Below are 51,554 nucleotides of genomic sequence, written 5' to 3' on the forward strand. Positions count from 1 at the left end.
CCCGGGTGGCCACGCGCTCGATCGATCCGCGCAGCCCGAAGGTCAGCCCGGCTGCGAAGTCGACGACCCGCTTGGCGTCGGAAGGCTCCATGGAGGTCAGGTTGATGATGACCGGGACGCCGTCACGGAAGAGCTCCCCGATCGCCCGCGCGTCACGGAAGCCGTCCGGGGCGATGGTCGCGATCCTGCGGCCCTGCTCCTCGGCCGACTCGGAGGCCACCTTGACCCGCGGGTCGGTGACCCACTGGTCGCTCGTTCCAGAACCCTCGGCGTACTCGTCGTCGTAGTAACGCTCGTCGTTGTCCTCGACGAGACCCAGCCATGCACTCGCCTTGCGCACCGATCCCATGGACGCCTCCTTTCAACCGCGGTCACTCGTGGTTCCGCATCCCTATGGTCGTCCATAATGCGGATTGAGCGCCAAGTGGATAGTCGCCGCGCGCGGGATTCGTGACGGGACTGGTGCAGAAGATGTGATGATTCGTCAAGATTTGTCCAGCGTAGGGGCCCTGTCGGGCTCATATGGAAGCAAAATATGAATCTCCCTCCAGACGGGTGATCGAGGGTGCGTACGGGTGAACGACAGGCCTCGGTACGATGCGTGGCCGCGCACGCGAACGACTCCCGGGGGACCGTCTTGTTCGGAATCGTCAGGCCATGTACCCATCGGCTCACGGACGGCCTCAAGGCCGAGTGGGTGGCTCATCTCTGCGGACTCTGTCTGGCCCTCCGTTCGGAGCACGGCCAGTTCGCCAGGGTCGTCACCAACTACGACGGCCTGATCGTCTCCGTCCTGACGGAGGCTCAGGTCAAGCGCGCGCCGGAGCAGCGGCGCACGGCGGGGCCGTGCCCGTTGCGCGCGATGCGGACCGCGCCGGTCGCGCGGGGTGAGGGGGCGAGGCTCGCCGCTGCCGTTTCCCTGGTGCTGGCGTCCGCGAAGGTGCAGGACCACGTCGCCGACCGGGACGGGGTGTTGGCGCACAAGCCGGTCGCCAGGGCGGCCCGCCGGGTCGCGGCGGGCTGGGACCGTGCGGGCGCCAGGGCCGGTGCCGAGCTCGGCTTCGACACGGCGGTGCTGGTCGACGCGGTGGACCGCCAAGCCGGGATCGAGTCACTCGCCGGTCCGGGCACCCCGTTGCTCGTGGTGACCGAGCCGACGGAGACCGCAACGGCGGCGGCCTTCGCACACACCGCGGTCCTGGCCGGCAGGCTGCAGAACGTCGCCCCCCTCGCCGAGGCCGGAAAACTGTTCGGACGGCTCGCCCACCTGCTTGACGCTGTGGAGGACCTGGAAACTGACGCGGCGTCGGGCACCTGGAACCCGCTGACGGCGACGGGTACGACCCTGTCCGAGGCGCGCCGCCTCGCCGACGACGCGGTGCACGGCGTCCGGCTCGCCTTGCGGGACGCGGAATTCGTCGACGACAGGCTCGTCCACGTGTTGCTCGCGCACGAGCTGCGGCAGTCCGTGAACCGCGCGTTCGGCACGACGACCTGCTCCCACCAGGGCCATGACCAGCAGCCGCCGCAAGGCGGTCCCCACGGTGGCGGAGCACGACCGGCCGGCCCGTACGGTTCGGGCCACCCGCACGGCGGTGGGCGCCATCCGGGTGGTCCCGGTGGTCCCGGTGGTCCCGGTGGTCCCGGTGGTCCCGGTGGTCCCGGGGAGCCGCCGCCGCAGTTCGGCGGCCGGCAGCCGAAGCCCGAGCCCCGGGGGTTCCTGGCGGGTTGTGCGGTCTTCATCGGGCTCTTCTGCACGTGCCGGATCTGCTGTGCGAACGCGTACGAAGGGCCGTGGTCGCGGAAGAAGCGCGAGGGCTGCTGCCGCAACTGCGACTGCGGCGACTGCAATCTGAGCGGGTGCGACTGCTGCTGTCCCTGCGACGGTTGCTGACGACCGTCACGGACGTGTCGTGCGACGGCGGGACCCGACGGTCGGTGACGACGGTGGCCTGGAGCGGGGTCGGGTGGCCCTGGACCATGACGGCGCTGGTCGGCACCACGACGACCACGCTGTACGGGCCGTCGACGTGGCGAAGGCCGCCGTGGAGAGGCTCCCCATCGAGATCGGGGGGCGTGCGGACCGGGCGCCGGCGCGACCGGCGAGGGCGGCGTGCAGAGTGCGGCCGGGTGCCCGTCCGGCACCCCTGAGCCCGAGGATCGAGGCCGCCTCCCGTGGTGTGGCCGCGTCCAGGAGGAGCGGAGCGAGGGTGGCGACGGCGGCGGCGGCGTGCAACCGCGAAGGCCGACAGTGTGGGGGCGCCGGCCAGCGGTAGGAAAGGGGCGGCTGCGGCCGACGCGACGGTGCCGGCAACCGTGGAGCCGGAGCCGGAGCCGACCGGGGCTTCGGGCGCGGTGCGCGTCGCCCGGGCGGGGGCGGGAACGGCGTCGGAGGGGAGGACGCCGGTCAGTAGGACAGGGGCGCGGTGCCACCAGGTGGTCGGTGCGCAGGGCGGTCAGGGGCACGAAAACGGCGGCGTGAGCCCTACGACGCCGTCGTCATCGGTTCGGGTCCCACCGGATGTGTCGCCAGCCTCTCCACGGCCCACGGCCCACGCGGGCCGTTGCCGTCCGGCGCGACGGCCGTCTGCGCGAGCGGTCGACCATGCTCGCTCGGCTCGGAACCGTTCTCCGATGCACTGGGCGTGCACGGAGTACGGCGTCCGCTGACGCACAGTCAATTCCGCGCTCCACTGAGCCCCTGCCGCGATCTGACGGCGGGGCTCGACGTGCTGCACACTTCCGTGGGGATCGACATCGCGGTCGGTCGTCGAAGGAGCGGGGTGGATGAAGCGCATCGGAGTGACCGGCCACAGGAGCATCCCGCCAGAGGTCCTCGGTCATGTGCAGGCGGTGATCAAGGCGGTGATGTGTCGCAACGCAGGGGCGGTGGAAGCGCTGTCCAGCCTCGCCGAGGGAGCCGACCAACTCTTCGCCGACATCGCCCTGGACTGTGGTGCCGAGCTGACCGTGGTGATTCCGAGCGGCGACTACGAGGCCGGCTTCGAGGACCCGCAGGTCCTGGCTGGCTACCGGCGGCTCAAGGGTCGGGCCAGTCAGGAGGTCAGGATGGCCTTCCCCCACTCCACGGACGAGGCCTACTACGCCGCCGGCGCCTACATCGCCGATCACTGCGACCGTCTGCTCGCGGTCTGGGACGGTCGCCCCGCCCGCGGACTCGGCGGCACCGGCGACATCGTCCGGTACGCCCGGGAGCGGGGCAAGCCCGTCACGGTGATCTGGCGAGACGGCGTGGAACGAAGCTGATGTTCCCTCAACTTCGGTGTTGCACAAGCCAGTCGGTGTGCTGGGGCGACACGATCCGTTCGGTCTCGTAGACCGCGGAGGGCCACTGGTGCTCGGTCACGGAGGTCTCCATGGCGATGTGGATCGCCGCCAGGTCCTCCTCCACCAGTGAGTGGGCCGCTATCAGCGGCTGGTGCCTGCGGATCTCGCTCCACGCGAGGCAGGCCGCGGCCGCGGCGGACAGCAGCCCCGCCGGTTCGGCGGAATCGCTGACGGAGAAGGTGCGCAGCAGCCCGAACAACAGCGCGAGCAGGGTGAGCAGGCTGATCGTGACCGTCCACAGGACGGTGGCGCGCCGGGAGACCTCGGCCCGCCGGTGGTACCAGTTGCGCTGCTCGATCAGACGGTCCCGCACGTACGTCTCCTTGCGGACACTGAAGACCTTCTCCCGCAGCAGTCGCATCGGTGTCGTGATCAGTTCCGTGGAGGCGGCGTTCCCCCCGTCCTCGCGCGGATCGACCCAGCCGACCTTCCGGAGCTCCTGGAGTCCTTCGTCGATCCTCGTGTTGAACAGGGCGTCCGGATCAGAGCAGTCGGAGTCGAAGGGGGCGCCGTGCACGGCGTAGCGCCAACACATCGAGCGGATGAACTCCGCTGCGGAACGGTTGAGTTGCCAATGCGACTTTGCGCGGTGGCGCGAGCCGCGCAGGCTCACCACGAGCACACCGGCGTACGCCAACGCGCTGAGCAAGCCCATGAGTTGGAAGGAGTCTCCGATCCTCCCCCGCCACGGCAGCACGGCCAGTGTCGCGCCCAGGACCAGCAGGAGCAGCTGCTGCCGGGTGCTGCCCACCGCCTGCCGTTGTCGTGCGATGGCTGCCTCGTCCGTGCGGTGAAAGAGAACCGGCAGATCAGCGTTTCGGAAGACCATGCTTTGCAGATGGCCGGGAATCCTGGCCATGCGCCCCCCTCTGCGGATATGACTTCACTCGTTCGATGGAATGGCGTGTTCCGTTCGGAGTGGGGAATACTCGCGCAACGCTTTTGTTTCAGCTCTACGTGCCGAGTTGCTGTGGGTGGCCATGAGGGTAAAGTCGTGCCGCCGACACTGCAACGGTGCACGGCGCCCCCCTGTTCGCACTACTCCTCTAGGACGGCCGTCGTGACCTTCCAGACCTCAGTCAGCTTTGCCGGCGCGAAGAAGAATCGCGTGCCGGTCACCGAGATCGACGTGCGCGGCGTGGACGCCGCCAAGAAGCTGGGCCGGCTGCGGCCCGCGGCCTACGACCGCACCGCACGAATGTCCACTTTCAACTCTGCGCTCTAGTCGGGCTCCAGGCCGCTGGGCCTGCCTCTAGACTGTGTGGAATGACCCGACCCGTGGTCCCATTCCGCGAGATCGTACTGAAGGTCCACAGCAGATGTGATCTTGCTTGCGACCACTGCTATATCTACGAACACGCTGATCAGAGCTGGCGTACCCGCCCGAAAGCAATCTCTGACGAGGCGATTTTCTGGACAGCTCTGCGACTGGCTGAGCATGCGAAGAACCATGCCCTGCCCTCCGTGTCAGTGATCCTGCACGGAGGGGAGCCTCTACTCGCCGGCCCTTCCCGATTACGACGCATCTGCGAGGAGCTGACGGCGGCCCTCGACGGCATCGCCGCCCTCGACCTGCGCATCCACACCAACGGCCTGCAACTCAGCCCCCGCTACCTCGACCTCTTCGACGAGTTCGGCGTCCGGGTGGGCATCTCCCTCGACGGCGACAAGGCCGCCAACGACCGCCACCGCCGCTTCGCGGACGGCCGCAGCAGCCACCCCCTCGTCCTACGGGCCGTCGAGCTCCTCGGGCAGGACCGCTACCGCCACCTCAACCTGGGCTTGCTGTGCACCATCGACGTGGCCAACGACCCGGTCGCCGTCCACGACGCGTTGATGGAGCTCGCCCCCCCGCGCATCGACTTCCTGCTGCCGCACGCCACCTGGGACGAGCCGCCACCGCGGCCGAGCGGGTCCCCGACCGCGTACGCCGACTGGATCCTCACGGTCTTCGACCGCTGGGACCGTCAGGGCCGCCGCGTGCCGGTCCGGCTCTTCGACTCCGTCCTGTCCACCCTGACCGGCGGGCCCGCACTCACGGAGTCGCTCGGCCTCGCGCCCACCGACCTCGTCGTCGTGGAGACGGACGGCAGCCTGGAGCAGGTCGACTCGCTCAAGAGCGCCTACGACGGTGCGGCCGCAACCGGATTCACCGTGTTCGACCACGCCTTCGACGAGGTCGCCGCGCACCCCGGCATCCGGGCCCGTCAGCTCGGGCTCGCCGGCGTCAGCGGTACCTGCCGGCGGTGCCCCGTCGTCCGGTCCTGCGGTGGCGGCCTCTACACCCACCGCTACCGCTCCGGCGCGGACTTCGACAACCCCTCCGTCTACTGCACCGACCTCGAAGCGCTGGTGCGTGGCATCGAGCGGCGCGCCACCGGTGCGGTGTCCCCGGTGGTGACCGACGAGGAAGCGCTGGGTGCGGAGCAGCACGAACTCACCAGGCTCCTCCTCGCCGACCTCAACAGCGAACTGGACGGCCGGTGCGGTGAGGAGTGGCCCCGGGCCTGGGAAGCCGCCGGCACCGTCGACCGGCTCTGCTCGGGGCTCGACGCCGTACTGGGCCATCCCTACACCCGCAGCTGGCTGCTGGCCGCTCTCGACGCCCTCCACAAGGAACCGGCGGCCCCCTTCGTCGCCCCGGCCGCCCGACTGGCTTCGTCGGTCGCCGCCGCCGTGCTGCGGGGAGGCCTCGACCTGTCCGTGCAGGTGCCGTACGAGCACGGGGCGCTGCTGTTGCCGACGCTCGGCGAACTGCGGCTGGTCGGCGCGCAGCGCTGCGGCACCGCCGAAGTGCGCCCGGTCGAGAAGGGCTTCCTGGTGCGGACGGGCGCCGTCGAGCAGCGGGTCGCCCGGCTCGACGAACCGGACGGCCGCTGGCTGCCCCTGCGCAGGCTCGGCAGGGACGGGGCCCCGGACCTCGCCGTCGACGACCTCGACCCCTACCGGGACTGCTTCGGAGTGCCGGTGCTGCCCCGGCTCGGACACGCCCAGGCCGCCGACTGGACCGCGCGCCTCGCCGCCGCATGGGGCCTGCTGCGCCGGCGCGCTCCGGAACAGGCCGCGGTGGCCGCCGGATCCCTGACGACCCTCACCCCCGTCGGCGGCCGTGCGTCCTCCGTCGGCCGGCACGGCCCCGGTGCCCTCGGCGTCCCGGTCCGGGGCGACGACGCCGCGTTGGCCGTCGCGCTGCTGCGCGGTCATCGCAGGGCTCGGCTCCAGGCGGTGAGGGAAGTCACCGACCTCTACGCCGACGACGGCTGGTGGACCCACGCCGCGCCTTGGCAGGACGAGCCCGTGCCCGTGTCGGAGCTCCTCGCCGGGGCGTACGAACGCGCCGGTCTCGGGGCGTTCGACCCGGACGGGGTGGAACAGGCCCTGCGGGCGGTGGACGCGCTGGAGCGCGCCGCGGAACTGACCGTCGACGGGAAGCGTCTGGTGGCGCTGATCCGGGAAGAGGCGGACCATGACCGACGTAGCCGCTGAGCGGGACGGTCTCGTCGGGCGACTGCGGTCACTCGGATTGCGGAACGGGGACACGGTCCTCGTGCACGCCGCGCTCGCCGGCACGGGCCTTGCCGCACCGGTGCTGCGCGACGCGCTGCTGGCCGCGCTGGGACCGCGGGGCACACTCGTGGTACCCGCATTCACGCCGGAGAACTCGGACTCGTCCTCCGCACACCTGAGGCGCGTCGCCGGAATGACACCCACTCAGGCGGCGTCCTTCCGGTCCACGATGCCGGCCTTCGACCCGGCGACGACGCCGTGCGTGGCGATGGGCCGGTTGGCCGAGTCCGTGCGGACCACCCGGGGCGCGGTGCGCAGTGCCCATCCGCAGACGTCCTTCGCGGCCCTCGGCAGGAGGGCGGCCGAACTTCTGCGGTATCACCCCCTCAGCTGTCACCTCGGGGAGGAGTCCCCGCTCGGGGCTCTCTACCGGGCGGGGGCAAGGGTGCTCATGGTCAATGTGGGCTTCTCCGTCTGCACCGCCTTCCACCTCGCGGAATACCGAACCGGCGCGCCGTTGCGGCGGTATGCCTGTGTGGTGCGCGGGGTTAGTGGGTCGGAATGGACGGAATATGAGGACGTATCGCTGGACGACAGTGATTTCGAAGCCGTCGGAGCCGCGTTCGACGGGAATCTCGAACAGAAGGGACAACTGGGAGGAACAACCGCAAGGTTGTTGTCGATCAGGGACGCCGTGGACCACGCCGTGAAGTGGATGTCTGAAAAGCGGTGCTGATTGACTGAACGATGAGGGGATGGAGCGAGCTTCGCTCCGGAATGATTATTTCGCTCGCACGTCATCAGCCATGAGTGTGGGTGTTCATACAGGACGGGGGTCGTGTGCACGCGTCATCGCAGCAGCGAGCGGCGGACCATCGGCCGTACTTCTTCTTGAGCTATGCGCACACACCGAGGTACGGAGCCGGTGGCCCCGACCCCGATATGTGGGTCGAGCGGTTGTTCCGGGATTTGTGCGGCCATGTGATGGCCATGACCGATCTTCCGGCCGGAGCCCCTGCCGGATTCATGGACCGCGAGATACGCTCGGGAGAGGGGTGGTCGGAACGGCTGGGTGAAGTGCTCGCCACCTGCCGGGTCTTCGTCCCTCTTTTCTCGCCGCGCTACTTCGCCAGTGAGATGTGCGGCAAGGAATGGTACGCGTTCGCCCAGCGGGAGATCTACCACCAGGCCAAGAGCAACCGGCTGGCCGAGGCCATCGTGCCCGCCCTCTGGGTGCCGGTGCCTCCCGAGCAACTCCCCGGCCCAGCCGAGCGGTTGCAGTTCAACCACAGGGCCTTCGGCGACCGGTACGTGACCGACGGGCTCTACGGACTCATCAAACTGCGCATATTCGCCGAGGAGTACGAGCGTGCGGTCTACGAACTCGCCAAACGCATCGTCAGCGTCGCCGACACCGCGGAGGTGGGACCGAGCAGGCCCCTCGACTACCGCCAGGCCCCCAGCGCCTTCGGCGCACCCGCACCGGCCGGATCGCCCCGCACCGGACCGCGCCCCATCCACGTGACCGTGGCCGCCCCCACCCGCCACGACCTGCCACCCGGGCGGGATCCGGGGTTCTACGGCGACACGCCCCAGGACTGGAACCCGTACTACCCGGACGCCCACCGGCCGCTGTCCTATGTGGCCCGGGACCTGGTGCGGGCCCTCAACTACCAGGCGACGGTGACGTCGTTCGACCATGACTCCACCCTCGACAGCAAACAGCCCCCCACCCGGCCGGAACTGCTGATCATCGACCGGTGGGCCCTGGAGGACGAGGAGCGAAGGGAACGGCTCGCCGCCTTCGACGCCGAGAACCGCCCCTGGGTGAGTGTCATCGTCCCCTGGAACCGCGACGACCACCAGAGTCGCGCCGCTGAGGGCGAGCTGAGCGCCAAGTTGGAACAGACCATGCCGACGAAGCTCAGTCAGGGCCGGGCCGCCTGCCGAGCAGCGGCCCGCGGGGTGCCGAGCATGGAGGCCTTCGGGCAGATCCTTCCCCAGGTGGTGGAGGCGGCCGCCCAGCAGTACCTGAGACACGCACAGGTCTACCCGCCCGCGGGCGGCAGTCACACGGAACGTCCCAGGCTGCGCGGTCCGATGGCGGCCGAGTACGCCACCACCCACTTCATCCCTGACATGCTTGACCACGCGCCCGACGCGGAGGACTCGGATGACAGCCAGTCATAACGGACGCATCGTCACCTTCTACTCCTACAAGGGGGGCACGGGGCGGACGATGGCGATGGCCAATACGGCCTGGATCCTCGCCGCGAACGGCAAGCGGGTCCTCGCCCTCGACTGGGACCTGGAAGCCCCCGGTCTGCACCGCTTCTTCCACCCCTTCCTCGACCCCTCCACCCTCGGGGCCACCACCGGGGTCATCGACCTGATCACCGAGTACGCCTGGGCCGCGACCAGCCCCGTGCAGCGAGCGGACGACTGGCACCGGGACTACGCCCGCATCCAGCCGCACGCCGTCTCCCTCACGCCGGAGAGCCTCGGGTGGGAGTTCCCCGAGGGCGGCACCCTGGACTTCGTCTCCGCGGGCAAGCAGAACCGCGAGTACTCGGCGACCGTCTCCACGTTCGACTGGGACAACTTCTACGACCGCCTCGGCGGCGGGCACTTCTTCGACGCACTGCGCGACGACATGAAGGCCCACTACGACTACGTCCTCATCGACAGCCGGACCGGCCTCAGCGACATCGCCGACATCTGCACCGTCCACCTGCCCGACGTCCTGGTCGACTGCTTCACGCTCAGCGACCAGTCCATCGACGGTGCGGCGGCAGTGGCCCGCCAGATCGACGAACGCTACGGCGGCCGTGGCATCCGGATCCTCCCCGTGCCGATGCGCATCGACGAGGGGGAGAAGGAGAAGGCCGACGCCGGACGGGCCCTTGCCCGGCTGAAGTTCGACCGTTTCCCGACCGGACTCTCCGGTGAGGAGCTCACCTCCTACTGGGGTGCGGTGGAGATTCCCTACCGCCCCTACTACGCCTACGAGGAAACCCTCGCCACCTTCGGGGACGAGGCCGGACTGACCAACTCCCTGCTCTCCGCCTTCGAACGGCTCACCTCCGTCATCACCGACGGGGAGATCACCGCCATGCCGACGGTGAGCGAGGAGATCAGGCTGCGGATCAGGGACGCCTTCACCCGCCGCCGCCCCGCCCTGCCCGCCGATCTCTTCCTCAGCTACGTGGCCGAGAACCGGATGTGGGCCGACTGGATCGAGTCGGTCCTCACCCGTGCCGGCTTCCGTGTCGTCCCGCGCGACGTGTCGGCCGAACCGTTGGACGACGCGGGCGCCGCCGCGCCCGAGATCGCAGCCCGCACGGTCGTCCTGCTCTCCAGTGCCTACCTCAAGTCGGCACGGGCCGTCGAAGTGTGGGATCGCGCCGCCGCAGAAGACCCCGGTGGGGGCCGTCGGCACTTGCTGCCGCTGCGCGTCGGCGACGTCCGGCTCACCACCCCCTACATCGACCGCAACCCCGTCGACCTCTTCCGGCTCGACGAGGTGCACGCCACCACCGCGCTGCTCCGCGCCCTCGACCGGCCCGTCCAACTCGGGGACGGGGTCTCGCCCGGGCCGCGGTTCCCCGGCACCGTCCCCAAGATCTGGAACGCTCCGGCGCGCAACCCCGGTTTCACGGGGCGCTCCGTCGTCCTGGAGCGCATGCGCGACCAGCTCGGCGGCGGGATGGCCGTGGTCCTGCCGCAGCCGCAGACCCTGTACGGGCTCGGCGGTGTCGGCAAGACGCAGGTCGCGCTGGAGTACGTACACCGCTTCATGGCCGACTACGACCTGGTGTGGTGGATCTCCGCGGAACAGACCGACGACGTCATCGCCGCACTCGCCGAACTCGCCGTGCGGCTCGGCGCACAGGGCGGCGACGACATGGCCGCCGCCTCCCAGGAGGCCATCGACCTGCTGCGGCGCGGCGTGCCTTCGTCCCGCTGGCTACTGGTCTTCGACAACGCCGACGACCCCGAGCAACTCAAGCGCTTCTTCCCGACCGGCGGGCACATCCTGGTCACCTCCAGGAACCAGACCTGGTCCCAGTACGGTGACGCGCTCCCCGTCGACGTGTTCCTGCGCGAGGAGTCGGTCGAACACCTCCAGCGGCGTGCCCCCGGTCTCAGCCTCGACGACGCGGACCAGGTCGCCAGCGCCGTCGGTGACCTGCCGCTCGCCGTCGAACAGGCCGCCGCCTGGATCGCCGAGACCGCGACCCCCGTCGCGACCTACCTGGAACAGCTCGGACGCCAGGCCTCGAGCGTCCTGGCGCTCAACCAGCCCGCCGGCTACCCCGAGCCCGTCGCGGCGACCTGGAACGTCTCCATCGAACGCCTCAAGGAGCGATCTCCCGCCGCGGTGCGGCTGCTGCAGCTCTGCGCCTTCTTCGCACCCGAACCGATCTCGGCGAACCTGCTGTACAGCAAGGAGATGATCGAGGCGCTCAAACCGTACGACGCGTCCCTCCAGGAGAAGCTCGTCCTCGGCCGCGTCATCCGGGAGATCGGCCGGTTCGCCCTCGCCAAGGTCGACCAGGTCTCCAACTCCATCCAGGTGCACCGGCTCGTGCAGGCGGTCATCCGGGCGCAGCTCGACGAGGAGGAGCAGCGCGACGCCCGGCACGCCGTCCACCGGATCCTGGCCGGTGCCCGCCCCGACGACGACGAACCGATCGACAACCCCGAGACCTGGCCGCGGTTCAACACCATCTGGCCGCACCTCGGCCCCTCGGAGGCCCGGTTCTGCAAGGAGCCGGAGACCCGCAGGTTGCTCATCGACCGGGTCCGCTACCTCTGGAAGCGCGGTGACTGGCAGACCGCGGGGGCGCTCGCCGAGGAATTACGCGACGCCTGGCGGGACATGCTCGGCAACGACGACCTGCAGTACCTGTACCTGCGCTTCCACCTCTCCAACATCATGCGCTCCCAGGGCCGTTACGTGGAGGCGCGGGAACTGGACGAGGTCACCCTGGAACGGCAGCGCGCCGTGCTCGGCCCCTCGCACCCGCACACGTACATGACCACGAGCGGCCTCGCGATGGACCTCGGCACGCTCGGTCAGTACGGCAAGGCCATGGAACTGGCGACCGAGGCCCACGAGGGCTTCAGCCAGATCTTCCACGAGTCCCACCCGCGCACCCTGGCCGCGGCCAACAACCTCGCGCTGAACCTGCGGATGGTCGGCCAGTACGCGCGGGCCCGCGAAATCGACCAGGACGTCTTCGACCGGCGCACCGAGGTGCTCGGCCCCGAGCACCCCTACACCCTGTCCTCGGCCACGTCGCTCGCCCGTGACCTGCGCGAGGTGGGCAGGTACGAGGACTCCGTCGCCCTGTTGTCCCGCACCTACGAGAGCTACAAGGAGACGCTGGGGCGGGCGTTCCCCGGCACGCTCGCGGCGGGCAAGAGCCTCGCGGTGTCGCTGCGTCGTTCGGGCCGGCTGGAGGACGCCCGCCGGCTGACCACCGCCACCCGCAACCGGTACCGTGCCAGGTACACCTACGCCCACCCGGACTCACTGGCGTGCGACCTCAACCTGGCGGCGGACATGTTCGCGGCGGGGGAGCCGGTGGCGGCCCGAGACCTGGCCCAGGAGGTCGTGGACCAGTACACGGAGGTGCCGGGTGAGAAGCACCCGTACACCCTCGCCGCGATCAACAACCTCGGTACCTTCCAGTGGGGTTGCGGTGATCCCGAGCTCGCCGTGGAACTCCTGCTCCCCGCGATCCGCAGGATGTCCGACGTCCTCGGTACCGCGCACCCGCACACCCTCTTCTGCATCGTCAACCTCGCCAACGCGCGTGCGGACCTGGGAGAGCTCGAGGCGGCCCTGGACACCGAACGGCGGGCCGTCATGAGGCTCCGCGAAGTCCTCGGCGCGCACCACCCGGAGGTGCTCGCCGTTGCGTCCAACATGGCCGTCACGCTCGGCGCGCTGGGACGCAAGGACGAGGCCGCGGCGCTGCGCGCGGAGACCGTGGACGAGTTGGGGCGTCTGCTGGGCGAGGACCACGCGCTGACCCGGATCGCCCGGGACGAGCGCAGGATCCACCGCGACCTGGAGCCGCTGGCCGTTTAGCGGACGTCGGCGGCCGGCGGACCCCCGCCCACGAGGCACGAGGGGTCCGCCGGCGCGTTGCCCGCGGGTGTGCGGGACTCATCGGCCGGGGTAGGGGGATTCCTCCAGCAGCCAGGTGAGGATCCGGGGGAGTGCGTGCAGTGCGTCGAAGTGCGCGGCGGCGGGCTCGAGTACCGCCGTGACGCCGGGGATGCGCTGTGCCAGCCAGCGGGAGTGGCCGACCGGGGAGAAGACGTCCTTCTCCCCGTGCCACAACATCACCGGTGGTTTGATCTCCGCCGGGTCGAATCCCCAGGGACTGCAGAAGGCCAGCGCGTCGTCGATCCAGCCGTAGGCCGAACTCCGCAATGCCTCCTGGTAGTTGCGCAGCAGCATCGACCGCACACCGGCGTCGGCGACGACCATCCGGTCGGAGTCGGTCAGCTCGCGGCGCAGATCGTCGAGCAGCCGCACCGGATCGCGCCGGATCTCGGCCGAACGCAGGATGAAGCGCGCGGTGAGCCGGTCCGGGTCGGCACTGGCCGTGGTGTACTCGAGCACGTTGGACGCGGCCATTCCCTCGAACCAGTCCAGTCCGTCCGCGTCCCGCGGCGCGAGGGCGACCAGCGCCGCCGCCTTCGTCACCCGGTCCGGCATCAACGCGGCGCACGCCAGGGCGTGCGGCGCGCCGCCGGAGCGGCCCACCACGGCGAAGCGGTCGAGCCCCAGAGCGTCGGCGATCGTTGCGACGTCCTGGGCGACGTCGGCGACGCTGCGCCCGGCCAGCCGGTCGGAACCGCCGTATCCGGGACGGTCGTGCGCGATCAGCTGCATCCCGCGCTGGTAGAGCACCATGCCGCGCGGAGCCGGACCCAGCCTGCTGCCCGGGGTGCCGTGCAGCAGGAAGACGGGCCTGCCCCGCGGATCGCCGAGGCGCTCCACCATCAGATGCCGTCCGTCCGACGCGTGCACCCGACGTCGCACCCGCCGCCTCCTTCGCCGTGGGGTCGCTCCCCGTGTCCCGTTCGCCGGGGAATTCGTATGTGTCGTGTACAGCAATACTGACTTGGCATTCCCCGCAACCTCGATGAATACCCATCAGAGGATGTCCGGCGAAAGACCCCGGTGCGCCTCCCTGGCGCAGAGAACCGGACAGGACTGGTCCTTGCGCACGGCCCACGGCCCCATGGCGTTGGATGTTCGCAATCGGGACCCACCCGTGGCGGCCTCCGGTAGTGAAGGAGCAGGGGGCGCATTTCGTGGTGTCGTATGCGCGTCCTGGAGCCGACCTTGTGCGCTGGCAGCGGGCGTCGGAAGAGTGGGCGCCTCATCTTCCGTGTCCTGGCACCCCACTTGCCCGGGTACGGCCCCCCCACAGGGGGTCGATCGTGAACCACCGGCGTACGTCGAAGAAGCGAGTGACGATGGCGATCGGTGCCGTCGCCGCGGTCGTGGCGGCGGGAGTCACCTTCCAGACTGCGAACGCCAGCCAGGAGGAACCCTCGTTCACCGTCAGGACGCTGTCGGCGTCTGCGGCCGGAAACCTCGCATCCACCCTGGGGAAGGACGTGGGCGGTGACGCCGCCGGTGCGTACTACGACGCCAAGGTCAAGGCCCTGGTGATGAACGTGGTGGACGCGGCCGCCGCCGATGCCGTCCGCAAGGCCGGCGGCAAGGCGAGAATCGTCGAGAACTCCTTCGCCGAGCTGAAGTCGGCCCGGCAGACCCTCACCGACCGCGCGACCATACCCGGGGAGGCCACCGTCGGCATGAAGGTGAGCCGCAGCGGTTCCACCTCGCAGGTGCACGAGGCCCAGGTCACCGGGCTCGACGCCACCGTGAACTACGGCGACGGGCGGATCGTCAACGGGCTCAGCCAGACGACGGTCTGCGCCGAGCCCGGGGACAGCGGTGGCGCGCTCTTCGCGGGCGACACGGCGGTCGGGCTGACCTCGGGGGGCAGCGGGGACTGCTCCGCCGGGGGCGAGACGTTCTTCCAGCCGGTTCCGGAAGCGCTGGAGGCGTTCGGCGCCGAGATCGGCTGAACCGGCGGGACCCTTCGACCCGGTCCGCCGGTCCGGGGCGGACCGGGCGACGCGCACCCGTTCCCGGCACCCCGCTCAGGTGGTGCTCCGCTCAGGCGGTGCCCCGCTCGTCGGCACGGCGCAGCGCCTGTCGCACCGACCACAGGACGGAGACCAGCGGCACGGCCACGATCGCACCGATCACACCGGCGGCAATGGCGCCGCCGATCACCGTGAGCGCGACGACGACCGGGTGCAGCCGGACGGCCCAGCTCATCACGATCGGATGCAGCACGTGCCCCTCGATCTGGCCGATGACCACGATCAGGGCGATGACCACGCCGGCGACGAACGGGCCCTTGGCCGCGAGGGCCACGACGGCCGCGATGGCGAGTGCGATGGGCGAACCGATCAGCGGGATGAAGGCGGCGAAGAACTCGAGCAGCGCCAGCGGTACGGCCAGCGGAACACCGAGGGCGAACAGCGCCACGCCGACCAGGACCGCGTTCGTCGCCGCCACCAGCACGATGCCGTGCGTGTAGCCGGTGAACGTCCGCCATCCCGCCCGGCCGGCCACCGCCACCCGGTCCCGCGCCGACTCCGGGAGCTGCGAGACGAACCACGCCCACTGCCGGTCTCCCGAGTGGATGAAGAACACCGAGCAGAACAGCGCGAGTGCCAGGGTCGTCACCACTTCCACCAGCCGCCCGCCTGCGGTCAGGGCCTGACTGACCACCGTCGACCGGTGCTCGGCAAGGAAACGCCCGATCCGTGACTGGATGTCCGTGAGGGCCTTGGGGTCGAGGTGGAACGGGGGGTCCTCCAGCCAGTGCTCGATCCTGCCGACGCCGGCGCCGAACTCCCGCTGCAGCATCACCCACTCCGCGACGACCGTCTCGGCGACCAGCGCGAGGATGCCGAGGGCCACGACGATGCTGCCGATCAGGGCGAGCGCGACGGCGAGCGGCCGGGGGATCCACCGGGCCAGTAGGTTCGCCACCGGCCGCAGCATCGCCGTACCGACGAGCCCGAGGAAGACGGCCACGGCCAGTTCGTGGAAGCGACCGAGGGCCGAGAAGACGGCGTACACGACCGCGCCGACGGCCAGCAGCCGCCAGGAGTACGCGGCGGCGGTCCGTAGGAGGGGGGACACCGCCGGCTGGCCACCGCGGCCCCGGGGCTCGGCAGCCGGTGTCATCCGTCGCGCCGTACGCGGCGACGGCCGGTGCCGGCCGTCGCCGCGTCGCGGAGCGGATCGCCTCGGCATCGGCCGTCACCACCTCCCGGTACGCCCGACTCGTACCACCCGGCGTGCGGCGGGGAACGCGCCCGCCCCCACATTCGCCCGATGGCACCCGGGGAGTCCCGCGGGCCCCGCAAGAGCCCGCGCCGCCGACTTCCCCCGCCCGCGTTCCCCGTGGGCGTCGCCGTACGGGCCCGGGGCCACCGGCCCGTCACCGCTGCCGCGACACAGCCGTCAGGACACCGCACGCGATCCCGGCTGCGCGGCACGGAGCGGGCGGAGGCGCGGGCGGTGGCCGGAGGGGGCCGGTGCCGTGGGGCGGCGGCTCGGCATGGTGGCGCGGTACGCACGCGGCAGGAGTGTCGGCAGGCCCGTCGCAGCAGTGCGGTTGCCGGACCGGAGGTGCGGGGGGCCGGCTCTCGAGCCCTCGAACGGGACCGGGCCGCCCCGACCTGCTCCGGGGAACGGGCCGTTCAGGGGAGCTGGGCGTCACCTCCCGGCACGCGGTGTCATCCGTGCACCCGGGCCCACGCCGCCGGCCGGCCGTACGGCCTGGGCCCCGAAGCGCCTGCGGGCCCCGTCCGCGGCGGCTTCGGCGGCTCGGGCACGGGCGTCGCGGGGGTCCAGGGAGAGCTGGCGGTAGGCGCCGCTCGCCGGTAGCAGGGCGTCGGCGCGGATCGTGAAGGCACGGACCCTCGCTCGCTGCAGCCCGAGGGAGGCCAGTAGGTCCAGAGCGGTGGCGGCGAGGGCCGGTGAGTGGTCGGTGGGTTCCGGCAACGTGCGCATGCGCGTGGTGGTGCTGCGGTCGGCGTACCGCACGGTGAGGGTGATGCGGCCGGCGACCCGGCGGTCACCGCGCAGGCGCTGACCGATGCGGTCGGCGAGCCCCAGGACGGATCGGTGGTGCAGGGCCGGGTCGAGGCAGTCCCGGTCGAGCGCGAGATCGGCGGTCAGGTACGCCGCCGGTTCCGTGGGGGTGACCGGGCGGGGGTCGTGTCCGCGGGCGCGTTCGGTCAGCAGCCGGGCCTGGCCGGCACCGAGGAGGCGCTGCAGGGTGGCCGGCGGCACGTCGACGACCTGGCCGATCGTGTGCAGGCCGTATCGGCCGAGCGCCGACGCCGTGGTGCGGCCGACACCGGGGAGCGCGGTGACCGGGCGGGGGTGGAGCCATGCGGCTGCCTGCTCGGCGGGGACCCACGTGGTCTCTCCCGGCGCGGACGCGTCGGCGGCCATGGCTGCCAGCATGCGGTTGCCCGCGAGCCCGGCGCTGCTGTCGATGCCGTAGAGGGCCTTCAGCCGGATCTTCGCCAGCTGGACCATGTCGTAGGGGGACAAGCCGAAGTACCGGAGCGCCGACGTCAGGTCCAGTTGAACGGCGTCGGGGGGGACTGCTTGGACGTGCGGGGTGATTCCATGCATCAGTTCGATCACATCGTCGTACTGGTCCTCGGAAAGGGCGGCGTGCAGGTAGAGATGGGCCATGTGCCGTCGGCGCGTGGTCGTCTTCACCGTCATCCCGCGCTCCCAGGGCTGCGGTGGCCGAACTTCTTCAGGTCGGCCGAACGGGTGCCGGCGGGCTGGAGGTCGGCGTACGGGTGGAGTCGGGCGCCGGTGGTGCCGTCGACCAGGGTGCGCTGCGGCTGCGCGGGGGTCGGGTGCGGACGGCTCCCGCCGAGGAGGGCGAGTGCGGCCTCGGGACCGTTGTCGCGGCGGGCGGCGGCGATCTCGTCCAGGTCCCAGGCCATGGTGCCGACGACGGTGCGGCGGGTGCCGCGCACCTGGACCGTGCCGCGCACCAGCAGCAGCCCGCTGTGGAAGACGGTGTGTGCGCAGGCCGGGTGGGAGTCCTCGAAGAAGGCCAGGTCGACCAGGCCGGAGCCGTCCTCCAGGGTGACGAAGATGATGCGCTTGCCGCTGGCGATCGGTGGGGTCTGGGTCGATGCCCGTACACCGGCGACGAGGACCTGCCGGCCGGTCTGCATGCCGGCCAGGTGTGCCGCGTCGGTCGCGCCGATCTCCCGCAGCAGCCGGTGGTGGTGCTCCATCAGGTGCTTGGAGACGTCGATGCCGAGGGTGCTCAGTTCGGCGCTCAGGGCCTCGCGTCCGGTCATCTCCGGCAGGCCGCTCGGCTCCGCCCCGCCGACGGCACCTGCGTCGAGGGGAAGTTGACCCCTGCCCGCGGACCGGGTCCGGGACTGCCGGTGCAGCTCGGCGACCTGGAGCAGGAGATCACGCCGGGTGAGCCGTCCGTCGTGGAGGCAGTTGAGGGCGCCGATCTCGGCGAGGCGTTCGGCGATCGGCCTGCTGGGACGGGCCCGCTGCCAGAAGTCCGACAGCGATCCGTACGGCTGGCCCTCCTCGATCCGTGTGCACTCGTCCTCGCCGATGCCGTGCACCGCGGAGAGGGCGAGGCGCACGCCCCACTGGTCCCCGTCGGTCTTCTCCGCGGTGTGCTTCACCTGGGAGCGGTTGACGTCGACGGGCAGGACCGGCACACCGCGGCGCCGGGCGTCGGAGACCAGGACCCGCTTGGGCCACATGCCGGGGTCGTGTTCGAGCAGACCGGCCAGTAGGAACGCCGGGTAGTGGGCCTTGAGCCAGGCGCTCTGCAGAGCGGGTACGGCGAACGCGACCGCGTGGGCCCGGCAGAAGCCGTACGCGCCGAAGGCCTCGACGGTCCTCCAGACCTCGGCCCGGACCTGCGCCTCGTATCCGCGGGCGCGCGCCTGGCGGTCGAACCAGTCCTTGATCCTGGGCAGCCGGTCCCTGTCGCCGAGTGCACGCCGGGCGATCTCGGCCAGCGCGTAGTCGCAGCCGGTCATGACCGACAGCGTCTCGATGATCTGCTCGTGCCAGATGGTCACGCCGTAGGTGTCGGCGAGCACCGGTTCGAGGTCGGGGTGGGCGTACGACGGTGCGCCGCCGTGCCGGGCGGCGATGTAGCGCTCGGGCATACCGCCGGCGACCGGACCGGGACGGAAGAGGCTGATGTCCGCGATGACGTCCTGTACATCGCGCGGCTGTAGCCGGGACAGGAGGTCCTGCTGGCCGGGCGACTCCAGTTGGAACAGGCCCAGGGTTTGGCTCTCCTGGATGAGCTTGAACGCGAAGACGTCGTCGAGCGGCACCTGTCGTGGGTTGTCCAGATCGATGTGGTCACCGGTCGTCCGTTCGATCTCGGCGACGGCATGGGCCATCGCGGACTGCATCCGGACACCCAGGACGTCGAGCTTGATGTTGCCCAGCGCTTCGATCTCCTCCTTCGCGGCCATGGCCATGGGGTAGTCGCCCTGGGGCGTGGGTTGCACCGGCAGTCGGTCGAGGAGGGTGGCGTCGCTGATGACCACCCCGCAGGGGTGCATGGCCATGCCGTGCACCAGGGAGTCGAGGCCCTCGGCGAGCTTCCACAGCGGCCCGTACCGGTGGGCCTCGGACGCCAGCTGCCGCAGCTCGGGCAGCTCGGCGAGCGCGCCGGTGATGTCCGAGGCCCGCAGGTGGGGGAAGCTCTTGGCGATCCGGTCGACGTCCGCGGGCGCGATGCCGAGGGCGAGTCCGGTGTCCCGCAGGGCACGACGGGCCCGGTAGGTCTCGGGCATCGCGGTGACCGCGACGCGTTCCTTGCCGAACCGCTCGAAGATCGCGTCGTAGCACTCCAGCCGTCGGGCGGATTCCACGTCGATGTCGATGTCGGGCAGCGAAGCCCTGCGCACGCTCAGGAAGCGTTCGAACAGCAGGCGGTGGTCGAGCGGGTTGGCCGTGGCGATGCCCAGTGCGTGGCAGACCATCGACCCGGCGCCCGAGCCGCGGGCCGCGACCCTGATGCCCTTGGCCCGGATGTCGGCCACGACGTGGCCGACGGCGAGGAAGTACGAGTCGTAGTCCAGCGTGGAGATCACCTTGAGCTCTTCGTCCAGCCGGTCGAGTGCCGCCCGGTCCCGGTCGAGGCCCTGCCGGGCCATTCCTGTCTCGCACTGCCGACGCAACAGTCGTGCGGCCCCTCCCGCTCCGGGACCGGCACCGAAGAGCGCCGGTTCCGGGAAGTGCGGCGTGCCGAGCCCGAGGTCCGCTCCGGGGGCGACGACGCACGCGGCCGCCGTGGCGGTGGTGTCCGCCATCAGGTGGTGCGCCCGTCTGGCATCCGTTCCGGCGCATTCGGCGACCATCCGTGCGACGACCGTCATCGCCCTCTCGTCCTTGAGCCAGCGCTGCCCGCTGTCCAGGCCGTGCCGGTCGATCGGTCGCAGCAGCCGGGCTGCGTCCAGGACGTCGGCGAGCCGGTGCTGGTCGGGGTCGGCGTAGCGGACGGCATTGGAGAGCACGGCGGTGGTACGGGTCAGGTCGGCCAGGGCGAGGGTGCGGGCGGCCAGGCGGAGCGATCCGGGATCGTTGCCGAAACGTTTGTGCGTGACGGCTTCCAGCCTGACCCCCTTGCCGAAGACCTCCCGCCACGGCGCCAACAGTTTCCTCGCGATGTCCTCCCGGCCGGCCGACAGGGCCCGCACCGGCTCGGAGAGCGGTCCGAGCAGCACGGTCAGACCGGGGCCGCCGTGCTCGCGCAGTGCCTCCCACGGCACCACCGGTGCCGTACCGGGCGCGGCGCCGGCGTGGGCGGCCGACGTGATGCGGCACAGGCGGGCCCAGCCCCTCCGGTCCTGTGCGAGCAGCACGAACCGCAGCGGCGGCTCGACCACGTGTGCGCCACCGCGCGCCGGGGTGCGCCGCCGCCGGGCGGGCGGCGGGGGTGCGAGAGGCTCCACCGCCAGGTCGACTCCGAAGATCGGCCGTACGCCGGCGTCGGCGCACGCCTGCGCGAACCGAACGACCCCGGTGACGGTGTCGCGGTCGGTGAGCGCGAGCGTCGTCATGCCCCGCTCGGCCGCCCGCTGGACGAGGTGCTCGGGGTGGGCGGCGCCGTAGCGGGCGGAGTAACCGGACGCGACGTGTAGATGGGCGAAGCCCGCCATGTCGCACCTCCATCACTCCACCCCTTTTCGGACATAGACCCGATATGTTCATCGTACGCTCGTTCGATTACTCTAGCCTCATCGGTCCCGGTCAGCGACTTGTATTCGAACGTATTGGCGATTTATCGACGAGGTGGGCGGTGGCTGAAACGGAGCGGTGCTCCGTGGGCCACCCGACTCGGGTGAGGGTGGTTGCGTGGGGGGCGCGGCGCCCCGTCGGGGCGGGGTGGCGCCGTGGGGCCGCGTCGTGTGATCGGGGCGCCGTGCGGTTGCCCCCGGGGTTCAGTCGGGATCCGCGTCGCAGGGTGGGCGGTGTCCCGGTGGTGGGTGGTCTGGACAGTGCGGGTGGTGCTGCTGGCGGACCCCGTCGCCGCCGGGCGTGTCGTATACGGGCCGGCGGTGCCGGGGTCGGTCCGGAGGTGCGGCGGCAGGGGGTGGGGGCTTGGTCGTGCGCCGTCGAGGGGCGGGCGCTGTAGTGCTCGGCGGGTGCTGTGGGCGGTGCGCCGACAGGGGTGTGGCGCCCCTCTCTGCCCGGAGGGTCCCGGCGTGTGCCTCGGCGTCCGGGCGGGGTGGTGTCGGTGGTCGCGCCGGGGGAGGTCGGCCGCAGGTCGTCGTTCACCGCCCGATGGGGCGTCGTCCGGCGGTAGTTGACTCCGCGTCGGTGTCGATGGGGGTTGCCTCGCCTGTTGTGCGTACGGACGCGTCGCTCGTGTGGGGGTGTGGCGGAACGTCCGGGAGTGCGGCGATGGGGCGGACGTTGTATCTGTGAGTAACCACACAGTGACGGATCTTGACGGTGTTTCAGTTTTTACTGACGCGTAACTTCCCAGTTCTGGTTACTCGTGCGTAGCTTGAAGGGCAGCACAGCTCTCTCTTGTGGTCCGGGCCGCAGGGCAAATCCCCATATCCCCATCTCAGCCTCGCATTTCCCTTGAGCCGCAAGGAGATCGCACGATGCTGTCCTGGAAGCGTGTCCTCAGACCGCTGACCGCCCTGTTCTTCGCGGTGGTGCTCTGCTTCACCCCCGCAGCCACCGCCACCGCCGCCGCTGCACCGAGCAGCGGCTGGAACAACTACTCCTGCAAGCCGTCCACCGCCCACCCGCGTCCGGTCGTCCTGGTGCACGGGACCCTCGGGAACTCGATCGACAACTGGCTCGCCCTCGCCCCGTACCTGGTACACCGCGGCTACTGCGTCTTCTCGCTGGACTACGGCCAGCTCCCGAACGTGCCGCTGTTCCACGGGCTCGGCCCCGTCGACAAATCGGCCGGGCAACTGGACGCGTTCGTCGACGACGTGCTCGCCGCGACCGGTGCGAAGAAGGTTGACCTGGTCGGCCACTCGCAGGGCGGCATGATGCCTCGCTACTACCTCAAGTACCTCGGTGGCGCGGCGAAGGTGAACGCCCTCATCGGCCTCGCGCCCCCCAACCACGGGACCACCCTGAGCGGCCTCACCCAACTCGCGCGGTTCTTCCCGGGTGCCATCGACCTGCTGAAGCAGTCGACGCCCGCCCTCACCGACCAGATGGCGGGATCGTCGTTCATCACCAAGCTCAATGAAGGCGGGGAGACCGTTCCCGGAGTGAGCTACACCGTGCTCGCCACCAAGTACGACGAGGTGGCCACCCCGTACCGCACGGCCTTCCTCACCGGACCGAACGTCCGGAACGTGACGCTCCAGGACCTGTGCCCCCTCGACCTCTCGGAGCACGTGGCGATCGCCCTGTTCGATCGCATCGCGTTCCACGAGGTGGTCAACGCCCTTGACCCGGCGCACGCTTCGCGCACGACCTGCGCGTCCGTCTTCGAGTGATGCCGACGGGGTGCCACCGCCCACAGGCGGTGGCACCCCTGCGGTGCGTCAGCGCGTGGTCTTGCGGCGGACCGCCGCGAATGTGACCACGGAACCGAGGGCGAGTACGGCGGCACCACCGACGGCGACGTACGGGGTGCTGGCGTCACCGCCCGTCGTGGCGAGCTCCTCACCGCTCCCATTGGTCCGGGGCGCGTCGGCGTCCGCCGACCGCGCGGCGTCCCCGGTCGCCTTGGTCCGCGGGACGCCCGGTGCGGATCCCCCGGGCGCGGTGTGGTCGTCGCCGCCGTGCCCCCCGTGGTCGACGGTGGACTTGCCCGCCCCGTCGGCTATCTGCTCCTGCGAGGGCGCGGAGGCCGTCGGCGCCGGGGCGGAACCGCCGCTGTCCTTCCCGAAGACCACGTCCGAGCAGGTGTAGAACGCCTCGGGGGAGTCGGACCGCTGCCAGATGGAGTAGATCAGGTGCCTGCCCGACCTGCCGGGCACGGTGCCGTCGAAGACGTACTCCCCGTTCACCAGCTTCGGGTCGGTGACCTTCGCGAACGGCTCGTCCTCGAGGTCGGACCACTTCAGCGGCTTCGACGGGTCGTACCCGTTCTTCGTGACGTACAGCTCGAACGAGCCCTTGTGCGGGGCGGTCGCCTTGTAGCGGAAGGTGTGCTGGCCCGCCGTCAGCTTCGACGCCGGCCAGTCCGCACGAGGCAGGTCAAGCCCCTTGTACTTGTCCCGACCCGCGCTGCAGAGCTTGCCGTTCGGGATGAGCTGTTCGTGCTTGCCGGCCGCGTCGGCGATGTTGACCTCGTTCCAGTCGTACAACGGCTGGGTGCCGCCGGCCGCCACGACCGCCTTGCACGCCGCGGACTTCGGACTCTCCGGCCCCTCGGCGTAACAGGCGGACACCCGGCTCACCGGATCCGTCAACGACCCGTGCGCGGCGGCAGGCGGGGCGGCGAGCGCAGTCAGCGCGAGCGGCCCGAAGCCGAGTACGGCGACGGCGGCGGCCTTGCGGCGAGCGGTCATGAGGACGATCTCCTTCACACGGTGGTACACGGGGGTGGGGGATCCGGAGAGCGGGGCCCGTTCCGGTGGCGCAACCCCCGGATCACCCACCGCACCGACGTCCGGACCGGCGCCGGCGATCAGCAAGCTAGCCCTTCCGGACGATGAAACGGCCTGCTCGGGGTGGGTGGAGGCGATCCTTATGGTCCCTTTAAGGGACGGGTAAGGGCGGGCTCAGGAACGCCGCGGAGCGTGTGCGCCCGGCCACGGGTCTCGTGCGGCACCGTCCGTGGGCGTCTGCGGTTCAGGGCCCCGACCCGCCTGGCGGGTCTCCCGTACGCGAGCACGCCCTTCCGCCGGCGCCGCCCTCCCGCTCGTGGGCGGACCGGTGTCGCGCTCCCACAGGCCCTGCGCTCGGGTAGCTACGGCGAAGTGACAAGTAGCTCTCTGTGACCATCGCCGAGCTGGGGGGCTCCACCCTTGAGCCGGTGGGGACCAGAGATCACCGGGCGCCCGCCTCGGTCTGGGCGGGGATGGCGGCGTGTCCAGCCTCGCGCAGCTCCTGCAGGTCGGGGATGTGGTTGTAGAGGGTGCCGGGGCTCACCCCGAGGAGCTTGGCGATCGAGGTGATGGACTGCTCGGGATTGTGCAGCAGCGTGCGGGCGGCCTGGATGATCTCGGCGGTGGCGACGACGGGCCGGCCGCCGACGTTGCCCCGGGCCCTCGCAGCGGCCAGGCCCTCGCGGGTGCCGGAGACGATCAGCTCGCGGATGAACTCGGCCAGGGCGGCGAAGACGTGGAAGATGAGCCGACCGCCGGCGGTGGTGGTGTCCAGGCGCTCGTGCAGCGAGGTGAAGCCGATTCCGCGGGCGCGCAGTTCGCCGACCATGTTCACCAGGTCCTTGAGGGAGCGGCCGTAGCGGTCGAGCGCGGGGACCACCAGGGTGTCGCCGGGCCGCAGGAAGGCGTGGCAGGCCTTCAACTCCGGGCGCAGGTCGTCTTTGCCGGACTTCTTGTCGGCAAAGATGCGCCGGCACCCGGCTTCGGTGAGGGCGTCGAGCTGGCGGTCGAGCTTCTGTCCGCCGGTGGACACCCGTGCGTAGCCGATGCGGATCTCGGTCCGCACGGCCGGTTCGGCGACCAGGAGTTCGAACTGTGCGTCCTCAAATGGCGTGCTCACGCCCGGAATCCTGTCAGAAAACGGTGGCCGGGGGTTGTTGAACGGCTCGGGTTTCTGAAGGAGTTTTTGAAAGGCCCTGGGGGCCTTTTCGATCTTGGATCCGCGATCTTCAACAAACAAAGGTTATTTGAAGATCGTGGGTTGTCTTCGGGCCTCGGTGCCGAAATCGAGTAGGTCATCCATCCGGGCAGCGAACTGTGGTCGATCAACGCGTTTGACGCATCAGGTTGGCGCACCCGTGTGGGCAAGGCCTGATCCCACCGTGTTGGCGCGGCCTGGCCATGCGGACCGACAAACTCGCCCTCGCCTACCAGGCCGTCACTACACCTCGCCGCCATCCCCATCTGGACACGACGATGACCATGGAGAGAGGCAGAACCTAGTTCTCGGGCGGCTTCGGGAGGGCTTCGCGCAGGCGGTCGAGGAGTGCCCGGGCCGCGGGGCTTGAGGGGCCGGTGGCCTGCCAGGCGAGCGCGATGCGGGCACGCATCTCAGGCCGGACGATCCGCAGGGTTCGGAGCTGTCCGTCGAGGGGTGATTCGTCCTCTCCAGCGGGCAGCACGGCAATGCCCAGGCCCCGCGCGGCGAGCCGTGCGAGCACGTGCGGGGCTGCCGCCTCGAAGGTAACCCGGGGCCGGAATCCCGCCTGCGCACAGCCGCGTTCGAGCGCCGCGCGCACCCCGGTGCCCCGCGGCAGGCAGATCAGCGGCCTATCGCGGAGATCGACAAGCGGGACGCTCGTGCCATCAATGCGGTCGAGAAACGGAACGCCGGGCGCAACAGCGGCAACCAGCGGGACGTCGATCACCGTCTGGAAGGCCACTCCGGGCGGTGGCACCTCTTCTACCAGCCCGAGGACGGCGATATCGAGCTCGCCGGCCAGAAGCGAGGCCTGCATCCGCTCGGTGGTGTCCTCGGTGAGTGCCAACTCGACTGAGGGGTGGGCGTCGTGGAAGTCCGCGAGTAAAGCGGCGATGTCGAAGGCGTGGCCGGTGGCGCCGGAGACCAGCCCGAGCGTGACCCGGCCGCGCAGCAGCCCTGTGTACGCATCCACCGTCTGCTGCACCGCCTCCGCAGCGGCCAGTGCGGCGCGGGCATGCGGCAGGACCGCCCGGCCCACCTCGGTCAACGTCACCGACCGGCCAGAGCGGTCGAGTAGCGGCTGCCCCAGCTCCTTCTCCAGCTGGCGGATCTGGGCGCTCAGGCCGGGCTGGGCCAGGTGCAGCCGGGCTGCGGCGCGGGTGAAACCGCCTTCCTCGACCACGGAGGCGAAGTAGCGCAGCTGACGAAGTTCCATAACCAATGATTCTAGGTGCCAGCAGAGCCATCTATTTGATATATACACCGGTCGGCGGCACGCTTGATCGCATGGAGAACGCGACAGCCCGCAACGGGAAGAAGGCCGAGGTCAGGGCCGCTATCGCGGCGGAACGCCAAGAACTGGCCGACCTGCTCGACACGCTGCGAGCCGACCAGTGGAACGAGCAGAGCCTCTGCGCGGGATGGCGGGTTCGCGAGGTCGCGGCGCATATGTCGATGGGGTTCCGGCTCTCTTTGCCCGTGACGCTCGGCGAGTTGGTCAAGGCGCGCGGGAACCTTCACCGCATGACCGACCGGGTCGCGCGCAGGGATGCGGCCGCCCATTCCACCACCGCACTCGCCGCCTTCCTGCGGGACAACGCCGACCACCCCTGGACACCACCGGTCGGCGGGTTCGCGGCGGCGCTCGGCCACGACGTGGTGCACGGGCTGGACATCACCGTCACTCTCGGCCTCGACCGGCGCGTCCCCGAGGACCGGCTGCGCATCCTGCTCGACGAGATCCGGCCCAGCAGCCTGAAGTTCTTCGGCGCCGACCTCGACGGAGTGCAGCTATGCGCCGAGGACCTCGACTGGTCGTACGGCTCCGGCTCGCCGGTGTACGGCCCCGCCCAGGACCTCCTGCTGCTGGCCTATGGTCGCAGACTTCCAGACGACCGGCTCCGAGGAGAGCCGAGCAACCGTTTCACCCGACCCGCCAAGGAAGCATGAACCATGCGCACCCGGATCCTCCTGGGCATGTCCCTGCTGTCCACTGGTCTGCTCGCCGGAGCCTTCGGCTACGGCGCCGCCAACCTCGTCCCGACCTTCAACGCCGTGCCGATCGACATGAGACTCCACTTCCACACCGAGCTGATGAAGATGAACGGGATCACCATGCAGGGGGCGATGGCGGTCTCGGCTCTCAGCACCCTCGCCCTGGCCGCCCTGACACGCGACCGGGCCCGGGCCCTCGCAACAACGGCAGGGCTCCTGACCGTCACGTCCTTCCTGATCACCCGGTTCGGGAATGTCCCGATCAACGGACGCATCAAACAGTGGGCCGCCACCACGCCGCCAGCCGACCATGCAGAGATCCTGCGCCGCTGGGAACTGTTCAACGACGCCCGTACCTGCACTGCCATAGCTGCGTTCGCCATCCTGATCTATGCCGCCCTGCGGCAGGCAAGCGAGCGACCGAGCATCACTGAACCCGCGATGGTCGTCTCGACGGCTGGTACGTCGACGGCTGGCCCGCCCGTATAAGGGTGCGATCCGTCCCCGATCACATCGATCACCGACCACGGATCAGCTCGCCGGGGTCGGCTGCGGTTCGGCGGTCCGCTGCCCCGGCACGGTGGCCGCCGATGCCGGGCCGAGGTCGAGGCGGGAGGTCATGTCGAGCTCGAACCGGCCGTACGGGTTCACGTGCGTCCAGAACAGCGGCGACAGGCCCCTGCGGTCGGCGTCGGTGAGCCGGTCGGCCCACTTGGGGTCGGCCAGGACCTGCTGCACGAGCAGGGTGTTGACGTGGACTAGGGCGGACTGGAGCAGGTGCAGGGCCAGCATGCTGACCTCCTGGCTCTCCTTGTCCTTGCCGGTCAGGTCGCCGTCCTTGCCGTAGAACAGGTCCTGGTTGGCCGAGTTCCAGTTCTCGACCACCTGCAGGCCCTCGTTGATCTCCTGCCGCATGTCCGCGTCGGCCAGGTAGTCGCAGATTCTGTGGAATCTGTTTTGTCAAGTGATGCCCGGGTAGGTCGCGCTGCTGCCGCCCGATCAGTGGTGCTCGGAGAGGCTGTCTACCAGCGGGAACGACAGTTCTTCCGTTGCGGGCCATGGCGGAGTCTCAGGGCCCTGACGCCATGTGAGATGCACCTGGACGAAACGTGCAGGGTCGTCCTCGACGCTGAACAAGACTTCGTCGCAGCGACTGCAACGAGCGAAAGCGATGACGGGCTTTCCGAACAGCGGATGCCCTTCGCTGACCTCCAGGCGGAGCTGGGCTTCGAGGATCTCTCTGGCCCGTGCGTCAGGCAGCAGCACCCACGGCTCCGGCAGCGGACGAGGCTCCCAATCGAACAGGTAGTCAATGCTGGGATCCAGCCCGCTATCCGTCCACGGCTGTGAGGACCCAGCATCTCGCGTGGCGAGTCGGCGGCAGGCCGGGCATCGCCGAAGCTCGCGGGTGGGTCCTCGGCGTCGGCGTGGATGCTGAGCAGGTGAAGACTGCGACAGAGCGCGGCCGGCCAACCTTTCACCACAGGTCGGACAGGTGTCCATGGCCTCAGCGGGTTCCATCGGGCTCCTCTCGCGACTTGCCGGTAGTGACGTTGATGATCGGTAGAAGTGTCGCAGTCGCCGGGATGCCGATCTCACGTGGTGTGGCGCCGGTTGGGGTGGGGACGTCGACGAGCCGTTCCAGCAGCTGGTCGAGGGCGACCTGGCCGTCATCTACTGCGGCGCGCTCGTCGTCGGTGAGCGGGATGCTGGCCAGCATCCGTTGAAGGTTGTCCTTGGCCTCCAGCAGCTGACCCTTTGACGACGCCTTCGGCGTGTAGAAGTCGCACCGGGCGCAGGCCATCCGGTGCTGACACTGCTCGAAGAACGTGTAGGTGCAGTAGCCGTGGCCCATGTCGTAGTACTGCCACGGCTCACCCGACGCGGCCGCTCCGGAGGTAACCGCGTCCCGGTCGACCAGGACCTCGATTGTCCGGACGTTGCGCTCGAAGTACCCGGCATCGTTGTAGGCCTTGGCCAGCGTGTTCGGTGTGATCTTGGCGTAATGCTGAGTAGCCTCCGGGCTCCGGTGACCGAGCCAGGCTTGCAGCTCGAACAGCGTCATCGGCTCCTTGGCGTTGTAGAGCTGGCTGGCGATCGTGGAGCGGGCCCGGTGGCTGGTGATGTTGCCCCGGACATCGGCGGTCGGGACGCCGGCCTTGCGGCAGAGCGAGGGGATGACCGCGGTGTTGATGTAGGTGTTGGCGAGGCGTTTGGCCCGGTGTGCGAACAGGAAGTCCACCTGCTCGCTGGTCTTGCGGTCGAACATCTTCGGCTGCTGCGGCCGGAGCTCCTGCCATGCCTCGATCGCCTTGCCCAGCAGGGGATCGATGGGCTTGGTGAAGGAGGTGCCGGTCTTGTGGGTGGGGACGTCCAGCAGGCAGACGGCGTCACGCGCCAGCACCTCGTCGGAATCGCCGGGGATGGGGAAGCCGTTGTGCTGCCAGCGGATGCAGCCCGTGCGGAGGCGGGATATCTCGTCGCTGCGCAGGCCGCCGAACAGCCAGGTCAGGGTGACGGCCCGGATGAGTTCGATCGGGTAGCACAGTCCGTAGGTGTTGGTCGGGAAGTCCTCGGGATCGACGTTGAGCCCGGCCCACAGCAGCTTCGCCCATATGTCGTCGGCGATCACCCGGGGGTTGGGGCCGATCAGCGCCGCGACGCTCCTGGGCGTGGCCAGCGCGCGAACGGGGTCGAAGCGGCGGGGAATCCACTCCCACTCCTGGCAGTCCCTGAAGAACGTCCTGGTCGCGGTGAGGTAGCCGGCCTTCGTGCGAGGGGACAGCGGTTTGCCGCCGCGCTTGTCGAGTCCCGCCCGGCGCTGCACGTGCTCGCCGACGGTCATCCGGTCCAGCGCCGCGACCCAGGCCGCGCAGGTCTCGCGGGTCCACTGGGCGGGTTCGACGATCTCGGGGTGCTCGGCGGCCAGCCACCGGCCTGCTTTGGCCACGATGGACCGGAACCCGCCTCTGACCTTCGGTGTGAGCGTCGAGGTGTCGTGCCAGCGCTCCACCATCGCGGCCCAGGGCTCGGGAACGCCTTCGAGATCGGGCATCACGGCGTGGATGGGCTTGGGCGGTGGGCCGGCGTGTCCGAGGGCGGCGATCGCCCGGTGGACACCGTGGAGGTTTCCGCGCCGGGCCCCGGACGGGAGCGCAGGGCTCTCGCGGGCCCGTTGCAAAGCGTCGGTGGTCATGTCCTGCAGGAGCGGGCTGCGGTTGATCAGCATGATCTGGACCAGCACGGTGCGGAACTGGCCGAAGGCGCCGTTCGAGGGGTGGTAACCCCAGCCCTGGAGGGTGGCAGCCACCTGCGCGATCGTCTCCTCGACCGGCTCCTGGCCGAAGACGCGCCAGGCAAGCGAGCGGCGGATGAACCCGCCGATTCGGTGGAAGTCAGTGAAGTCGCCGAGCAGGTAGGCGAACGCGGCCACGTAGGGCCGGACCGAGCCGTCGATCCACTCGGCCAGGCGGCCTCGAACTCCTTGTGGCCAGGGGCGATGAGGCGGACCCAGTCGTCTGCCGACCACGCCCAGAACGACGTGCCGTCTTCCAGGCAGCGCCGCAGGACGAGGCCGATGGCGTCAGTCACGGCCCGGCGATGGGCGGGCGTGTCCGGGCACCACCGAAGCGCGGCTCGTGCATCGTCGAGCGGGCGGAGCAGACGGGAGATCGCCCGCCACTCGACCCGGTCCCGGGCATAGCCGCGGCGTCGGCGGACTTCCCAGCCCAGGCTGGTCAGTGCTGCACGCTCGCGTTCGGTGAGTTCGGGTCGACGGTCGTATCGGGCCAGGTCAATGGGCCAAGGCCAGGAAGGGGCCGTGGCCGTCTCGGAAGCGGCCGTCGATATCGCCGCGGTCACAGGGCGACCGTCCCGGTCGCCTGCTCGCCGAGGCGGGCCAGCATCTGCACCCGCCAGCCGTGGATCTGTTCCATGCCACGGCTGAGCTTGTCGGCCAGGTCCCGGCCCGACAGGTGGATGTAGGTGAGTGTGGAGTCGGTGTGCCGGTGGCCGGCGAAGGTGGCGATGGCGTGTAGTTCCCAGCCCATCCGGGCCAGGTCGGTCAAGCACAGGTGTCGCGTGGTGTGCGTGGAGAACCGCGGGACATCGGCGGCCAGCGCGATCCGGCGGACCACCTTCGACCAGGTCCACAGGCTCAGCGGCTGGGCGTGGTTCCGCCGGGATTCCGACAGGAACAGCGGTCCGCGGGCCCGGCTGATCGTCGCCCGGTGTGCGAGGTAGCCCGACAGCAGGACGCCGGTCGGCGCGGAGTACGGGACGACGCGCTCCAGCCGGTTCTTGGTCGTCTCAGCCCGCACCCGCAGCGTTCGGTGAGCCGGGTCGAGGTCGTCGGTACGCAGCGAGCACAGCTCCTCGCGGCGCAGTGCGGCGTCGTAGGCGAGAGCGAGCATCACGCAGTTGCGGACCGGCTCCTCGGCGGCGACCGCGAGGACGTCCATCCACTGCTGTTCGGTGGGTATCCACGGCAGCTTCGTGAGCCTCGGAACGAGGCCGTGCTCGTGCCCGCCGCGTTGGCGGCCGGGCGTGTAGCGGCCCCGGCCGACCGGGTTGGAGTCGCGCTGCCCGTCCTCCATGAGGAAGTCGTAGAACAGCCGGACCGGCACCAGGCGCTGCTGAATCGTGGCATTGGCCAGGCCCGAGCCCGAGTCGATCGAGACCACATTCGCGCCCCGGCGACTCGGCCGCGATGTCAACTCCCGTACATAGACGGCGATGTGTGCCCGGTTCGCGGTCAGTGGGTCGACATTCTCCCGCTCGCACATCTCCAGGTACTCGGCCAGCCCCCGAGCGTAGGCGTCGATCGTCCGGGGAGCCCGACCCAGGTCGTTCCACACCTGCAACCACCCGGCCGCCTGCTCGTGCCTGCCGAGCACCGGCCACTTCTCGTCCAGCACCACCGTGCCCAACACATCTCCTCAGTCCGTGGTCGTACCGCACGGAGATGATCTCCGCTGCGGTCAGATTCCACGTAACTGATATGAACGCCGTGCGCACCACCCGGCCCAGCTCCTCGATCGCCTGGTAGGTCGGGTGCTTGGGGCCGCCCTTGGTAAAGCGCCGCAGCACCTGCTCGGCCTCGGCGGTGCCCAGGCGCAGGGCGGTGGTGTACTTCACGATCTGGTCGTACTGCTGGGCGATCAGCTCCCAGTCGATCGTCTTGGTGGACAGCACCGGGGCGAGGTGGGGCCAGTTCGCGTCCTCACCGGCTGCCGGCCGGTACAGCCGCGACCTGCCGATGTTCTTCAGCCGTGGCATCAGCTTGAAGTCGAGCATGTGCGCGAACGCGAACCCGACGATGGACGCGCCGTGGGTGTCGGTGTACTGCCGGTCGACCTCCATGTCGGTGCAGTGCCGCAGCACGCCCTCGATCATCGAGGCGACCTCGGAGGCCGAGCAGGACTTCAGCTGGGAGTAGATGCACACCGACTTCCGCTCGACGTGCCAGTAGATCATCACGCCGGGTCCGCGGTACCGCTGGTGCCACTCCGTCATCAGGTTCGAGGACCAGGAGCCGAACTTGCGGCTGTCGGAGGCGCACGCCGTCCCGGTGCCCCACCACATCTCGTCGCGGGCGGCGAAGGTGGCGTTCACCAGCTTCACCACCGCGGCGCGCATGTTGGCCCGGTTCACGAACAGGTGCCGCACCCGCCGCAGCGTCGCCTCGCTCTCGCCGTGCTTACCGGTCACCGCGACCCGCTTGATCCCCATGTTGGTGCCCAGCCCGAACAGCACCAGCAGCAGCCGGCGCCGCAGCACCTCCTTGGACGTGGTCTCGCGGGTGGCCACCGAAGTGAACTCGCTGGTGAAGTCGGTTTCGAACTCCGCGTACTTCAGCATGTCCAGGAGGTCGATCGTCCCCCAGCGCCTCTCGATCTCACCCTTGACGGCCACCAGGTTCTCCGGCTCCTCCTGCTTGGCCAGGGGAGACACCTTGATCCACGGGTTTCCGTGCTTCGTGGTGATCGACACCCCTCCGGTGGTGTCTGTCGCCAAAGCCTGCTCGAAGCGGTCCAGCGCCTCGCGGTGTTTCTTCTTCAGGGCCTCGATGAACTTCGCCGGGTCCTGCGGCTGGCTGATCGCGTCGTAGTGGACGTCGCGGTTGTCATCGAAGTCCTGCGGCAGGTCGAGGTCCGGGTTGCGCCACCGGTTCGCGCCCTCCACCCAGATCTCCCGCCGGCGCAGGGCATCGCGCAGCGCGACCAGCACGCACAGCTCGTACGGGATGCGCTCGACCCGGCCCTTGTCGTCCACCACCGCCGCCCGCCAGTGGTCGGGCACCACGTCCTCCAGCGGGATCGTCTCCGCCGGGTCGAAGAACGCGCCCTCCTTCAGCGGCTGTTCCAGGTACCGCTCCAGCAGGTCGATCGCGTCCATCACCGGCCGGTAGTGGTCGTTGTTGCACTTCAGCGTGAGCGCCCGCAGCAGCGGCGAGAGCATCCGCCGCCAGTGCCCCGAGTACGAGGACCGCAGCACGGTCCGCACCCGGGCCTGGTACTTGCGTTCGTTTGCAGCCGCCTCGGCCGCCAGCGCCTTCAGCGTGCGCTTCCCGCCCACCACGGGGTAGATCACCCGGCGAACCATCCCGGACGGCTCGGCCAGCGCGGCCTCCGCGACCCGCAGCATCATCGCGTCCTTGCCGCGGACCTTCTTCAGCTCGCTGGTGAACTCCTTGTCCACCCTCTTCTCCGCCCGGGTGTTGATCCGCAGCACCAGCTGGGTGAACAGGTCCACCAGCGAGTCGGTGATCTCGGACTCCCGCACGTGGCACAGCGCGGACAGCAGCGTCCAGCGCATCTCCTGCTTCATCCTGGGAGGCAGCAGGTCTGCCGGATACTCCTTCGAGGCCCGAGCCCGCCAGGAGTCCACCAGCTTCTCCGACACGTCCGCGAACAGGTCCGCCGACAGCCCCAGCCTCCGCACCCGCCCCAGCTTGTCGATCTCCGCGAGCAGGCTCTCCAGGCCCGGCGCCCCGGGGTCGGCCTTCAACTCGGCGAAGAACACCCGCCCGCCGCCCACCGCCGCCTGATCGCCGTTCGCCCCGTCCTCCTGCTCGGTGCCGGTCACCAGGTCGTCCAGCCGCGAGCGGGTGATGTGCGACAGCCTGCCCACGGTCCGGCGGCAGAACTGCGTCTCGAAGTCCTTGACTGCCTTGCCCACCAGCCGCCGCACTTGCCCCGGGGTCGGCGGCTCGATGCGGTCGTTGCGGCACCGGGCCACCACCGCCTCGGCCAGGCGCTCGCGGGACAGCTCCACCGGGCACAGCTCCGCCGTCAGCCACTCGGCCAGCTTCGCCTGGTCATCCTCGGAGTTCTCCCGGAACCGGAAGCCCTCCCGAATCTCCATCCGGTGCCGCTTGATCGTCCGGCTGACCCAGTCGTAGGCCGCCCACTCCTCGGCCGACACCTTCACCTGCTGAGCCACATACGCGACCGCCGCCTGCGGAACCTCCTCCGGGGTCTCCGGGAACCGGACCTCCACCTCGAAGAACTTCAGCAGCAGCGCGAAGCCCAGCCGGTTCGCCCCGGACTTGTTCCGCAGCCTCGTCATGTCGTCTTCGAGCAGCGTCCAGACCTCGATCAGGTCCTCCGGCTCCCACTCCTGCCGCACGCCAAGCCCCTCTCCCACCACAGAGCGCTGTTACATCGGTCAGGGTGGTGCGGACACGCCAGGGCGAGGACGAAAACACCCGAACCTATGACAACAGACCGTCTGATCGGCTACAGAGAGCTACTTGTCACTTCGCCGTAGCTATGCGAGCACAGGGCCCCACAGAGCACCTCCTCGCGCCGGTCCGTGCAGCGGACAGGGCAGTCACCGGAGCAGGCGGGCGGGGGCCGTGACCGTGCGCATCGCGTACTCCAGCGGTCCGCGCCGGAAGAACCTGGTCCAGGCGAGAGCGAGGAACACGGCCGCCGCGCAGAAGCCGAAGAAGACCGGGAGCCCGGCGGAAGCAGGCAGGTCGTCGGTATCGAAGGCGCTGATGGCGAGGATGTGGGCCACGTACGCGGTCAGGGACATCGAGCCGACCGCGATGACGGGCGCGGCGATCCACCGCAGCCGTGCCGACCGCTCCGTGGCGACCAGACAGACGGCCAGCACCACCAGGGCGACGCCGGTGTTGCCCAGGACGGACCAGGTCGTCTGACTGTGCGGTGCGGCCACGAGCAACCAGGAGGGCGTCGGGGAGGACGGATCGCCGACCGCGTCGGACCACCAGGCGGACGCGGCCTGCCCACCGTCCGTGGCCGCGCTCACGGCGGACTGCGCTCCCGGGACCAGGTGCAGTGCCAGCCACGAGCCCCCGTAGCCGAGCACCGCCAGCGCGCCGCCGCACAGGGCGACCCCGACGGGTGCGCAGGGGCGGGTCAGGTCGACCTTCGCCACGGCCATCCCGGCGATGATGAACGGCAACCAGGTCAGCACGGGGTAGGCGCCGGTCACGAAGAGTTCGAGCACCCCGTCCGAGCCGGTGACCCGGGCCAGCGGGTCGACGGCGATGGCGGTGTCCGCCCAGCTCCCGCCGTCGACCGCAGTCCGCAAGAGGTACAGAACCTGGGGGAGGACGAGTGCCGCGGCCGCTGCGACGGCGGCCAGCGCGGACGCTCTCAACCGGTACAGCGGCAGGGCCAACACGAAGATCATCCCGTAGGCGGCCAGGATCACGTCCACCGAGGTGTCCAGCGCCGCCAGGACGTACCCCAGTCCTATGAGGACGGCAGCGCGGATGAGCACCCGCCCGACGGCCTGCCGTCCCGCCCGCCCCGTCCGCGGCTCGGGTCTTCCGGTGAGCAGCACCAGGGTGAACCCGGCGAGGAGGGCGAACAGTGCGGAGGACCGGCCTCGCGCCACCTCCATCAGCCAGCCCAGCGGTCCGCCCACCGAAGGATCGGGGCCGAGGTGGGCGGCGAACATGCCGAGGATCGCGACCCCCCTGGCCAGATCGAGGCCGATCAGTCGTCCCGGCACCGCCGTGAGGGACAGCGCGCAGCGGCGTGACCCGGCCGTGGGCACCGCCCCGGTCGGCGCCGCCGCCGCTGTGTCGTGCGCCATATCTCCCAGGGTCGGGGAAACTTGTCGATACAACCATCCGGCAGGTGTCCGGGCCCGTACCCCGCCGACCGGCTGGCGCGGACCCGCCGCCCGGCCGGACCCGGTGTCGGGCACCCGCCGGGCGCCGCACGGCGTGGTACGAATCGGACAGTGGTCCGATGGCGAGTGGAGCACGCGTGATCCGGGTACTGGTGGTCGACGACGAAGCCCTGATCCGCATGGGCTTCCAGCACATCCTCGACGCGGCGGACGACATCGAGGTCGTCGCCGCTGTCCCCGGCGGCCAGGCGCTCCCGACGGCACAGGAGATGCGTCCCGACGTCGTGCTGCTGGACATCCGGATGCCGGACGTGGACGGGCTCACCGTCCTGGCCGGTCTCCGCCGCCTGCCGGAACCGCCGGTCGTGGCCATGCTCACGACCTTCGACATGGACGAGTACGTGACGACCGCCCTGCGGCAGGGCGCCGCGGGATTCCTACTCAAGGACACCGATCCGGAAGCGCTCCCGTACCTGGTGCGGTCCCTGGCGGGCGGCGGCACCGTCCTTTCGTCGGAGGTCACCCGAACGGTCGTGGCCGGCTATCTGGGAGCGGACTCCCACGAGCCGGCCGCCAACAGCATCGCCCGGCTGACGGACCGGGAACGAGCCGTCCTCGTGCTGATCGCCGAAGGGCTGTCCAACGCCGACATCGCCACCCGGATGCACCTGGGTACGGGGACGGTCAAGGACCACGTGAGCGCCATCCTGACCAAGTTGGAGGTGGGCGGCCGGGTGCAGGCCGCCCTGCTCGCCGAACGGGCGGGACTCCTCAAACCGCCGCGGCACGAGGAGGAGTGATGGTCCCGCGCCGACTGCCCGCGCTCCTGTTGGACGCCGCCCTCGTCGGAGCCGCGCTGCTCGACGGCTGGTTCCACGTCGGCACCGAAGAGCCGTTTCGCCTGGTCTTCGCCCTGGTCGCCGCGGTCGCGCTGGTACTGCGCCGGCGTCTGCCGCTGCTCACGTTCCTGTTGACCTTGCCCGCGGTCGTGCTCTCGGACGCGATCTTCGCCGCGTTGGCCGCGCTGTACACGCTCTCGTCGGTCACTCGCCGCCGCATCCTGCTGGTGGTGTGCGCCGCGGCGTTCACGATCAGTGACCAGACGTTGTGGCCGTCGCTGCACTTCGCCGTGTCGGAGCCCACGTTCTTCGTGTCGTTGGGCTACAGCGCAGCCACGGCGGCCGCCGCCGTCTTCCTCGGCCAGCTGGTGCAGACCCGGCGCGACCTGTCCCTGCGGCTCGCCGAGATCTCGGAGGCACGGGACCACGAGCGGCTGTTGACCGCCCAGACCGTACTGGCCAAGGAACGCGCACAGCTCGCCCGGGAGATGCACGACGTGGTGTCCCACCAGGTCAGCCTGATCGCGGTGCGGGCCGGTGCCCTCCAGGTCGGTACGCGGGACGCCGACACCAAGGAGGCCGCGGCCACGATCCGGCGGCTGAGCGTCCAGACCCTGGACGAGCTACGGCACATGGTCAGCGTTCTGCGTGCCTCCGGCGGCCGCCTCACGGAGCTGACCCCGCAGCCTTCCCTCGCCGACCTCCAGAAGCTGGTCGACAACAGCGGCATCGAGGCGAGACTGCAGACGGACCTGCCCGCCGGGCTTCCGCCGACCGTCCAGCGCGCGATCTACCGCACCGTCCAGGAAGCGCTGACCAATGTGCGCAAGCACGCCCCCGGGGCCAGCGCGACGGTGCGGATCCACAACTCCGGTGGCGCCGTCCGCGTCACGGTCACCAACACGGCACCGACCCGACCGTCCCTCAGCCTGCCCAGCACGCATTACGGACTGGTCGGACTGCGTCAGCGGGCGGAACTCCTCGGTGGCACGGTCAGCTCGGGACCGACGGGCGAGGGCGGCTACGAACTCCGCCTGGAGCTCCCGGCCAGCGGCGCCTGACGGTCGGGCCCGCAGACCGACGAGTTTCCCTTCGAACACGAAGTGGGCACGGGGGAGTCGTCCCGTGGGCGCCGAGAGCCGCGCCGGCGCACACGGCTCCCGCGGTGCGGACCCTCTCCGTGCCCCGTCCCGGCGGGCCTCCGCGAGGTGCGCCGTGCGGTGGGGGAGGCCCCGCGTCTACAGTCGGCGGGGCGGCGGCCGGCCGTGTCCGGTCACGCCCCACGACGCCAGTCGCCGACCTGGAGTTCATACATGAGTGACCAACCGGACAAGCCGTTTCTGTACGTCGTCGTCTGCGCGGCCGGGATCGCCGGAAACGTCGGCAAGCTCATCACCGCGGCGCACGGGCGGAACTGGGACGTCGGGGTCGTCGCCACCCCCCAGGGACTCGGGTTCATCGACCGGACCGCCGTCGAGGCGCAGACCGGGTACCCGATCCGCTCCGCGTGGCGCCTGCCGGGCGAGCCGCGCCCGCTGCCGCCCGCGGACGCCGTCGCCGTCGCCCCGGCCACCTTCAACACGATCAACAAATGGGCATCGGGCATCTCGGACACCCTCGCGCTCGGCATCCTCTGCGAGGCGTACGGCACCGGGATCCCCACGGCCGTGCTCCCCTGCCTGAGCGTGGCGCAGGCCGCGCACCCCGCGTACGCGCAGAGCCTGGACCGGCTGCGGGCGATGGGTGTCCTCGTCGGGGACTGCGCGCCGTACAGCCCCGACTCGTACGCCGAGATGGACGGTTTCCGCTGGGAGCAGGCACTGGACCTGATCGAGCAGCGGGACCTCGGGACGGCAGCGGTGCCGTCCGACCAACTGCCCCCGTAGGGTGCGGTGATGACCGACGGCACCGGGTCCGCGCCTGCGGCGGACGGCCCCCCGCAACGCCCCCGTCCCGCGACGGCCCACGACGAACCCGCGGTGAAGGCCGTGACCGACGCGGCCTTCCGCCACTACGTCGAACGGATCGGACTCGTGCCGGCCCCCATGCGGGCGGACCACGAGGCGAACGTCGCAGCCGGACGGGTGTTCGTCGCGGGCGATCCCGTGGTGGGCGTGCTGGTGCTCGTCCCCGCAGCCGACCACCTCTACCTGGACTCGATCGCGGTGCACCCCGACGCCCAGGGAACCGGGCTGGGCCGTCGGCTGCTGGCGTTCGTGGAGTGCTACGCGCGGGAACTCGGGCTGCCGGAAGTCCGGCTCCTGACGAACGCGATGATGTGGGAGAACCAGAAGATGTACGCCCGGTACGGCTACGACGTCGTCGAGCGGCGCATGGACGGCCCGTACGACCGCATCCACTACCGCAAACGGTTGTCCTGACGGCCTGCCGGGCCGCACCCCCGCCCGGGACGGGTTGTCAGTGGTGCGTGTCACGATCGGGTCATGACGACGCCCGATCGCGACGCCCCCTGCGCCACCTCCTCCGATCCGGGACGGCGGGACCCCGCGCCCACCCGGTACGGCGAGGTGGTGGACGTCCACCTCGTCCTGCGCCGGGAAGACGAGGTCCTGTTGGCCCGGAGGGCGGGCACCGGCTACGCGGACGGTCTGTGGCACGGGCCCTCCGGACACCTCGAGCGCGGCGAGGACGTGCGCACGGCCATGGTGCGCGAGGCCCACGAGGAGATCGGCGTGGCCCTGACGCCGGACGACCTGCGCGTCGCGCTCGTGATGCAGCACCGGGGGCCGGACGGGGAGACCAGGACCGGTTGGTTCTTCGAGGCGGCCTACGGGACGGGTGGCGAGCCCCGCAACTGCGAGCCGCACAAGTGCTCCGAGCTCGGCTGGTACCCGCTCGCGGCACTGCCGGACGACATGGTCGCCTACTGTCGTGCCGGCTTCGAGGCATACCGCTCGGGCGTGCGTTTCGTCGTCCACTGGCACGAGGAGGGTGATCCCGTGGGGCATGATCCGCGCCTGCCCGACCGGGCGGTTCACCTGCCCGTCGCCGAGCGCCCGTGAGTCGCGTCGCCCGGTGCAGGGCCGCGTGCTCCTCAGTCGATCAAGGACGTCAAGCGACCTTCCCGGGCGAGGAGTTCGAGGGAGTCCAGGGCGCGTACGGCCGATCGGGCCGCTTGTGCATCGGTCTCCGCGAGACCGCTCTCGGCGAACTCGTCCTCGTCCAGGCGAAGGATCCGCGCACCGTCCGCGGACACCCACAGGTCCAGATCGAGGTCCTCGACCACGAGCCGGCCCCCGTCGCACACGGCCGGGCGCGTGACGTCGCAGTACCAGCCCTTCAACGTGCCGTCGCCCGAACGTACTTCCTTCACGGAGCACCAGGGCACGGGCGGTGTGTCCGGACGGCCCGGAGGGGTGTTCCGCCAGTAGTGCTCCGTGAACACGTCGCCCGGTTCGAAGCGGACGAAGCCGAAGTCCCGCACGCCTTCACTGGCCCACGGCGCCCGGACGGTGATCCGGGTACCGTCGTCCGCGAGGAGCTCGGCCGCGTAACGGATCTTCGTACGGCCGGCCTTGACCAGCACCACCTCGACGGTTGTCTCAGCCGAGCGCGCGGACATGCCGGACCTCCGTCGCGCAGATCTCGTAGCCGAATTGGCGGTCGATCGCCAACATGGCTCCGTTGCCGGTGTCGTTGCCCGTCACTGCCCGGGTGAACCCGGCGGCACGGGCGCGGTGCAGGGAGTCGTTCTTGGCGAGCTTGGCCAGGCCACGGCCGCGGAAGGCCCGGGCGGTGCCCGTCATGCCCGTGCCGTAGCGGGTCGAACCGTCCGTACGGGCGGCGCTGAACGCCACGGGCCGGTCGTCCACCACGGCAACCGAGGCCAGGTCGCAGCTGAACAGCGGGTGATTCCAGGTCTCGGCGAGCCAGCGGTCGTAGTCCGTGAGCTCCGCTTCGACGTCGCCTGGTCCGTCCGCGGTCGCCTCCGCGTCGAGCGCGAACAGCGGCCGCGGGTCATCGGAGAAGGCGCTGCCGGGGACGATCTCCACCCCGGCGGGCGGCCGTTGGAGCGGCGGCAGCATACCGCCCGAAAGATCGAGGCGCAGGAAGTGCGCCGAGCGGCTCGGCCGGTAGCCGTACCGCTCGGCGAAGGCACGGTGGGCCGGTTCGTCCTGTACCCAGGTGTACACGCGAGCCGCCCCGATCTCCGCGAGGTACTCCTCGGCAGTGCGCAGAGCCGGCGATCCCGCACCCCGCCCGCGGCGCTCGGGGTGGACGTAGACGTGGGCGTCGCCGACGCCCGGCGTCGGACTGTCGTGGGCCACGCCCAGCTGAGCCGTGCCGATGACGTCACCGTCCTCCTCGGCGACCACCGTCCGGGCCCGTGCGTCCGGGTGCGCACGGGCCGTCTCGGAGAGCACGGACGCGGCGTTGGCGGGCAGGAACGGGAGGGCCGCGCGCTGCACCCGGGCGGACGCCTCGGCGTCCGCCGCCCGGAAGTCGCGGACGATCACGGTCATGGAGCGCCACGCTACGGGCACACCACGGGTGCCGCCTCCCATCTTCCGCCGGGTGGCCCGGTCTTCCCGGACCGCATGCCCGCGGCGGCGAAGTGGGGGACAATCAGGCCGTGGCCCTGAAAATCATCATCGATGCGGACTCTTCCTCCGCGCCCTACGAGCAGCTCCGCTCCCAGATCTCGGCACAAGCCCGTTCGGGCGGACTCCCCGTCGGCTACAAACTGCCGACCGTGCGGGGACTCGCGGAGGACCTCGGTCTCGCAGCGAACACCGTCGCCAAGGCCTACCGCGCCCTGGAGAGCGACGGGGTGATCGAGACGCGGGGGCGCAACGGCACGTTCGTCGCAGCCGCCGGTGACGCGGCGGAGCGCCAGGCCGCGGCGGCCGCGCAGGCCTACGCCGAACAGGCGCGTCGGCTCGGGCTGTCGCGGGCGGACGCCGGGTCCACGGTGGAGGACGCCCTGCGGGCGGCGTACGAGGCGTGACGCACGGGTCGTGCCAGGGCGAACGGGGGAGTGGAGCCCGTCCGGTTCCGACGGCTGCCCCTCGGGCCGCCGCCGGAACCTTGTGGGAACCAGCTCCGGGCGCGCGGCGAGCGGGGCGGAGGAGCGACGTGCGGGACTACAGGTACAGCCCGGCGTCCGGCCCGGCGTGCTGGGCGGGCACGTTCGCGGGAGTCGTTCCGCGCTGGAGCGCGTAGAGCTCCGCCAGGGTCGCGCCGTCGCGCCCGACCCCGTCCTCGGTGCCCAGCCAGGACACCGCCTCCGGGCGGGTCAGCGGGCCCACCTCGATGCGGGCCAGACAGCGCCCCGGCCGTACCACCGCCGGATGGAGCCGCTCCAGGTCTTCGTTGGTGGTGACGCCCACGAGCACGTTCCTGCCCTGGCCCAGCAGACCGTCCGTCAGGTTCAGCAGTCTGGACAGCGCTTGGCCGGCGGTGTGCCGGGCTTCGCCGCGGATCAGTTCGTCGCAGTCCTCCAGCAGCAGGAGCCGCCAGCGGCTCTTCGCCGTTCCCTCGTCCTCGCCGATCGCGATGTCCATCAGATAACCCACGTCGTTGAACAGCCGCTCCGGGTCGAGGACGCAGTCGACCTGGCACCAGTCCCGCCAGGAGCGGGCGAGCGTCCGCAAGGCCGTCGTCTTGCCCGTGCCCGGCGGGCCGTGAAGCAGGAGCAGCCGCCCCGCGATGTCGTCGGGGGTCACCTTCATCAGCCGGTCCATGGCGTCGGCCACGGGAGCCGTGTAGTTGCGCCGGACCTCGGTCCAGGCGCCCGCGCTGATCTGGCGTGTGGTGCGGTGGGGGCCGCGGCGCGGCGAGACGTACCAGAAGCCCATCGTCACGTTGTCCGGCTGTGGCTCGGGCTCGTCCTGGACGCCTTCCGTCACCTGCCGGTGGACCCCCTCGGCGAGTTCCGAGCTGACGGCGGTCACCGTGACGTCGGCGCCGCGGTTCCAGCGGGAGACGAGCAGCGTCCAGCCCTCGCCCTCGGCGAGGGTGGCGCTGCGGTCGTCGTCGCGTGCGATCCGCAGGACCCGGGCGCCCGGCGGCAGCAACGTGGCCCCGGCTTTCACGCGGTCGATCGTGGAACTGTGGGAGTACGGCTGCTCGCCCGTCGCGAAGCGGCCGAGGAACAGTGCGTCGACGACATCAGACGGTGAATCGCTGTCGTCGACGTTGAGCCTGATCGGCAGAGCGTCTTCAGGGGTGGCAGTCATGGCGCCATGATCCGTCACCGCCGCATTCCGCGCACGGTGTTTTGACGTGTGGCGCCGCATCCCCGATGCACCCTCACATACGGAGCAAACGGGCCGCCCTCCGGGTCTTGCGTACCACTGCGTACCCCTTCGTCAGCGCCCTGTCGCCCGCGAAGGTGCGCGCCACGGCTCGGCCTTCGACGAGCCGTTCGAACTCCTCGATGCCGGTGGTGCGGCGTACGGTGACCCGTTCGAGCGCATACGGTCCCTGGTGTCTGCGGGCCAGGGAATTGCCCACCGCGAGCGACTGCGCGAAGCCCGCGGCGCGCACCATCTGCCGCACCCGCCGGGTGGAGTAGCCGTACGGGTAGGCGAAGGAGACCGGGGCCTCGCCCAGTTCCCCCGCGATGATTTCTCGGCAGCGGAGGGTCTCGAACCGCAGCCGCCGGTCGTCCACCTGATCGAGCTGGGGGTGCGTGTGGGTATGGCCCCCGACCTCCGTTCCCGCGGCGGCGAGGGCGCGCACCTGGTCCCAGTCGAGCATGGTGTCGAGCGCGCCGCCCTCCTCGTGCGCGCCGCGCAGCCATCCCGTCGACACGAAGAGGGTCGCGACGAAGCCGTGTTCGACGAGGACGGGTAGGGCGTGTCGGTGCACGCCCTCGTAACCGTCGTCGAAGGTGATCAACACCGGCCGCGGCGGCAGCGGCTCGCCCCGTCGCCACGCCCGTCCGAGGCGCGCCGTGGTGACCGGGGTGAAGCCCCGGTCACCGAGGAGCTCCATCTGCTCGGCGAACGCCTCGGGCGACACCGACAGTCGGTGGGTTGCGGTCGCGGGCCGGTGTCCCACGGCGTGGTACATCAGGATCGGTACGGCCTGGCTCACCGTGACGGCGCACCTCCTCCGTCCGGCACGTACGCGCTGACGGGTCGGTGCGAGAACGCCGTGCCGGAGCGCGTGCGGAGGCGGGCCACCGCGTATCCGGCCGCGGCGGTGGCGGCTCCGGCGATGATCGCACCGGCTCGCCCCGCGCCGCCCCGACGGCCCAGGAGGGCGTCGCGCAGTCCGCGTACGACGCCCGCGGGCAGCACCCGGATGGTGTAGTGCCGCTCGGTCTCGAGCCCCTTCCCGCTCCCGACGCTTCGGGCGACCAGGGCCTTGGAGAGCCCTTCCGCGTAGGTGCGGGTCCGGAAGTAGCCGAAGCGCGCGCGTCCGGCGGGGACCTTGTGGTGGATGACGGCGCGGTCGTCGATGAGCAGCACGGCGTGCGGGAGGGCCCGGCCGAGCCGGATGCACAGCTCGGTCTCCTCGCAGCCCAGCGGTCGTCTGTCGGCGTCGCGTCCGATGCCCGTGGCGAAGCCGCCGGTCGAATCGAAGGCCGTGCGCCGGAACGAGGCGTTGCCGCCGAGCACGTTGCGGACCCGGACCCGGCCGCGGGGCAGCCCACGGTAGGTGCAGCCGACGACCCAGTCGAACTCCTCGGGGAACCACACGGGTCTGCGTCCCGACGGCCAGGCGGGCAGCGTCCTGCCCCCGACGGCCATCACCCGCGGGTCGTCGTAGGCCTCGTCGAAGTAGCGGAGCCAGTGCCGTTCGGCCACGGCGTCGTCGTCGAGGAAGGCCACGATCTGGCCCCGGGCGGCGGCGATCCCGGTGTTCCGGCCGGCGGAGAGACCGCGGGGGCCCGCGTTGGCGAGCACCCGAACCTCCCCGCGTTCCGCGGGCTCGTCGTACTCCTTCGCCAGCCGGTCCAGTAGAGCGGCGTTGTGGTCCACGACCAGGAGGACCTCCAGCGGCGGCAGCGATTGGTCCCGTACCGAGGAGACCGCCGCGAGGATGTCCTCCCAGCGGTCCTCGGTGTAGGCGCAGATCACCACGGAGAAGCCCCGGTGGCCGCCGCGGCTCCGATCGCTCAAGAGAGCTCTCCCCGTGGGGCCTTGAGGGTGAGGGCAGGACGCCGTTCCGACGCCCGCCTGCGCACGGCCTTCTCCTGGAGGATCACCCTGAGGACGCGGAGCCCGTCCCGCACGGCGCTGAGGTTGCTGACGCCGTGGATGCGCAGGTACTCGTGGCTGGGTACCTCCTGGACCCGCAGTCCGGCTTTGACGACCCGGATGTTCATCAGGGTCTCGATCTCGAAACCGGTGCAGTCCAGGGTGATCCTGTCGAGGCAGTGGCGCCAGAAGGCGTTGTAGCCGTAGCAGAGGTCGGTGTAGCGGGCGCCGAACTTGGCGTTGACGATGCCGCAGAGCACGCGGTTGCCGAGCTTGCGGACGGGCGTCATGTCGTCCGTGCCGCCGCCGTTGGCGAACCGCGAGCCCTTGGCGAAGTCGGCGCCCCCGACCAGGGCCGAGACGTAGGAGACGATCTCCTGGCCGTCCGCTGAGCCGTCGGCGTCGACCATGACGATGATGTCGCCTGTGCAGGCGGCGAAGCCGCTGATCAGGGCGTCGCCCTTGCCCTTGCCGACCTGTTTGACGACCTTGACGTCGGGCCGCAGTTCCCGGGCGACGTCGATGGTGTCGTCCGTGGAGTTGCCGTCGACCAGGACGACTTCATGGATCCAGTCGGGCAGCGTCTTGAAGACGTGCGGGAGGTTCTCCGCCTCGTTCATGGCGGGGATCACCACGCTGACCGGTGGTGCGATCGCGAGATGGGAGGAGATGGGGCGGTACTGGGCCGGTATTCGGCCGAGCGTCGCCGTGGCCGTCGCCCTGGTGGTCGCCGGAGCGACGGGCGTCTGTGTGGTCAGTGGGTCGTGACCCGGGACCGCCGGGCGCAGGAACGAGCTCATGAGTCGGTTTCCCTCTCGTCCGGTGGACCGCCCACCCCCGGGCGGTCCGGATGTGTGTCCGGTTCGAAAGGGGGGTTCTCACCCCGGCCATGACGGCATCGATCTCCGTGCAGGTTGGGTGAGCTGGCATTGCTGGCCGCGCGGCACGCGACTCGGCACAAGTGCGATGACCGAGCACGGCACCCCCCTACCGCGCCCCGCCCCGGACCCGTCGCGACGTGAGACCCCTCCCCTGGAGTCGCTCTGCATGATGGACCGTTGCGGGTGGATGTACGACGGTATTGATGATTAGGACTGTATGGCAAGACCTGGAACGGTGGCTCACTTTTTTACTTCTTTTTCCTCCACGGGATGAGATGCGCACATCTGTTCCGCAGGGCGAAATGCAACAGGGGGAAAGTGATTGCTGTGACGGTGGTTACGCTGCGATCGGCGGAAAAAGAGGGGGGGCAGCGTCCGCAGTGCCTGAGTGACCGTCAGGTCGATCAGGTTCGCGCCGGCCGCTGACCGTGCGGATCCGGGCTGTCGGCGACGCGCCCAGCTCTGCCGCCGGTGCGGCGAGGGGGTGGAAGAGCGCGAACGGCGCGCGCACGGAGGGCTCGACGTCTTCGGGCGCCAGGGCGGCGCCCACCGCTGAAGCGGCGGGGGTCGCTCCGGTGGACACCGGAAGGGCGTCCGTCCGCATCCGGGACGGTTTGCCGGTGGTCGTCTGCATGGGCGCCGTCGCCCCCGTGGTGCCGGATGCGTGGATGTCCGGACCCGCCCGTGCCCCGCGGCGTCCGAAGTCCGTCAAGAAGTGTCGACCGACACTCCTCGCCATTTGTTCTTGGCATGGACACTTCCAGACAACTGGCGTACATGCTACGACAGTTGAGCAGAGATCCTGCTAATGGGAGGTTCCATGAAACTGTCCCGAATCGCGGCATTCTCCTCCTCACTCCTCTTCGGCGCCGTCCTCGCTCTCACCGGAGCGGGCCAGGCGCAGGCCGCCCAGGCCACGGCGGCCGTCGACTACGTGGCACTCGGCGACTCGTACTCCTCGGGCGTCGGAGCCGGCGCGTACATCGGCAGCAGCGGCAACTGCAAGCGCACCAATCGGGCCTACCCCGCGCTCTGGGCGGCCGCCCATTCACCCGCTTCGTTCGCCTTCACCGCTTGCGCGGGCGCTCGTACGAGTGATGTGACGGCCAACCAGCTCGCACCGCTCAGCGCCGCGACCGACCTCGTCTCCCTGACCATCGGAGGCAATGACGCCGGTTTCACCGACGTCATGACGACCTGTGTCCTGCAGTCCGAAGCCACCTGCGTCGCCCGTGTCGAGCAGGCGAAGGGCTACGTCGACACGACCCTGCCCGGCCGCCTCGACTCGGTGTACGACGCGATCAGAGCCAAGGCGCCGTCCGCCCGCGTGGTGGTCCTCGGCTACCCCCGGTTCTACAAGCTCTCGGGCAGCTGCTTCGGCGGACTCAGCGAGCGGAAGCGCGCGGCGATCAACAGCGGTGCCGACTACCTCAACGCCGCCACGGCCAAGCGCGCCGCCGACCACGGCTTCGCCTTCGCGGACGTGGTGCCGACCTTCACGGGGCACGAGATCTGCTCCGGGTCGGCGTGGCTCCACAGCCTCAACTGGCTGAGCCTCGGCGACTCCTACCACCCCACCGCGGCGGGGCAGTCGGGCGGTTACCTGCCCGCCTTCACGGGGGTGGCGTAGCAGCCGCCGGCCGCCCGGGAGGGGCCGCCCCGGCCCCTTCGTAGGAGGACCCCCCGGTGGAACCCGCCGTGGGGCCGTCCGTGGAGCCGCCCGTCGGGCTTCCCGTGGGCCTGTCCGTCGGGGACTCCTCCTCGCACGTCACCGAGAACGCCACCCAGTTCGACCGGACCACGACCGGGCTTCGGACCTCCAACCGGACCCGGTCGTGGTGGGCGCCGGCCGGCGCGTACACCCGCACGGTGTGATCGGTCCGCCGCGACGTCCCGTCCCCGGAAGGGAAGTCCAAGGTCTGCCAGTGCGCGTCGGATCCCCGGCCGCTCGCGGTCGCCCAGCGGTATGCGACGGAGGCGGGGGCACGGCCCACCGTGACCGTCGCCGTGAAGGCGGGCGCTTCGGCTTCGCGCGGCGGGCATGCGCCGCGGTAACCGTCGCGCACCGCACGGACGCGGACCTTCACGCTCTGCGGATGCTCCGCCGTCTCCTGGTCGTGTCCGTCCGGGGTGGTGCCGCCGGTGGTGCCGGGCGAACCCGTGGTCGGGTCGTCCACCGGAGCCCCGGAACCGGCCGTGGCGTCCCCGTTTGCTCGACCGCCCGCCGCTGAGCCCTCCGTGGAGCTGCCCGTCGAACCGCCGTTCGCCGTTCCGTGCCCGGGCTTCCCGCCGCTGCCCGCGGCGTCGTCGTCCAGGACCGCGTAGGTGAGTCCGCCGAGGGAGAGCAGGAGCGCGGCGATCCCCGCGGCGAGCACGACGGCGGCACGCCGGGGCCGTCGCCGCGTGGCGTCGTCGGCGGTGGAGGGGTCGGACGGGGGAGGCCCGAACGACGCCATGGTCGCCACCGGTGTGACGGGCGTGGAGGCCGTGAGCGTGACGGCTCCCGGCCCGTAGGCCGGCGGGTCGGCGGTCTGCGGCGTGCCGCCCGCTCCGACGACCCGAAGACGGCGTTCGGCCTCAGCGGCGGACAGCCGCTGCGCCGGGTCCTTCCGCAGCAGCCCCGCGATCACCGGCTCCAGCGGGCCCGCCCTGCGTGGTGGCGGCAACTCCTCGTCGACCACCGCGCGCAGTGTGCTGAGCGGGGTGGTCTGGCGGAACGGCGAACGCCCCTCGACGGCTGCGTACAGGAGCACCCCCAGAGACCAGAGGTCCGACTCCGGCCCCGGCCTGCGCCCCAGTGCACGCTCCGGCGCGAGGTACTCCGGGGAGCCGACCAACTCACCGGTCATCGTCAGGTCGGACGTGCCTTCGACCGCGGCGATCCCGAAGTCCGTCAGGACGACCCGACCGTCGTTGGCCATGAGGACGTTGCCCGGCTTCACGTCACGGTGCAGCACCCCCGCCTCGTGGGCGCTGCGCAGGGCGGCGAGGACCTCGGCCCCGATGTGTGCGGCGCGCTGCGGAGCCAACGGCCCCTCCGCCTCCAGCACGTCGGACAGGGCGAGTCCGCGGACCAGTTCCATCACGATCCACGGGCGTCCGTCGTGGGTCGCCACGTCGTAGACAGTGACCACGTTGCGGTGCGAGATCCGGGCGGCGGCCCACCCCTCGCGCTCCAGGCGCGCGTAGAGCCGCCGCACGTCCGCGGTGCCCAGCGCGGCGGGCGCGCGGACCTCCTTGACCGCGACCTCCCGGCCCAACAGCTCGTCCCGGGCCCGCCACACGACGCCCATGCCGCCCTCGCCGAGGCGGCCGAGCAGTCGGTACCGCCCCGCTACCAGTTGGGCGTCGTCCCGACCGGCGCCCGGCACTTCGCTCATGACGAGCCCCCCATTCGCAGCAGAGCGACCATCACGGTGGAAACCCTTCCAAGCTAGCTCAACTCAGCGCTCCTGCAGCCCCCTTGAGGACCAATCCGCAGCCGAGTACGAAGACAGCCATGGCGGTGCTCAGTGGTGCGAGGCGGTACACGAGGCCGGTGAGCCGCCCGGTGGTGCGCCGGCGCGCCAGTCTCGCGGCGACCCGCTCCCCGACGCGGACGACGGCGAACCCGGCCGCAGTGAGGGTGAGGGCCAGCCCGGCCCCGTAGGCGACGACCAACAGGAAGCCGAACCAGGCGTGTCCCAGAGCGGCGGCACCGACCAGGACGACCACGGCGGAAGGGCTGGGCACCATGCCCCCGGCGAACCCCAACAGCACGCTGCGGCGCAGAGGGTGCGTTCCGCCGGCGGGGGAGGCCGCGGGCTTTCCTCGCGCGGGGGAGTGTCCGTGGTCATGACCGTGCGGGTGCGGGTGCGGGTGCTCCTGTGCGGTCCCGTCGGTGGCCCGCCCCTGGCCGTGTTCGTGATCACCGTCGTGATGGTCATGGTGATGGTGGTGTCCTTGGCCGAACCAGTGGACGTGGGAGTGCCCGTGCTGGTGCGCACGGTTGTGCCAGGCGCGCCGCACCAGAAGCGCGCCGGTCGCGGTGACCAGGATTCCGCTGGCCACGCTCAGCCAGCCCACGATCGAGGGGGTGACGGCCGACCCCGCCGCGATGACGCCCCCGAGGACGAAGACGCCCAGGGTGTGCGTCACCGTGACCGAGGCGCCAAGCGTCAGCACCTCGCGGAGCGAGCTTCGGCCACCGGCCGCCGCGGCCGCGGCCATCAGGGTCTTGCCGTGACCGGGCGCAAGCGCGTGGAACGCTCCGAGGACGAGAGCGATCCCGAGGGCCATGACCGCGAACGGCAACGTGAGATCACGCCGTTCGACGAGGCCGGTCAGCATCTGCGTCCACCGGTCGACCCCCCGCGGCAACGCCGAGGCGGGTGCCTCCCGGACGGGTTCGCCGGACAGCGCGGGGCCGCCCGGTTCGACTTCGAGCGCCGCAGTCGTACGGTCCGGCGGAGACTCGAGGAGACCTTCCGGATACGTGGACAACCTGCGCGACACGGAGTCCTCCGGAACGTCCGACGACGTCAGCGTCGTGCGGTCGCCCCGTGCCGTGACCTCCCGCCAGCCCGCCCCCTCGGCACCGCCGGCCCGGAAGTCGATCCGCACCCTCCCCTGCGGCAGCGGCGCGGTCATCGCGCACTCCACCCGGAGCGTGGGCAGCCCGGCCTGGCCCGGTCGTGTCTCGGCGCGTGACGTCCCGGGCGTGAGGGGCACCGTGCGCCCGTCCACCAGGAGGCGCGCCTCGTCGGCTGCCGAGGCGCATCGCGCCCGCGCCCACGCGACGAGCCCGCCCGGGGGCATTGACTCCGGCCGGATCCTGGCAGTGGGGATCTCCGCCAGGTCCTCGACGTGGTCCACCCTCAACGCGTCCTCGCCGACGACGAGTCCGTCGTAGCGGTTGATCGTGAAGTTCCCCAGCGGGTGGGCGGAGGCGGACGTCGCGCCGGCCACCAGTGCGACGATCGCGATCCCGAGGGCCGCCATCGCGGCGCCGGCACGCCGGCGCGCGGCACGGGCCGGGCCGGAACCAGGCGTCCGTGCGGACGGTGCCGCGGGCAGCGGCGAACCGGCGGACGGAACCCGCGCCGCCGAGGAGGGGACGGCGGGGCGTGCGGTGCAACCGCCCGGGCCCGAGGACCTCGCGCCCGCGGTGGTCCGCCCGGCGGGGCCCCTCCGGGCCGGGGGCGCAGAGTCGGGGGCCCCTGCGCGGGGCAGGGGGGCCCCCTCCGAGGGGGGCGCTCGCGCAAGACCGCCTTTTCTGGTTCCCCCCCTCGCGCCGCGGTCCGGGGCCTCCTCGTTCCGTTTCCCATTTTTTTTTTCG

The 51,554-nt window shown here is 70.8% G+C and carries 40 protein-coding genes and 1 pseudogene (1 of these 41 cut by a window edge); 18 read left to right on the forward strand and 23 right to left on the reverse strand.

Annotated elements, in window-relative coordinates:
* Positions 1 to 349: the 5' portion of a cell division protein SepF gene (locus ACFXOM_RS10955; RefSeq protein WP_384940412.1), read on the reverse strand. It extends 86 nt beyond the left edge of the window; 349 of the gene's 435 nt are visible here — the first part of the coding sequence; the start codon lies at positions 347 to 349; the stop codon falls past the left edge of the window.
* 288 nt (positions 350 to 637) lie between these two features.
* On the opposite strand from ACFXOM_RS10955, the gene ACFXOM_RS10960 reads away from it, so the two are divergent.
* On the forward strand, positions 638 to 1,894 hold the full coding sequence (locus ACFXOM_RS10960; RefSeq protein WP_385037702.1) for a DUF5685 family protein: 1,257 nt from the start codon (positions 638 to 640) through the stop codon (positions 1,892 to 1,894).
* Positions 1,895 to 2,787: 893 nt separating this feature from the next.
* Positions 2,788 to 3,267: a hypothetical protein gene (locus tag ACFXOM_RS10965; RefSeq protein ID WP_384940409.1), complete on the forward strand. Its 480-nt coding sequence runs from the start codon at positions 2,788 to 2,790 to the stop codon at positions 3,265 to 3,267.
* Between the two features lie 7 nt (positions 3,268 to 3,274).
* On the opposite strand, the gene ACFXOM_RS10970 is transcribed toward ACFXOM_RS10965, so the two are convergent.
* Complete coding sequence (locus ACFXOM_RS10970; RefSeq protein WP_384940501.1) at positions 3,275 to 4,177, reverse strand: DUF4231 domain-containing protein; 903 nt, start codon at positions 4,175 to 4,177, stop codon at positions 3,275 to 3,277.
* A 231-nt stretch (positions 4,178 to 4,408) separates the two neighbouring features.
* Between ACFXOM_RS10970 and ACFXOM_RS10975 the strand changes: the two genes are divergently transcribed.
* The 5 genes from ACFXOM_RS10975 to fxsT all read left to right on the forward strand — a co-directional run bounded on the left by ACFXOM_RS10975 (position 4,409) and on the right by fxsT (position 12,955).
* Positions 4,409 to 4,573, forward strand: a complete 165-nt coding sequence (locus ACFXOM_RS10975; protein WP_384940408.1) for an FXSXX-COOH protein — start codon at positions 4,409 to 4,411, stop codon at positions 4,571 to 4,573.
* A gap of 41 nt (positions 4,574 to 4,614) precedes the next feature.
* Positions 4,615 to 6,834 carry a radical SAM/SPASM protein FxsBH, inactivated beta-hydroxylase extension form gene (fxsBH, locus tag ACFXOM_RS10980; protein WP_384943920.1) on the forward strand — a complete coding sequence of 740 codons (2,220 nt, stop codon included), beginning with the start codon at positions 4,615 to 4,617 and terminating at the stop codon, positions 6,832 to 6,834.
* Positions 6,815 to 7,591 carry an aminoglycoside N(3)-acetyltransferase gene (locus ACFXOM_RS10985; protein WP_384940404.1) on the forward strand — a complete coding sequence of 259 codons (777 nt, stop codon included), beginning with the start codon at positions 6,815 to 6,817 and terminating at the stop codon, positions 7,589 to 7,591. The genes fxsBH and ACFXOM_RS10985 overlap by 20 nt, the downstream gene beginning before the upstream one ends.
* Positions 7,592 to 7,671: 80 nt before the next feature.
* Positions 7,672 to 9,045: an FxsC protein gene (gene fsxC / locus ACFXOM_RS10990; protein WP_384940402.1), complete on the forward strand. Its 1,374-nt coding sequence runs from the start codon at positions 7,672 to 7,674 to the stop codon at positions 9,043 to 9,045.
* Positions 9,029 to 12,955 (forward strand): FxSxx-COOH system tetratricopeptide repeat protein, encoded by a 3,927-nt coding sequence (fxsT, locus tag ACFXOM_RS10995; RefSeq protein ID WP_385037705.1) that lies wholly within the window; start codon positions 9,029 to 9,031, stop codon positions 12,953 to 12,955. Before fsxC ends, fxsT begins: the two co-directional genes overlap by 17 nt.
* 78 nt (positions 12,956 to 13,033) lie before the next feature.
* Here fxsT and ACFXOM_RS11000 read toward each other — a convergent pair whose 3' ends face one another.
* Positions 13,034 to 13,918 carry an alpha/beta fold hydrolase gene (locus ACFXOM_RS11000; RefSeq protein ID WP_384943917.1) on the reverse strand — a complete coding sequence of 295 codons (885 nt, stop codon included), beginning with the start codon at positions 13,916 to 13,918 and terminating at the stop codon, positions 13,034 to 13,036.
* Between the two features lie 404 nt (positions 13,919 to 14,322).
* Between ACFXOM_RS11000 and ACFXOM_RS11005 the strand changes: the two genes are divergently transcribed.
* Positions 14,323 to 14,979 carry a S1 family peptidase gene (locus tag ACFXOM_RS11005; protein ID WP_384940396.1) on the forward strand — a complete coding sequence of 219 codons (657 nt, stop codon included), beginning with the start codon at positions 14,323 to 14,325 and terminating at the stop codon, positions 14,977 to 14,979.
* Positions 14,980 to 15,070: 91 nt separating this feature from the next.
* Here the strand turns inward: ACFXOM_RS11005 and ACFXOM_RS11010 are convergent, their stop codons facing one another.
* From ACFXOM_RS11010 to ACFXOM_RS11020, 3 genes are all read right to left on the reverse strand, one after another.
* Positions 15,071 to 16,156 carry an AI-2E family transporter gene (locus ACFXOM_RS11010; protein WP_384940394.1) on the reverse strand — a complete coding sequence of 362 codons (1,086 nt, stop codon included), beginning with the start codon at positions 16,154 to 16,156 and terminating at the stop codon, positions 15,071 to 15,073.
* Between the two features lie 534 nt (positions 16,157 to 16,690).
* Positions 16,691 to 17,716 carry an ImpB/MucB/SamB family protein gene (locus ACFXOM_RS11015; RefSeq protein ID WP_385037709.1) on the reverse strand — a complete coding sequence of 342 codons (1,026 nt, stop codon included), beginning with the start codon at positions 17,714 to 17,716 and terminating at the stop codon, positions 16,691 to 16,693.
* Positions 17,713 to 21,165 carry a DNA polymerase III subunit alpha gene (locus ACFXOM_RS11020; protein ID WP_384940390.1) on the reverse strand — a complete coding sequence of 1,151 codons (3,453 nt, stop codon included), beginning with the start codon at positions 21,163 to 21,165 and terminating at the stop codon, positions 17,713 to 17,715. The genes ACFXOM_RS11015 and ACFXOM_RS11020 overlap by 4 nt, the downstream gene beginning before the upstream one ends.
* Positions 21,166 to 22,119: 954 nt before the next feature.
* Here ACFXOM_RS11020 and ACFXOM_RS11025 point away from each other — a divergent pair.
* On the forward strand, positions 22,120 to 22,980 hold the full coding sequence (locus tag ACFXOM_RS11025; RefSeq protein WP_384940388.1) for an esterase/lipase family protein: 861 nt from the start codon (positions 22,120 to 22,122) through the stop codon (positions 22,978 to 22,980).
* 48 nt (positions 22,981 to 23,028) lie between these two features.
* Here ACFXOM_RS11025 and ACFXOM_RS11030 read toward each other — a convergent pair whose 3' ends face one another.
* From ACFXOM_RS11030 to ACFXOM_RS11040, 3 genes are all read right to left on the reverse strand, one after another.
* The gene (locus tag ACFXOM_RS11030) at positions 23,029 to 24,000 is read right to left on the reverse strand and encodes a lytic polysaccharide monooxygenase (RefSeq protein ID WP_384943910.1); all 972 of its coding nucleotides are present in this window, start codon (positions 23,998 to 24,000) and stop codon (positions 23,029 to 23,031) included.
* Between the two features lie 481 nt (positions 24,001 to 24,481).
* Complete coding sequence (locus tag ACFXOM_RS11035) at positions 24,482 to 25,159, reverse strand: recombinase family protein (protein WP_384940384.1); 678 nt, start codon at positions 25,157 to 25,159, stop codon at positions 24,482 to 24,484.
* 379 nt (positions 25,160 to 25,538) lie between these two features.
* Positions 25,539 to 26,456 (reverse strand): LysR family transcriptional regulator, encoded by a 918-nt coding sequence (locus tag ACFXOM_RS11040; RefSeq protein ID WP_384940382.1) that lies wholly within the window; start codon positions 26,454 to 26,456, stop codon positions 25,539 to 25,541.
* A gap of 71 nt (positions 26,457 to 26,527) precedes the next feature.
* Between ACFXOM_RS11040 and ACFXOM_RS11045 the strand changes: the two genes are divergently transcribed.
* Both ACFXOM_RS11045 and ACFXOM_RS11050 read left to right on the forward strand, forming a co-directional pair.
* Positions 26,528 to 27,190 carry a maleylpyruvate isomerase family mycothiol-dependent enzyme gene (locus ACFXOM_RS11045; RefSeq protein ID WP_384940380.1) on the forward strand — a complete coding sequence of 221 codons (663 nt, stop codon included), beginning with the start codon at positions 26,528 to 26,530 and terminating at the stop codon, positions 27,188 to 27,190.
* 3 nt (positions 27,191 to 27,193) lie between these two features.
* On the forward strand, positions 27,194 to 27,724 hold the full coding sequence (locus ACFXOM_RS11050; protein WP_384940378.1) for an anthrone oxygenase family protein: 531 nt from the start codon (positions 27,194 to 27,196) through the stop codon (positions 27,722 to 27,724).
* A 42-nt stretch (positions 27,725 to 27,766) separates the two neighbouring features.
* Here ACFXOM_RS11050 and ACFXOM_RS11055 read toward each other — a convergent pair whose 3' ends face one another.
* The 6 genes from ACFXOM_RS11055 to ACFXOM_RS11080 all read right to left on the reverse strand — a co-directional run bounded on the left by ACFXOM_RS11055 (position 27,767) and on the right by ACFXOM_RS11080 (position 36,307).
* Positions 27,767 to 28,150, reverse strand: a complete 384-nt coding sequence (locus ACFXOM_RS11055; RefSeq protein WP_384940376.1) for a Tn3 family transposase — start codon at positions 28,148 to 28,150, stop codon at positions 27,767 to 27,769.
* Between the two features lie 84 nt (positions 28,151 to 28,234).
* Complete coding sequence (locus tag ACFXOM_RS11060) at positions 28,235 to 28,501, reverse strand: hypothetical protein (RefSeq protein ID WP_385037711.1); 267 nt, start codon at positions 28,499 to 28,501, stop codon at positions 28,235 to 28,237.
* 241 nt (positions 28,502 to 28,742) lie between these two features.
* The gene (locus tag ACFXOM_RS11065) at positions 28,743 to 30,764 is read right to left on the reverse strand and encodes a tyrosine-type recombinase/integrase (RefSeq protein ID WP_385037714.1); all 2,022 of its coding nucleotides are present in this window, start codon (positions 30,762 to 30,764) and stop codon (positions 28,743 to 28,745) included.
* A gap of 328 nt (positions 30,765 to 31,092) precedes the next feature.
* On the reverse strand, positions 31,093 to 31,647 hold the full coding sequence (locus ACFXOM_RS11070; protein ID WP_384940499.1) for a tyrosine-type recombinase/integrase: 555 nt from the start codon (positions 31,645 to 31,647) through the stop codon (positions 31,093 to 31,095).
* A complete protein-coding gene (locus ACFXOM_RS11075) occupies positions 31,544 to 34,864 on the reverse strand; it encodes a Tn3 family transposase (protein ID WP_384940371.1) in 3,321 nt (1,106 codons plus the stop codon). Before ACFXOM_RS11075 ends, ACFXOM_RS11070 begins: the two co-directional genes overlap by 104 nt.
* Before the next feature lie 204 nt (positions 34,865 to 35,068).
* On the reverse strand, positions 35,069 to 36,307 hold the full coding sequence (locus tag ACFXOM_RS11080) for a DUF418 domain-containing protein (protein ID WP_384940370.1): 1,239 nt from the start codon (positions 36,305 to 36,307) through the stop codon (positions 35,069 to 35,071).
* A gap of 176 nt (positions 36,308 to 36,483) precedes the next feature.
* Between ACFXOM_RS11080 and ACFXOM_RS11085 the strand changes: the two genes are divergently transcribed.
* The 5 genes and pseudogenes from ACFXOM_RS11085 to ACFXOM_RS11105 form a co-directional block, all read left to right on the forward strand.
* The gene (locus ACFXOM_RS11085; protein ID WP_384940497.1) at positions 36,484 to 37,146 is read left to right on the forward strand and encodes a response regulator; all 663 of its coding nucleotides are present in this window, start codon (positions 36,484 to 36,486) and stop codon (positions 37,144 to 37,146) included.
* Positions 37,146 to 38,246 carry a sensor histidine kinase gene (locus ACFXOM_RS11090; RefSeq protein ID WP_384940368.1) on the forward strand — a complete coding sequence of 367 codons (1,101 nt, stop codon included), beginning with the start codon at positions 37,146 to 37,148 and terminating at the stop codon, positions 38,244 to 38,246. The genes ACFXOM_RS11085 and ACFXOM_RS11090 overlap by 1 nt, the downstream gene beginning before the upstream one ends.
* A 252-nt stretch (positions 38,247 to 38,498) precedes the next feature.
* Positions 38,499 to 39,071, forward strand: coding sequence for a flavoprotein (locus ACFXOM_RS11095; protein ID WP_384943908.1), 573 nt, complete (start codon positions 38,499 to 38,501; stop codon positions 39,069 to 39,071).
* 9 nt (positions 39,072 to 39,080) lie between these two features.
* A complete protein-coding gene (locus ACFXOM_RS11100) occupies positions 39,081 to 39,566 on the forward strand; it encodes a GNAT family N-acetyltransferase (RefSeq protein ID WP_384943906.1) in 486 nt (161 codons plus the stop codon).
* Between the two features lie 123 nt (positions 39,567 to 39,689).
* Positions 39,690 to 40,208 (forward strand): annotated as a pseudogene (locus ACFXOM_RS11105) (NUDIX domain-containing protein); the annotation flags it as partial.
* Between the two features lie 32 nt (positions 40,209 to 40,240).
* Here ACFXOM_RS11105 and ACFXOM_RS11110 read toward each other — a convergent pair.
* Both ACFXOM_RS11110 and ACFXOM_RS11115 read right to left on the reverse strand, forming a co-directional pair.
* Positions 40,241 to 40,768, reverse strand: a complete 528-nt coding sequence (locus tag ACFXOM_RS11110; protein WP_384943904.1) for a DUF402 domain-containing protein — start codon at positions 40,766 to 40,768, stop codon at positions 40,241 to 40,243.
* Complete coding sequence (locus ACFXOM_RS11115; protein WP_385037716.1) at positions 40,749 to 41,669, reverse strand: GNAT family N-acetyltransferase; 921 nt, start codon at positions 41,667 to 41,669, stop codon at positions 40,749 to 40,751. Before ACFXOM_RS11115 ends, ACFXOM_RS11110 begins: the two co-directional genes overlap by 20 nt.
* 110 nt (positions 41,670 to 41,779) lie before the next feature.
* On the opposite strand from ACFXOM_RS11115, the gene ACFXOM_RS11120 reads away from it, so the two are divergent.
* Positions 41,780 to 42,154 (forward strand): GntR family transcriptional regulator, encoded by a 375-nt coding sequence (locus ACFXOM_RS11120; protein ID WP_384943140.1) that lies wholly within the window; start codon positions 41,780 to 41,782, stop codon positions 42,152 to 42,154.
* A 136-nt stretch (positions 42,155 to 42,290) separates the two neighbouring features.
* On the opposite strand, the gene ACFXOM_RS11125 is transcribed toward ACFXOM_RS11120, so the two are convergent.
* The 4 genes from ACFXOM_RS11125 to ACFXOM_RS11140 form a co-directional block, all read right to left on the reverse strand.
* Positions 42,291 to 43,385: a DUF5925 domain-containing protein gene (locus ACFXOM_RS11125; protein ID WP_384943138.1), complete on the reverse strand. Its 1,095-nt coding sequence runs from the start codon at positions 43,383 to 43,385 to the stop codon at positions 42,291 to 42,293.
* Positions 43,386 to 43,458: 73 nt separating this feature from the next.
* The gene (locus ACFXOM_RS11130) at positions 43,459 to 44,223 is read right to left on the reverse strand and encodes a polysaccharide deacetylase family protein (protein WP_384943148.1); all 765 of its coding nucleotides are present in this window, start codon (positions 44,221 to 44,223) and stop codon (positions 43,459 to 43,461) included.
* A gap of 20 nt (positions 44,224 to 44,243) precedes the next feature.
* Complete coding sequence (locus ACFXOM_RS11135) at positions 44,244 to 45,278, reverse strand: glycosyltransferase family 2 protein (RefSeq protein WP_385037719.1); 1,035 nt, start codon at positions 45,276 to 45,278, stop codon at positions 44,244 to 44,246.
* Entirely contained in the window at positions 45,275 to 46,156 is an 882-nt protein-coding gene (locus ACFXOM_RS11140; RefSeq protein WP_384943134.1) for a glycosyltransferase family 2 protein, read from the reverse strand. The genes ACFXOM_RS11135 and ACFXOM_RS11140 overlap by 4 nt, the downstream gene beginning before the upstream one ends.
* Positions 46,157 to 47,057: 901 nt before the next feature.
* Here ACFXOM_RS11140 and ACFXOM_RS11145 point away from each other — a divergent pair.
* Complete coding sequence (locus tag ACFXOM_RS11145; RefSeq protein WP_384943132.1) at positions 47,058 to 47,867, forward strand: SGNH/GDSL hydrolase family protein; 810 nt, start codon at positions 47,058 to 47,060, stop codon at positions 47,865 to 47,867.
* On the opposite strand, the gene ACFXOM_RS11150 is transcribed toward ACFXOM_RS11145, so the two are convergent.
* Positions 47,851 to 49,617 carry a protein kinase gene (locus tag ACFXOM_RS11150; RefSeq protein ID WP_384943898.1) on the reverse strand — a complete coding sequence of 589 codons (1,767 nt, stop codon included), beginning with the start codon at positions 49,615 to 49,617 and terminating at the stop codon, positions 47,851 to 47,853. The genes ACFXOM_RS11145 and ACFXOM_RS11150 overlap by 17 nt on opposite strands.
* 58 nt (positions 49,618 to 49,675) lie before the next feature.
* Complete coding sequence (locus ACFXOM_RS11155) at positions 49,676 to 51,217, reverse strand: hypothetical protein (RefSeq protein WP_384943128.1); 1,542 nt, start codon at positions 51,215 to 51,217, stop codon at positions 49,676 to 49,678.
* Positions 51,218 to 51,554: the final 337 nt, after the last annotated feature.

Origin of the sequence: Streptomyces sp. NPDC059169 (assembly GCF_042755225.1) — a bacterium.
Classification (GTDB): Bacteria; Actinomycetota; Actinomycetes; order Streptomycetales; family Streptomycetaceae; genus Streptomyces.

What these genes read in the sequence shown, in the direction of transcription:
- ACFXOM_RS11130 (WP_384943148.1), bottom strand. Translation starts at nt 44,223, where the DNA reads ATGTACCACGCCGTGGGACACCGGCCCGCGACCGCAACCCACCGACTG.
- ACFXOM_RS11090 (WP_384940368.1), top strand. Translation starts at nt 37,146, where the DNA reads ATGGTCCCGCGCCGACTGCCCGCGCTCCTGTTGGACGCCGCCCTCGTC.
- ACFXOM_RS10985 (WP_384940404.1), top strand. Translation starts at nt 6,815, where the DNA reads ATGACCGACGTAGCCGCTGAGCGGGACGGTCTCGTCGGGCGACTGCGG.
- ACFXOM_RS11010 (WP_384940394.1), bottom strand. Translation starts at nt 16,156, where the DNA reads ATGACACCGGCTGCCGAGCCCCGGGGCCGCGGTGGCCAGCCGGCGGTG.
- ACFXOM_RS11025 (WP_384940388.1), top strand. Translation starts at nt 22,120, where the DNA reads ATGCTGTCCTGGAAGCGTGTCCTCAGACCGCTGACCGCCCTGTTCTTC.
- ACFXOM_RS11030 (WP_384943910.1), bottom strand. Translation starts at nt 24,000, where the DNA reads ATGACCGCTCGCCGCAAGGCCGCCGCCGTCGCCGTACTCGGCTTCGGG.
- ACFXOM_RS11155 (WP_384943128.1), bottom strand. Translation starts at nt 51,217, where the DNA reads ATGGCGGCCCTCGGGATCGCGATCGTCGCACTGGTGGCCGGCGCGACG.
- ACFXOM_RS11100 (WP_384943906.1), top strand. Translation starts at nt 39,081, where the DNA reads ATGACCGACGGCACCGGGTCCGCGCCTGCGGCGGACGGCCCCCCGCAA.
- ACFXOM_RS11145 (WP_384943132.1), top strand. Translation starts at nt 47,058, where the DNA reads ATGAAACTGTCCCGAATCGCGGCATTCTCCTCCTCACTCCTCTTCGGC.
- fxsT (WP_385037705.1), top strand. Translation starts at nt 9,029, where the DNA reads ATGACAGCCAGTCATAACGGACGCATCGTCACCTTCTACTCCTACAAG.
- ACFXOM_RS11050 (WP_384940378.1), top strand. Translation starts at nt 27,194, where the DNA reads ATGCGCACCCGGATCCTCCTGGGCATGTCCCTGCTGTCCACTGGTCTG.
- ACFXOM_RS11125 (WP_384943138.1), bottom strand. Translation starts at nt 43,385, where the DNA reads ATGACTGCCACCCCTGAAGACGCTCTGCCGATCAGGCTCAACGTCGAC.
- fxsBH (WP_384943920.1), top strand. Translation starts at nt 4,615, where the DNA reads ATGACCCGACCCGTGGTCCCATTCCGCGAGATCGTACTGAAGGTCCAC.
- ACFXOM_RS11020 (WP_384940390.1), bottom strand. Translation starts at nt 21,165, where the DNA reads ATGGCGGGCTTCGCCCATCTACACGTCGCGTCCGGTTACTCCGCCCGC.
- ACFXOM_RS11045 (WP_384940380.1), top strand. Translation starts at nt 26,528, where the DNA reads ATGGAGAACGCGACAGCCCGCAACGGGAAGAAGGCCGAGGTCAGGGCC.
- ACFXOM_RS11110 (WP_384943904.1), bottom strand. Translation starts at nt 40,768, where the DNA reads ATGTCCGCGCGCTCGGCTGAGACAACCGTCGAGGTGGTGCTGGTCAAG.
- ACFXOM_RS11150 (WP_384943898.1), bottom strand. Translation starts at nt 49,617, where the DNA reads ATGAGCGAAGTGCCGGGCGCCGGTCGGGACGACGCCCAACTGGTAGCG.
- ACFXOM_RS11140 (WP_384943134.1), bottom strand. Translation starts at nt 46,156, where the DNA reads ATGAGCTCGTTCCTGCGCCCGGCGGTCCCGGGTCACGACCCACTGACC.
- ACFXOM_RS11080 (WP_384940370.1), bottom strand. Translation starts at nt 36,307, where the DNA reads ATGGCGCACGACACAGCGGCGGCGGCGCCGACCGGGGCGGTGCCCACG.
- ACFXOM_RS11040 (WP_384940382.1), bottom strand. Translation starts at nt 26,456, where the DNA reads ATGGAACTTCGTCAGCTGCGCTACTTCGCCTCCGTGGTCGAGGAAGGC.
- ACFXOM_RS10965 (WP_384940409.1), top strand. Translation starts at nt 2,788, where the DNA reads ATGAAGCGCATCGGAGTGACCGGCCACAGGAGCATCCCGCCAGAGGTC.
- ACFXOM_RS10970 (WP_384940501.1), bottom strand. Translation starts at nt 4,177, where the DNA reads ATGGTCTTCCGAAACGCTGATCTGCCGGTTCTCTTTCACCGCACGGAC.
- ACFXOM_RS11095 (WP_384943908.1), top strand. Translation starts at nt 38,499, where the DNA reads ATGAGTGACCAACCGGACAAGCCGTTTCTGTACGTCGTCGTCTGCGCG.
- ACFXOM_RS11070 (WP_384940499.1), bottom strand. Translation starts at nt 31,647, where the DNA reads ATGCTCGCTCTCGCCTACGACGCCGCACTGCGCCGCGAGGAGCTGTGC.
- ACFXOM_RS11115 (WP_385037716.1), bottom strand. Translation starts at nt 41,669, where the DNA reads ATGACCGTGATCGTCCGCGACTTCCGGGCGGCGGACGCCGAGGCGTCC.
- ACFXOM_RS11055 (WP_384940376.1), bottom strand. Translation starts at nt 28,150, where the DNA reads ATGCGGCAGGAGATCAACGAGGGCCTGCAGGTGGTCGAGAACTGGAAC.
- ACFXOM_RS11015 (WP_385037709.1), bottom strand. Translation starts at nt 17,716, where the DNA reads ATGACGGTGAAGACGACCACGCGCCGACGGCACATGGCCCATCTCTAC.